Source organism: Sanguibacter inulinus (genome assembly GCF_013415325.1).
Lineage (GTDB): Bacteria > Actinomycetota > Actinomycetes > Actinomycetales > Cellulomonadaceae > Sanguibacter > Sanguibacter inulinus.
On record NZ_JACBYE010000031.1, the window covers coordinates 1 to 50,081 of the forward strand.

Consider the following 50,081-nt stretch of genomic DNA (forward strand, 5'->3'; position numbering starts at 1 on the left):
CCCCCACCCAGCGGTTCTTCGCCTGGACCCGCAGGCTCGGGATCGTCCGCCCCGCCCAGGACCGTGTCCTCGGCGGTGTCGCCGCCGCCTTCGCCGAGAAGCTCGGCATCGGTTCCGGCGCGATGCGGCTCATCCTCGTCGCCCTCGTGCTGCTCGCCGGGCTCAGCCTGTGGGTCTACGTCATCGCCTGGGCGCTGCTACCCGACGGACGGACGGGGACGATCCCGCTCGAGCGCTGGATCGGCTGAGCCTGGTCCGCGGGGTGCGGTGCAGCACTCGGGCGCCAGAGCCTGAGGTCCCTGGCCCGAGACCCGCTGGGTCTGGGACCATTGTCGAGGCGTCGTCCCAGGTCAGGGCGCATCGATGTGCCCTCGGCGACGCAGCAGGGAGGCGACGATGAGCCGTTCCATCCAGACCGAGCAGGACGTGGCCGAGCTCCTCGACCTGCTCTTCACCGAAGCCGCCGACCGGTGGACCGACCGAGGTGGCGCCGCCTGGTGGGACAAGTTCTACGCGGACCGCGACCGTGGTGTCCCGTTCTTCTCCGACGCCCCCGAGGAGAGCCTCGTCGCGTGGCACGAGACAGGGCTGCTCCCCGTCGGCCCGGGAACCCGCGTCCTCGATCTGGGCTGCGGGCCCGGGCGGAACGCCGTGTGGTTCGCCCGGCAGGGCGCGACAGTCGACGCCCTCGATCTCTCTGAGACCGCCCTCCGCTGGGCGCGCGAGCGTGCCGCCGAGGCTGGCGTCGAGGTCAACCTCGTGCGGACCGACCTCTTCGACTGGTCCACCGAGCGTCGCTACGACGTCGTCTTCGACAGCGGGTGCTTCCACCACCTCCCGCCGCACCGCCGGATCGGCTACAGACGGCTCGTCGGCTCGTGGCTCGCCGACCGTGGGTACTTCGGGCTGTCCTGCTTCGCAGCGGCCGGGGACGGCATCGAGGCGATGGGCTCGGAGGTCGACGACCTGGACCTCTACCGCGAGGGCTCCCTCGCCGGAGGTCTCGCCTACACCGCTGACGAGCTCCGGGGCATCTTCGCCGACCTCGACGAGGTCGAGCTGAGGCGGCTCGCACCGCAGCCGTCAGGCTCCCCGACCTTCGGTGAGGACTTCCTCTGGGGCGCGCTGTTCGCTGTGCGGGAGGGCGCCCGCCGTCCGGCGTGACCAAGGCCCTGCGTGCCTGGTCGGCGAGCGACTAGTGTCTGGAGGTGGACCTGCCGACGGACGACCGTCGCGACCGACTCGACCTGAAGGGTGTTGCCCCGTGGCTTCATACGACCTCTCCGGAACGGCTGCCTGGAGCGCGCTGCGCGACGGGCACCAGACCCTCGCCGCGACGACGCTCCGTGAGCTCTTCGCCGCCGACCCGGAGCGCGGCACACGCCTGACCGCCGACGCCGTCGAGCTGCACCTCGACTACTCCAAGCACCTCGTCACCGACTCGACCGTCGAGGCGCTCGTCGCGCTCGCGGAGGAGGCCGGGCTGGCCGAGAAGATCGCCGCGATGTTCGCGGGAGAGCACATCAACCTCACCGAAGACCGTGCCGTGCTGCACACGGCGCTGCGCCTGCCGCGCGACGCGTCCCTCGTGGTCGACGGCCAGGACGTCGTGGCCGACGTGCACGAGGTCCTCGACCGCATGGCGGAGTTCTCCGAGAAGGTGCGCTCCGGTGCCTGGACCGGGCACTCGGGCAAGAAGATCACGACTGTCGTCAACATCGGCATCGGTGGCTCTGACCTCGGCCCCGTCATGGCCTACGAGGCGCTGCGTGACTACGCAGACCGCGGCATCGAGTGCCGCTTCGTGTCGAACATCGACCCGACCGACGTGTACGAGAAGGTCCACGGCGTCGACTTCGAGAGCACCCTGTTCATCGTCGCGTCCAAGACCTTCGGCACGCAGGAGACCCTGACCAACGCCCGCACCGCCCGCCAGTGGCTCGTCGAGGCCTACGCCGGTGACGAGTCGGCCGTCGCCAAGCACTTCGTGGCCGTCTCGACCAACGCCGAGAAGGTCGCCGACTTCGGCATCGACACCGCGAACATGTTCGGGTTCTGGGACTGGGTCGGCGGACGCTACTCCTTCGACTCCGCCGTGGGCCTGGCCCTCATGCTCTCGATTGGCGACGACGGCTTCCGCCAGATGCTCGACGGCTTCCACCAGATGGACGAGCACTTCCGCACGACGCCCTTCGCCCAGAACGTGCCTGTCCTCATGGGGCTGCTCAACGTCTGGTACAACAACTTCTTCGGCACCGGCAGCCACGCCGTCCTGCCGTACAGCCAGTACCTGAACCGCTTCCCGGCCTACCTCCAGCAGCTGACCATGGAGTCCAACGGCAAGTCCGTGCGCCTGGACGGCACCCCGGTCACCGACGCGACGGCCGGCGGGTTCGCGGGCCAGACCGGCGAGATCTTCTGGGGCGAGCCCGGCACCAACGGCCAGCACGCGTTCTACCAGCTGCTGCACCAGGGCACGAAGATGACCCCGGCAGACTTCATCGGCTTCGCGCTGCCCAACCACGACCTCGGCGAGATGCACGACCTCTTCATGTCGAACTTCTTCGCGCAGACGGCGGCGCTCGCCTTCGGCAAGACCGCCGAGGAGGTCGCAGCAGATGGCACGCCGGCCGAGATCGTCCACCACAAGGTGATGCCGGGCAACCGCCCCACGAGCACGATCCTCGCCGAGAAGCTCACCCCGTCGGTGCTCGGCCAGCTCGTGGCCCTCTACGAGCACATCACGTTCACGCAGTCTGTGGTGTGGGGCATCAACGCCTTCGACCAGTGGGGTGTCGAGCTCGGCAAGGTCATGGCCAACCAGCTCGCCCCGAAGCTCACCTCGAGCGAGGCGCCGGCCAAGGACTCCGACGCGTCGACCGACGCGCTCATCGAGCGGTACCGGGCCTTCCGCGGGCGCTGACGTCCGCCGGCGTCGGCCGCCGCCCTCGCCCCCGAGCCGGGGACGGTGACCGGACGGCCGCCTCACGCACCAGGCCACCACCCGACGTCGGGTGGTGGCCTGGTGCGTGCTGGGGGGTGTGGTTCGTGGCGTCCTGGGAGGGTGCGGGCTCCGGGTCTGCAGGCTGCCGCCCGGGGGCGGTCTACTTCTTCTTGCGGCGCCTGTAGAACGCCCCGGCGACGATCCCCGCGAGGAACATCAGCGCGAGGAACAACCACAGCGGAGAGTTCACCGTCATCCACAGCACGTGGATGGTCGTCTCGCCGCGGTTCTGCAGGATGAAGACGACGGCCAGCACCACCAGCACGATGGTGAGCCACCGCTGCTTGACGAAGGCGACGACCGCGTTCTCGGTCTGGGCTGGCTCGGTCATGAGGCTCCTCGGTGGTGCGGGCGGGTCAGGCTCTCTGGACGAGACGCCGGGGCTGCGCACGGGGCGGAGCAGGGGCGGCCCTCGGGCCTGACTGTGCTGGTGACAGCATCCTCCCGCGAAGCCGTGCCCCTGTGCCACCTCTTGTCGCCGGTCACCGAGCCTGTCGCGGCGCCCGTCGAGCACCACCCTGCGTTTTCACGCCTGCGGCGAACAACGGCATATCGAGCGAGACTCACCGGTTCCTGCCTACTAGAGTCGGTGCGGTCAGGTCTGGGAACCCTCCAGTTCCGGCCCGCACCTGTGAGGAGCGCACATGTTCGAGAGATTTACCGACCGAGCCCGTCGGGTGGTCGTCCTTGCCCAAGAAGAGGCACGGATGCTCAACCACAACTACATCGGGACCGAACACATCCTGCTCGGCCTCATCCACGAGGGCGAGGGTGTCGCAGCGAAGGCCCTGGAGTCCTTGGGTATCTCCCTCGACGCCGTGCGGTCACAGGTCACCGAGATCATCGGCGAGGGCCAGCAGGCTCCGTCGGGTCACATCCCCTTCACGCCGCGCGCCAAGAAGGTGCTCGAGCTGTCCCTGCGCGAGGCGCTGCAGCTCGGCCACAACTACATCGGCACCGAGCACATCCTGCTCGGCCTGATCCGTGAGGGCGAGGGTGTCGCAGCCCAGGTCCTCACGAAGCTGGGCGCCGACCTCAACCGCGTGCGCCAGCAGGTCATCCAGCTGCTCTCGGGCTACCAGGGCAAGGAGCCCGTCGCCTCGGGCGCCCCTGCCGAGGGCACCCCGGCCGGCTCGGCCGTGCTCGACCAGTTCGGCCGCAACCTGACCCAGGCTGCCCGCGAGGGCAAGCTCGACCCGGTCATCGGTCGCGCCAAGGAGATCGAGCGCGTCATGCAGGTCCTCAGCCGACGCACCAAGAACAACCCGGTGCTCATCGGTGAGCCTGGCGTCGGCAAGACCGCCGTCGTCGAGGGCCTCGCGCAGGACATCGTCTCCGGCGACGTCCCCGAGACGCTCAAGGACAAGCAGCTCTACACGCTCGACCTCGGCTCGCTCGTCGCCGGGTCGCGCTACCGCGGTGACTTCGAGGAGCGCCTGAAGAAGGTCCTCAAGGAGATCCGCACCCGCGGCGACATCATCCTGTTCATCGACGAGATCCACACCCTCGTCGGGGCCGGTGCCGCAGAGGGCGCGATCGACGCCGCGTCGATCCTCAAGCCGATGCTCGCTCGCGGTGAGCTCCAGACCATCGGAGCCACGACCCTCGACGAGTACCGCAAGCACATCGAGAAGGACGCAGCCCTCGAGCGCCGGTTCCAGCCGGTCCAGGTGGCTGAGCCCTCCCTCCCGCACGCGATCGAGATCCTCAAGGGTCTGCGCGACCGCTACGAGGCGCACCACCGCGTCTCGATCACGGACTCCGCGCTCGTGGCGGCGGCGACCCTCGCCGACCGGTACGTCAACGACCGCTTCCTCCCCGACAAGGCCATCGACCTCGTCGACGAGGCAGGCGCGCGTCTGCGCATCCGCCGCATGACCGCTCCGCCGGAGCTGCGCGAGCTCGACGAGCAGATCGCCGAGGCCCGCCGCAACAAGGAGTCGGCCATCGACGAGCAGGACTTCGAGAAGGCCGCTGGTCTGCGTGACACCGAGAAGCAGCTCACGCAGCAGCGCGCCGACAAGGAGAAGGCCTGGAAGTCGGGCGACCTCGACACCGTCGCAGAGGTGGACGAAGAGCTCATCGCCGAGGTGCTGGCCATGTCGACCGGTATCCCGGTCTTCAAGCTCACCGAGGAAGAGTCCTCGCGTCTGCTGAAGATGGAGGACGAGCTGCACAAGCGCGTCGTCGGTCAGGACATCGCGATCAAGGGCCTGTCGCAGGCGATCCGTCGCACGCGTGCCGGTCTCAAGGACCCGAAGCGTCCCGGTGGTTCGTTCATCTTCGCCGGTCCGACAGGTGTCGGTAAGACCGAGCTCGCCAAGGCTCTCGCCGAGTTCCTCTTCGGCGACGAGGACGCGCTCATCCAGCTCGACATGTCGGAGTTCTCGGAGAAGCACACCGTCTCGCGCCTCTTCGGCTCGCCTCCCGGCTACGTCGGCTACGACGAGGGTGGACAGCTGACCGAGAAGGTGCGTCGCAAGCCCTTCTCCGTGGTCCTCTTCGACGAGGTCGAGAAGGCTCACGCGGACATCTTCAACTCGCTCCTGCAGATCCTCGAGGACGGTCGACTGACCGACTCGCAGGGCCGCATGGTCGACTTCAAGAACACCGTGATCATCATGACCACGAACCTCGGTACCCGTGACATCGCCAAGGGCGTCCAGACCGGCTTCAACGCCGGCGGCGACACCGTGACGAGCTACGAGCGCATGAAGGCCAAGGTCAACGAAGAGCTCAAGCAGCACTTCCGCCCCGAGTTCCTCAACCGCGTGGACGACACCATCGTGTTCCCGCAGCTCACGCAGGACGAGATCGTCAAGATCGTCGACCTCATGATCGCGAAGCTCGACGGACGTCTGCGCGACAAGGACATGGGCATCGAGCTCACGCCCGCCGCGAAGATCCTCCTCTCCGAGAAGGGATACGACCCGGTCCTGGGTGCACGGCCGCTGCGCCGCGCCATCCAGCGCGAGATCGAGGACGTCCTCTCCGAGAAGATCCTCTTCGGGGACATCAAGGCCGGCGAGATGATCCTCGTCGACGCCGAGGGCGAGGGTCTGCTGGGTGAGTTCACGTTCCGCGGGGTCCCGAAGAACCTGCACAAGCGTGACGCCGTCGTCGTGGCTGCCGCCGCGGTGACAGGCGGGTCGGACGCCCCCGTCGGGCTGAACGACCTCCCGCCGACAGGTGGGGCCTCGGCCGCGGCCGACCCTGCCTGATCGTCGACCGCTGAGGCGGGGGACCGGCTGAGCCGGAGCCCCGCCCACAGCACTACGAAGGCCCCCGGACCGTGAGGTCCGGGGGCCTTCGTGCGTCTGAGGTCAGGCTGCCGCGAGCGCGCGGATCTCCTTCTCGGCCTGGGCGACGCGGACGGCCCGGCAGCCCTGCGAGGTCCAGCGGCGGACGAACCCGGGCTCGTCACGCATGAGTCCCCAGCCGCGTCGGACGAGGGTGAGCGGAGGCTTGCGAGACTCGCCGAGGTCGCGCAGGAGGCGGAACCAGAAGGTCACCAGCCGAGGTCGCGTGATGCACACGGCGTCGGCGAGGATGCCCTCGGCCCGGCAGGCGGCGACGAGCTCCGAGGCGAAGATCCCCTCGGCCACGATCACCCGTGCTCCGGTGACGTCAGCGTGCGTGGTCCCGGTGCGGGTCGACGTCGGGATGTCGTAGATCGGCAGGTCGGCGTGGCCCGTCGTGCACAGCTCGACGAGGGCACGCAGGGCGTCGTCGGCGTCCCAGCTCGCGGGGGAGTCCCAGTCGGCGATGCCGAAGCGCCTGGGCATGTCCGGGTGGTCGTGGTCGTGGTAGAAGTCGTCGAGCTGGATCGACGGCAGACCGAGCCGGCGCACCAGGCTGGACTTCCCCGAGCCCGAGGCACCCGTCATGAGGACGACGCGCGCCGTCGGTCGACGCGTCCCCGGGGGGAGGTCGAAGAGGCCGTCGGCGTCCTGTGCAGTCACCCGACCATCTTTCCAGACGCCGCGGGGCTCACCGCCGGAGAGTGGGCCCGCCGGGGTGTGGTGTGCGGCACCGCGCAGCGAGACCTGCCCTGTGCGGGACGCAACCGACCCGTGCACCTCGGGCTCGCGACCGACCTGTCCTGCCGGCTGGTCGCGTCCTAGACGGTCAGGCGCGGTGGCGCAGCCTGACGACCACCGCAGAGAGCAGTGCGACCGCGGCAGCAGCGGCTGCGACAGGGGCGACGGTCGAGTCTTCGAGCGGGCCCTCCCAGCGAGCGACCGCGATCCACGCGAGCCCCCAGGCCATGGCCAGGTTGATGGCCAGGCGCCCGCCGGTGTGGACGGCGAAGCCGACGGAGATCAGCGCTGCGACCACGAGCAGCACCACGGACCACGCTGTCGCCCCGAGGCCGAGGTCGCCGGGCTCAGCAGTCTTGAGGGCTGCCGTGACGTTCGCGATGGCCGCGACGGTCACCCAGCCCAGGTAGAGCCCGAAGGTCCCGTCGACCAGCACGGTCTCGACGAGGGACGACGACGGGGTCGCGCGCATCCGCTCGAGGATCATCACGAGCGTGGTGAGCAGCGCAGCCATGACGACGACGCTCGCCCACACCGACCCGGCCTGGACCACGAGCAGCCATCCCGCGTTGAGCAGCATGGAGACCGCGGCGAGCCAGCCCATCGACCGTTGCCGCGCCGACTCGCGCTGGGCGGGGAGCGCCTGCCACACGGCGTAGGCGATCAGCCCGAGGTAGATGACCGACCAGATCGAGAAGGCCGTGGTGCCCGGGGCGACGGGGGTCGCGCTCGCCGAGAGCGCACCGTCGGCGGCCTCGGACGTCGGCGTCCCGCCGAAGGCGCCGGCACCCCACGCGGCACCGAAGATCGCCACCACGGCGAGGACGAGCACGGACACCTGTCGGGTGAGGTCACGGTTCATGCCACGACCCTCGCACGGAGCGCGCGGCACGGCATCCGGGCAGGGCCCGACCTAGCGCACGATCCCTCTGGCCCGAGCCGCAGAGACTGCAGCGGTCCGGGAGGTGACGTCGAGCTTGGAGTAGATGTGCGCGAGGTGGGACTTCACGGTGGTCTCGCTCACGAAGAGCTCTCGGGCGACCTCGGCGTTCGTCTTCCCCGCGGCGACCAGCTCGAGCACCTCGATCTCGCGGCTGCTCAGGCTCGCCTGGGGGGACCGGACCCTGTCGAGGAGCCGTGACGCGATGACCGGCGCCAGCGCGCTCTCCCCGGCGGCGGCTGCCCTGACGGCGGCGACGAGCTCGTGGGGAGGTGCGTCCTTGAGCAGATATCCGCTGGCGCCGGCCTCGACGGCACCCAGGATGTCGCCGTCGGAGTCGTAGCTCGTCAGGACGAGGACGTACGGAGCTGCCTCGAGCGCCCTGATCTGACGGGTCGCGTCTGCGCCCGTGAGCCTCGCGCCAGGCCCGAACTGGAGGTCCATGAGCACCACGTCGGGGTTCTCCCGGCGTGCTGCCGAGACAGCCTCCTCGGGGGTGGAGGCCTCGGCGATCACCTCGAGGTCGTCCTCCGTCCCGAAGAGCGCGACGAGCCCGGCCCGCACGATCGGGTGGTCGTCGGCGATCACCAGGCGGATCACGGTTCGCCCTCCCGCGGGAGCGTCACCGTCAGGACCGTCCCACGGCCGGGGGCAGAGTCGACGGTGAGCGCACCGCCGAGCTGCCGGACCCGTTCCCGTGCAGCCTGGAGACCGAAGGAGTCCGATCTGCCTGGTCGTGCCCCGCCGCCGTCGCTGGGGTCGAAGCCGGTGCCGTCGTCCGCGACGGAGAACCGTGTCGTCTCGTGGTCCTGCTCGAGGGTGATCGTGGCAGTCCGCGCGCGCGCGTGCTGGATGACGTTCGCGACGGCTCCCTGGGCGATCCGCAGGAGGGCGGTCTGCAGGTGCATCGGGAGGCTGACAGAGTCCGGGACGTCGACCGTCACCTCGAGGTCCTCCGCAGACCACTGGGTCCGCGCCAGGCGACGCAGCACGCCACCGAGGCCGTGGTCGTCGAGGTCTGGCGGGGTGAGCCCCTGGACGAGGCTGCGTGCGTCGGCGAGGTTCGCCGCGGCGGTCTCGCGCGCGAGGCGGACGTGCTGGAGCCCTGGACGTCCGGGGTCCGCGCGCTCGGCGGCGTGCAGGAGCATCTGGATGCTCGACAGCCCCTGGGCGAGCGTGTCGTGGATCTCGCGCGCCAGGCGGGCGCGCTCGGCGAGGACACCCGACTCGTGCTCGGTCGCCGCCAGCTGCCCGCGGGTGGCGAGCAGCTCCGTCATGAGCGCCTCGCGCTCGACAGCCTCGTGGGCGAGCGCCTGATATCCCGACCCGATGAGCAGGGCGACCCCGGCTCCCACGAAGGGACCGACGACCCCGCCGACGGTCCACCCACCGTGGACGCCCAGCGCGACGACGACGACGACCGTCGTCGAGCCGACCGCGACGGACCCCCACCACCGGCCGAGGAGGTGGAGGTACAGGAAGAACAGGGGGAAGACGAGATAGGCGGCGTCAGGGCTCAGCCACAGCAGGCAGGCCCACTCGAGGGTCAGCACGCCGAGCCACGCACGCCCCCGGACGAGGTCGTCGTGACGTCGGGTGAGGACGGCCCCCAGCGCGTAGGTGGCGAGCACCAGGAGCGACAGGGCGACGGTCGTGCCGCTCTGCGGCCCGGGGACGAGGACCGCGCGGGCGACGACCACGGCCGTCAGCGCGACGAAGAGTGCGTGCAGCCCGGTCCGCAGACCCACGAACACCGGGGTCAGGGGGGTGGGTGCCATGAGGTCGACGCTACGCCCCGCGCCGGTCGGGCTCATCGTCCGAAAGGACGATCGCGCGATCCACAGACCGCGCCCGCTGTGCCGTGCTGACGGGCGATGCTGCGGCGTGCGGCGAGAGCGCAGAGTCGGAGACGTCATCACCTCAGGTGGCCAGAGAGGAGCTCTTCATGTTCGTCGCCCTGCGTGACCTGCGCTTCGCCCGGGGACGGTTCGTCCTCATCGGCGCGGTCGTCGCGCTCATCACCGTGCTCGTGGGATTCCTCAGCGGGCTGACCGGAGGGCTCGCCGCCCAGAACGTCTCGGCGGTCCTCGCGCTGCCGGCAGACCGCGTGGTGTTCGGCGGGGGCACCGAGCAGAGCTTCTCCGACTCGGTGGTCACCGAGCAGCAGGCGTCCTCGTGGGAGTCGGCCGACGGGGTGAGCGCCGTCGAACCTGTCGGGATCAGCCAGACCAGTGCCGAGGCCGGGAACGCGCGTGCCGCGGTGAGCCTCTTCGGTGTGCGACCGACCTTCGGGCCTGACGCTCCCACCCACGAGGGGACGCTCACGCTGTCGGTGGACGCCGCCGAGACCCTGGACGTCCAGGTCGGTGCCGAGGTCGCCGTCGCCGGCACCACCTACACGGTCGCGGCAGTGGCCGGCGACGGGTGGTACAGCCATGCGCCCGTCGTGCAGATGACGTTGCAGGACTGGCAGACCTACTCGGCAGCCACAGGTGCCCCGGGTGCTCACGCGACAGTCCTGGCGGTCTCCGGTGACCCGGACTGGGCGGCGACCGACGAGAGCGCCGGGACCACCTCGAGCAGCGTCCTCGGGTCGGTGACCGCGCTGAGCGCCTTCACGTCCGAGATCGGGTCTCTGCTCCTCATGGTCGTGATGCTCTTCGGGATCTCGGGGCTGGTGGTCGGAGCGTTCTTCACCGTCTGGACCATGCAGCGCCAGGGGGACGTGGCGGTCCTCAAGGCGCTCGGCGCCAGCACGCGGTCCCTCGTGCGCGACGCCCTCGGGCAGGCAGCCGTCGTGCTGCTCCTCGGGACCGGGGTCGGGCTGGGTGTCGTCGTCCTGCTCGGCACTCTCGCCGGCACCGCGCTCCCGTTCGCGCTCGGTCCCGTGACGACCCTCCTGCCCGCAGCCGTCATGATCGTGCTCGGCCTGGCGGGAGCAGGCGTCGCGCTCCGTCCCATCATCTCCGCCGACCCCCTCACAGCCCTCGGGAGCAACCGATGATCCGCCTCGACGACGTCACTCTCACCTTCCCGGACGGAGACGCCCAGGTCACTGCCGTCGACCACGTCTCCCTCACCGCGCGCCCGGCGACCGTCACCGGCATCACCGGCCCGAGCGGGTCGGGCAAGTCGAGCCTCCTGGCCGTGGCGGCGACGCTGATCCGCCCTGACTCCGGGCGCGTGCTCGTCGACGACGTCGACGCGACGGCACTCCGGCCGGAGGAGGCGACCGCGCTCCGGCGAGAGAGCATCGGGATCGTGTTCCAGCAGCCCAACCTGCTCCCCTCGTTGACAGCGCACGACCAGCTCGCCGTGATGAACGAGCTCGGTCCTGGCCGGCGTCGCCGCACCCGCGCCGCAACGGGTCGCCGTGCTGACGAGCTGCTGGACGCCGTGGGCCTGGGTGACCACCGCGACAGGCGCCCCCACCAGCTCTCGGGCGGGCAGCGTCAGCGTGTCAACATCGCCCGTGCACTCATGAACGAGCCTCGTGTGCTCCTGGTCGACGAGCCGACCAGTGCGCTCGACCAGGAGAACGGCGCCAGGATCATCGATCTCGTCCTCGAGCTCACGGGTCGGATGGAGACGGCGACGCTCCTGGTCACGCACGACCTCGGGTACCTGCCGCGCCTGCACGAGGTCGTGCGCCTCGTCGACGGCAGGTCGAGCGTGGTCCACGCTGGCGACCTGTAGGGCCCCGTCGCGCTCGCAGCCGACGGGCCGTCGGAGGGCCGGACGCCGTCAGCGGCCCTCAGCCCGCGATGACCACGTGCAGCGTCCGGGGGCCGTGGACACCCTCGACGCGGGAGAGCTCGATGTCGCTCGTGGCGCTCGGGCCGGAGATCCAGGTCTGCGGACGGTCGGGGTGCTCGGCGAGGATCGCGACACCCTCAGGCACGGTCTCGACCACCTGGTCGCGCCGCACGATGCACACGTGGACGTCAGGGACGAGGCTGACGGCTCGGCGGCCCTGGTCGGGCTCGCCGTCGAGGACGATGGTGCCGGTGTCGGCGACCGACACCCTGGAGGCCGTGATCACGGCGTCGACCTCGTCGAGCTCGAGGGCTGACATCGGGTGCTCGCGGGAGTCGTCGAGGACTTCGACTGAGGTCGGCAGGGCCGCGAGCCACGACCTGTCGATGCCGGAGGGGACGACGATGCTGCTGGCACGCGGCAGCCCGTGGACGATCTCGGCGACCACCCGCGCGACCGCGGCGTCGTCGACAGCGTGGTGCACTGTCGCCCTGTAGTCGACAAGACGGTCGACGAGCATCTCGACGGCCTCGTCAGACCCGACAGCGAGCGGGCCGCTCGTGCGGTACTCGCGCTCGACGCTCGTCACAGGAGCGCCCGAGGCGGTGACGTCCGAGAGGGCTGCCCGCACGCGCCCCATGATCTCCTCGCGTGCGCTCATGCGTCGTCGCCTCCCGTCGTGCCGCTCGTCCGGCCCGCTGGCCCAGCCGGGCCGGGTTCGCTCCCGTCCTCCGGGTGCGTCCGGGCCCACCACTGCCGGAAGGTCTCCTTCGGTGGGGCGGGCAGGTCTCGTGCCCCGGTCCAGAGCGACCCCGGGTAGGGCAGCGAGGAGATGCGTCCCTTCTTCCCGGCCATGACCCGCAGCACGGCGGTGCCCTTCTCGGCCGTGGCGAACCTGTCCGCGTCGGACATCACGTAGGAGGCGGCCTTCATGGCGGCGCCCCACGCTGTCGGGCGGTGCCGGGCCTTGTCCTCCTCGACGGTCCGCGCGCGCAGGTGGACCAGCAGCGACGGGATGTCGATCTTCACAGGGCACACCTCGTAGCAGGCGCCGCAGAGCGTCGAGGCGAAGGGCAGCGTGCTGTTGGGGTCGGAGTGCCCTGTCGTCCCGGTGAGCTGCGGGGTGAGGATCGCGCCGATGGGCCCGGGGTACACCGAGCCGTAGGCGTGCCCGCCGACGCGCTCGTACACGGGGCAGACGTTGAGGCAGGCCGAGCAGCGGATGCACTTGAGAGCCGCGCGGCCGACGTCGTCGGACAGTGCCCTGGTGCGCCCGTTGTCGAGCAGCACGAGGTGGAAGTCCTGCGGTCCGTCTCCCGGGGTCACGCCTGTCCACAGGCTCGTGTACGGGTTCATCCGCTCACCGGTCGACGACCGCGGGAGCAGCTGCATGAACACCTCGAGGTCGGTGAACGTCGGCACGAGCTTCTCGATCCCCATGACGGTGATGAGGGTCTCGGGCAGCGTCAGGCACATGCGACCGTTGCCCTCGGACTCGACGACGGCGAGGGTCCCGGTGTCCGCGACGGCGAAGTTCGCGCCGCTGATCGCGACCTTGGCCGAGAGGAACTTCCGGCGCAGGTGCGCGCGGGCAGCCATCGCGAGCTCGCGCGGTGCGTCGGTCATGCCGTCGGGGGTCGACTCCATGCGGTTGAGGAAGATCTCGCGGATCTCCGAGCGGTTGCGGTGGATGGCGGGGACGAGGATGTGCGAGGGCATGTCGTCGGCGAGCTGGACGATGAGCTCGGCGAGGTCGGTCTCGAAGGCCGCGATGCCCTCTTCGGCGAGGGCCTCGTTGAGGCCGATCTCCTGGGTGGCCATCGACTTGACCTTGACCACCTCGGTCTCGCCCGTGGCCTTGACGAGGTCGGCGACGATCCGGTTGGCCTCTGCGGCGTCGCGGGCCCAGTGGACCGTGCCGCCCCGCGCGGTGACGTTGCGCTCGAGCTCTTCGAGGAGCTCGGGCAGGCGGGCCATGACGTCGACCTTGATGTCGGAGCCGGCTGTGCGCAGAGCCTCCCAGTCGGGGACCTCACCGACGACGGCGGCGCGCTTGGCGCGGATGGTCGACGTGGCGTGCGCGAGGTTGCGGCGCAGCTGGGTGTTGCCCAGGGCCTTGCGGGCGGCCTCGGGGAAGGTGTCGCCCCAGCGCAGCGGCTCGTCGGGGTGCGGGACCTCGTCTCCGGCGATCGCCGGGGCGAGGGGCTCGGTGGCGCCGGTGCCCGTGTCACCACCGGCCCCGTGGGAGCGTCGGGAGCGCAGCGTCGGCAGGCCGAGGAAGGTGCTCATCGGGTGCTCACCTCGACGGGGGCGGCACCTGCTGCAGCGGGTGGTCGGGTGGGTTCGGCCTGCGTGCTCGCGAGGATCTCGGCGAGGTGCATGGTCCGCACGCCGGCCCGCGTCCGGGTGAGGCCACCGCCGATGTGCATGAGGCAGGAGTAGTCGCCGGCGGTGAGGACCTCGGCGCCTGTCGACTTCACGTGGGTCATCTTGTCGCTCAGCATGGCTGTCGACGTCTCGGAGTTCTTGATCGCGAAGGTGCCGCCGAAACCGCAGCAGGACTCGGCCTCGGGCAGCTCGACGAGGTCGATGCCGTCGACGGCGCGCAGCAGCTGCAGCGGCTTGTCGCCGACGTGCAGCATGCGCAGCGAGTGGCACGTCGGGTGGTAGGTGACCCGGTGCGGGAAGTGCGCTCCGACGTCGGTGACGCCCAGGACGTCGACGAGCAGCTCGGAGAGCTCGTAGGTCTTCGCGGCGACGGCCTCGGCCGTGGCGGCGAGGGCGTCCTGCCCGGCGCGGCGGCAGACCATCGCCTGCTGGTGGCGGATCGACCCTGTGCACGAGCCCGACGGGACGACGACGGCGTCCCACTCGGCGTCGAGGACCGGGGCGAAGGTCTCGACGTGGTTCTTGATCACCGGGAGCGCGTCGTCGTAGTAGCCGGTGTTGACGTGCATCTGCCCGCAGCAGGTCTGCGTCGGCGGGAACACGACCTCGTGGCCGAGGCGCTCGAGGAGGGTGACTGTGGCCTGAGGGGCCTGCGGGAACATCGCGTCGGCGATGCAGGTGGCGGCGAGGGCGATGCGCACGGTGATCCTTGGGGTGGGGGCCGGGATCTGACTGCTGTCCACCATAACGCATGTGGTCAGACCACAGGGAAACGCTTTCCACTCGACAGAGTGTGCGGACAGGGCGACAGGTTGTGCACCTGCGGCTCACCGCGGAGCCCGGGCGATGTCAGATCGTCGAGGCGCGCCCGGCCCGGGTCGACGACAGGCGTCGACGAGCGCGCCACCGCGAGCACCTACGGCACCGCGGCGGGCACAGCAGAGGAGCTGAGATGACGACGATCCGTGCAGTGTGGAACCGCTTCGCCGACAGACGGCCTGGCCTAGCCCAGCTGGTCATGTTCTCGCTGCTGAGCACCGGGATGACTGTGCTGCAGCTGATCCTCATGCCCGCCATCAAGTGGGCCTTCGGCAGGACCTCGCTCGTCGACACGGCCTTCCAGGTCTTCCAGGTCGGTGACGCCTCGGGCGGCACGCCCTTCTACGTCTTCGACTACGCCGCGGGGGCCCTGCCGCTCGGCGGCGGAGGGCTCGCGTACTTCCTCGCCGTGCAGATCACGCTGCTCGTCGCACAGGTGATCAACTTCTTCCTGCAGCGCAGCATCACCTTCAAGTCGACCTCGAACGTGTGGTGGGCGGCGTTCTGGTACACCGTCGCCTACGTGGTGATCTCCTTCGGCGCCGCGGTCCTCCAGGCCTTCTACAAGGAGCCCGTCTACACGCTCTTCATGGAGACCTGGGGTCTGGGCGCGAGCGGGGAGGCGCTCGCCGACGTCGCGACCATGCTCATCAACGCCTGCGTGTCCTTCTGGGTGTTCTTCCCGATCTTCAAGCTGATCTTCAAGCAAGAGCCTGCCGTCGAGGACGCGACAGAGGAGGTCGACGTCCTCGAGAGGGGCGAGGCTGCGGTCCGCTGACCGACGGTCCGTGCGGGCGCACACCTCGCAGCGCTCGTCGCCCGCACGGCCGGAGCCCGTCAGCCGCCTGAGCCCGGCAGCCGCCCGAGACCGTCAGCGGCCCGAGCGCGTCAGCGCGGCTGGCGGAGCTCTTCGGGCATCCCCGACGCCTGGGGCATCGCGATGGCGATCTCCCGGGTGACCGGGTGGTGCGGGTTGTTGAACAGCTGCTCGGGCGTGCCGGACTCGACGAAGGTCCCGTCCGAGAGCACGTGCACGGTCGAGCAGATCCGGGCGATCATCTCGAGGTCGTGCGAGACGAGCAGCAGACCGATCTTGCGCTCGGCGACGATCTCGGAGATGCGCCGGCCGAGCTCGAGTCGCAGCGTGTGGTCGAGAGCCGTCGTCGGCTCGTCGAGGATGAGGATGTCGGGCCGTGTCGCGAGGGCCGAGGCGAGCGCGAGACGCTGCTTCTCCCCGCCGGACAGCGTCCCGATGGTGCGGGACTCGTAGCGGTTCTCGAGCAGGACGGTCTCGAGCACGTCCTCGACCGAGGCGCCGGTGTCGCGGCCGGCCTTGCGGGCCTTGGAGAGGTCGGCCTCGAGCGCCTTGCGGACCGTCAGGCGCGAGTCGAGCCCTGTGAACCCGTTCTGCTGGACGCGGCGGACCGACACCCCGAAGTTCTTCTTCGCACCGAGGGCGAGCTTGCTCACGGTGCGGTCGTTGAAGGTCACGCGGCCGCCGCTGGGCTTGAGGACACCGACCAGAGCGTGGATGAGTGTCGTCTTGCCGACCCCGGACTGCCCGATGACCCCGATCGGGGCACCGCCGCCGGTCAGCGTGAGGCTGACGTCGCGGATCACCGGCGTCCCCCCGTAGCCGGCCGACAGGTTCGTCGCGGTCAGGACGCTCTTCTGGTTGCTCATCGTTCTCCGTCCGGGGCGGACCCCTGTCAAGACCTCGTGCGTGGGCGCGGGACCGCCGACGTCGACGTCAGGCGGCTGCGCACGCCTCCCACCACCTGTTCGACGGACGGGGCACGCACAACGTTCCCACCTTATGCGCCCTACGCTGACCGGGTGAGAACACACGAGCGCGTGCTGGCCCGCATCGAGGCCGACCTCGCCGCCGGGCGGTGGGCCGTCGGCGAGCGGCTCCCGGGCGAGCGTGCGCTGGCCGAAGAGCTCGAGGTGTCCAGACCGTCGGTGCGCGAGGCTCTGCGGGTCCTCGAGGCGATGGGCATCGTGCGGACGGCCGTCGGGTCAGGGCCGGACTCGGGGGCGACTGTCGTCGACCACCCGGCCGCAGGCCTGGGGTCGGCGGTGCGCCTGCACCTCGCCTCGGGGGCGCTGCCCGTCCAGGACGTCGTCGAGCTCCGCGTGCTGCTCGAGACGTGGGCCGTCGGCGCCGCGGCGCGACGCACCCCGGCCCCGTCCTTCGACGAGGCCGAGGCGCTGCTCGACCAGATGGACGCACCGGGGGTCGGCGTCGAGGAGTTCCTCGAGCTCGACACGGCCTTCCACGTCGCGCTCGCAGCCGCCTCGGGCAACGTGCTCGTCGAGGCGGTCATGCTCGGGCTCCGCGGGGCGATCGGTGCCTATGTCACGGAGGGGACGCGACGGCTCGACGACTGGCAGGCGACAGCCGAGCGCCTGCGCGCAGAGCACCGCGAGGTGCTCCGTGCGGTCCGTGACGGCGCAGCGAGCGAGGCTGGCAGCGCCGTCGCGGCGCACATCGACGGGTTCTACAGGGACACGGGACTGGAACGCCGTGGGCCCGGGGGAGCGGAGGGTCCGCGCGCCTGAGGGCCCGGCGGACCTGGACGCCGGTCAGGCGTCAGTGCACGACCTTGAGCCCGACCACGCACGCGACGATGCCGAGCAGCAGCAGGATGCGGACGAGGGACGCGGGCTCCGCGCCTGTGAGCATCGCGTAGGTCACGGTGCCGACGGCCCCGATCCCGACCCACACTGCGTAGGCGGTCCCGGTGGGGAGCTCGCGCATCGCGTACGCGAGCCCGGCCATGCTGATCACGAGCCCTGCTCCGAAGACGACAGTCGGTGCGAGCCTGCTGAGCCCGTCGCTGCGGCCGAGGGCTGTGGCCCAGACGGCTTCGAAGACACCAGAGACGACAAGAACGATCCACGCCATGAGAGACCTCCACGCGCCGTCTTGTCGCTGACCGGGTACGGCGCACCTCGTCCGGGGTGCCTTGTGGCGATGAGATCAGGAAACCATGGCGTGCGTGTCGCGGCAACAGCCCTCGGTGCGTCTGATCTGGTACGAGCGTACCACTTCTGGGGCAGTCAGCAAGAGGCGCGGTGCCGCGGGGCACCGGGAGGTGCTGCGCGGGCCTCAGCAGTGACGCGCGGGCCTCAGGCGCAGGGACGCGGGGGCCTCAGGCGCCCGTGACCTCGATCGTCAAGGTCATCCCGGCCGCGCGGTGTCCGCTCACGCTGCACCAGCCGTCGAGGTCTTCGTCGACGACCCCGAGGTCGAGGGTCGCGGACGAGTCGCGCGCCAGCAGCTCGGTCGACAGGTCGTTCTCGAACACGAGGTCGTGCGGCATGGAGTCGGCGTTCGTGGTCTCGAGGATCACGTGGGTCCCCGGCTCGACCTCGATCACCGAGGGCTCGAAGCGCATGTCCTTCATAACGACCGAGACCGTCATGGTCCCGTCGGCGGCGACGGTCGTGCCGCCAGCAGGTTCGGGGTCCGTCGAGCAGCCTCCGAGGGCGGCGACGGCGAAGACCGTCGCGCAGACGGCGACGCGGCCGACGGCAGTCGCGTGGCGGGGGTGCGAGGCGCGCGGCACGGTCACGCGGCGTGGCCGGGTGTGCCGGCAGAGGCGGTTCGCAGGGTTCAGACGGGTCGAGTGGCGGATATCGCGGTGGAACACGGCTCTACTGTACGGCGGTGCACGACGGGCTGTCAGACGGCCCAGGGGGCGCCGGCCGCCGCGAAGGTCTGAGACCGGGCTGCCACCCGCTCGCACCACTCCTCGACCTCCGTGACGACGGGGCGCCTGTCGCCGCCCTCGCCGACCCAGCGGACCAGGTCCTCCGGGACCCGTCGCGGCGCGGGAGCCGAGCGGACCGCCTCGACGACCTGCGTGAAGGCGCCCGCCGCGTCGAGGGAGCACAGCAGCTCGCGCTCGGCACGGTGCTCGCGGACGTCCAGCAGGTCGTCGAGCAACGGCACGCGGTCACCCTGGACGAACCGCACGCCCTCGGGCAGCTGCACCTCGACGCGGTCGGTCTCGTAGTAGAGCACCACCCGACCGAGGGTGCCGTAGACCGTGATGCGCGACGGCGTGCGGACCGGGGCGCACAGGCTCAGCCCGAAGCCGAAGGTCACGCCGCTCGTCGCGACCACGCGGACCGAGGAGGTGTCGTCGGCCTCGATCGGGTTGGCATGGAAGAGGTCGACCTCGACCTCCGCGACGTCATCGGTACGACGGACACCGCCGACCCGCAGCGCCGTGGCGACGGCGTGCGCGAGCGGGTTGGTGACGACGCCGTCGACCACCTCGACGCCGTCCAGGACGCGTCGCCCGGCCCACGGGGCGCGTGCCCAGTAGCTCGCGGGGCGGGTCCACGTGCCGACGGTCCCGACGCTGACGACCTCACCGATCTCGCCCGAGGCGACGATGCGCTCGACCTCGGCGACGGCTGTCGAGCCGAAGGTCTGGAACCCGACCTGGCACAGCTGCCCGGTCTCCTCGACCAGCCTGAGGAGCGTGGCGTGGTCGGCGGCCGACGGGACCGGGGGCTTCTCGAGCATGACGTCGCAACCGGCCCGCAGCGCCACCTCGGTGATAGGCAGATGGGTGTGGATCGGGGTGGAGACGATCACGACGTCCGGGCGGACGGCCGGGTCCTCGCTCGCGAGGTTCTCCTCGAGGGTGCGGAACCACGGCGTGCTGTCGGGGAGGTCGTCGAGGCCGGCGGGGTCGTCGGGGGAGACCACGGCGCCGAGCCGCACGCGGCCCTGCGCGGTGAGGGCTGCGAGGCGCGCCCTGTACGTGGCACCGAAGCCGCGCGGGCCGACGAGGGTGACGGTGTGGACGACGGTGGCGTCGTGCCGGGGAGTCGCGGTGCTCATGGTCAGCATCCTCCCGCGAGGGCCTGGTCTGCGCGGGCGACGAGCTCGGGGACGGCGTGGGGCTCGACGGGGCCGTCAACCAGGACGGCGACGAGCTCGAGCGTCAGCTGACGGCCGCGTGGCACGCTCACTCGCTCCGACCATGCCGCGGCCGGGCCTGCTCCGTCGTACTCGGAGGCGCGCAGGAACCACGGTCGGCGGTCGGTGTCCGGCTGGACGAGCACGAGGGTCGTGGTGACCGCCTCGGTGCTCTGCACGAAGGCCACCCAGCGCGACGTCGAGCCGTGGGCGACCTCCTCGCCGGTGCCGTCCTCGGAGAGCACGACGGTGACGTCCGCGTCGCCCAGGCGCCAGAACAGACCGCCGTACCCAGCGCCGGGGCGTCCGTTGGTCGCGGGGCTGCCGAGGCTGAGGTCGCGGACGTCGGCGCGCAGCGTGCTGGTCCAGCGGAGCGTCCACGCGTCGCCGAGGGTGCGTGCGGTGAGCGTCCTGACCTCGTGCAGGACGGGCGCGTCGTGCTCGTCGTCCCAGGTGAGCAGCTGGACGACGTCGGCACCGGCACGCTCGCGCTCGTCGTCGGTCGAGGGGATGCGGGTCTCGGTGACCCGCTGGCGACCGTGGTTGGTGAGCAGCGTCGACCCCTGGTCGCGCACAAAGGTGCGACCGCCCCAGAACGAGGTGCCGTCGACGTCCGGCAGCGCTGCCGAGAGCCCGAGGTGGTGCAGGTGGTCTGCGGGTGCGAGGTCGGTGAGCACTGTGCCGCCGAGCGTCCGGACCGGGTGCAGGAAGGGGCGGGGGGAGTGCACCCTGTCGACGGTCGAGCCGTGGTCGTAGCGCGCGAGCTCTGCTCCGGCGAGCGTCAGGGTGGTCGCGCCGCGCGTCGGACGCCAGGTCCCCGCGGCGGGGTCGGCGGTCGCGGTGGCGCGGGCCGTGCTGCTGGTGCTGCCGGGGCTGGCTGTGGCGACGGTACCGCCGGGCTCGATCGTGGGACTCATGGGTGCCTCGCTCCGTTGCGTGGTGATGACGACGCGGCAAGCGTATCCCAGAAACCGGTTTCTCAGAAGGCGGCAGAAGCCGTGCCTGTGGGCCGAGCCGCGCCGTCCAGCCCGGTCAGACGGCCAGCACGCGCTCCGCGAGCTCGTCACCCTCGTCGGGGAGGATGCGCCTGTCGAGCATGAGCCCGACGAGGTCGAGGCGCAGCGACCGGCCGGACTCGACCCTGAGTGCCGTGTCCCAGGCGAGGGCCGGTCCGGCTCCGGGGAAGGTCGCGGCCCGCACGAACCACGGCGCCGGGTCGCCGGGCTGGGCGAGCAGGAGCGTCGTCCAACGGTCCCCGCGCCGCTGCGTGAGCGCGAGCCACGGAGACCTGGACCCGTGGGCCGCTCGCTCGCCCTCGCCGTCGTGGCTCAGCACGTGCGTCTCGTCGGCCGTGGAGAGGCGCCAGAAGAGTCCGCCGTACCCGGCTCCAGGGCGGCCGGCAGCCCCGGGGCTCGTGATGGTGAGGTCGCCGTGGTCGGCGACGAGGTCGCTCGTCCAGCGCAGCGCCCAGCCGTCGAGGTCCGCCAGGAGCGAGCCGCGCAGGGTCCGTCGCTCGGTCAGCAGGGGATCGCCGTGCTGGTCGAGCCACGCGACGGTGTCGTCGAGCGTGGGCCCGGGGGTCTCGGCGAGCGCCGTCGCCGTCGACACCTGCTGGCCGTGGTTGGCCAGGAGCGTCGGCCCGACGTCCCTGACGAAGGTCCGCCCTCCCCAGAAGCTCGTGCCGTTGACGTCGGGGATGGCGACCGAGAAGCCGTAGTGGTGGCGGTGGTCCACGGGGCTGGTCTCGGTCATGAGCGCGCCGGCGAGCGTGCGCACGGGGTGCAGGTGCGGTCGTGGTGCGTGGACGGCGGGGACACCCTGGCCTGTCGTGTAGCGGGCCAGCGCGACGTCGCCGCTGTCGAGCACGACGGCCTGGCCGTCGAGGCGCCACGTGAGGGTGCCGCCGGGGGCGTGGTCGGTCGTGCTGCCCGCGGTGCCTGCCGCTGCACGGGCTGCGGGGTCTGCCGTGGCGTCCTCGGTGGACCGGGTCGTGCTGGCTGGCACGGTGGGTCCCGCGTCGGCCTTCGGGCTGTCGACGAGGGACCCCTCGCTGGCGGGCAGCCGGGCCGGCACCGGTCCGGTGCTCGCCCGCACCTCGAGACGCGGCTCGAAGCGGGTGATCTCGGCTGCTGTCGCCGCGCCGGTGATGACGTCCTGGAGCCGGTGCCACGCGTGCCGCCCGAGCTCGGCCTGCGGGATCGCGAGCGTGGTGAGCGACGGCGTCGCGTACCGGGCGAGCTCGATGTCGTCGCAGCCGACGATCGAGATGTCGTCGGGCACGGCCACGCCGGTCTCGTTGAGCCTGGACAGCAGCCCGAAGGCGACGAGGTCGTTGAAGGCGACCACGGCCGTCGCGCGCGTGGCGAGGACCTCCTCGACGACGGCGTACCCGTCCCCGACGGTCGGTCCGCACTCGAGGATCGTGAGGTCGATCTCCGGGTGCACGAGGCGCGCCTCGGTGAGCCCCGCGAGCCGCCAGGAGTTGGAGGCCGAGCGGGCCGGTCCGGAGAGGTAGACGAGCCGCGTGTGGCCGAGGGAGACGAGGTGGTCGACCACTGCGCGCATGCCGCGGACGTAGTCGACGGACACGCTCGGCGCCTGCCCCTGCGGGGCCGTCCGGTTCACGAGGACGGCGGGTCCGACCTGCGGGAGCAGCTCGGCGAGGACGTCGTCGGGCATCCGCGGTGACACGAGCACGAGGGCGTCGCAGCGCTGACGGGCCTCGAGGGCGATCTCGGCCTCGTCGTCGGTGGACTCGCCGGTGTCGGCGACCAGCACCCTGTAGCCCTCGGGGGCGGCGGCGCTCGTGACTCCGCGGAGGATCTGCTGGAACATCGGGTTGCCGAGGTCGGGGACCACGAGGGCGATCGTGTTGGTCCGGCCCAGGGACAGCGAGCGGGCGACGTTGCTGGGCCTGTACCGCAGGCGGGTCGCGGCGGCCTCGACGCGCTGCGCGATGTCGGCGGCGACGGTCGCCCGGCCGTTCATCACGCGTGAGACCGTGGCCCTCGAGACCCCTGCAGCGTCGGCGACGTCACCGATGGTGGCAGCGCCCGAGCGTCGTCGTGGTCCCGCGTCTGCTGTGGCCATCGCTCGTTCTCCTGCGTCGTCGTGCCGCGCCTCGGCTGGGTCTTGAAGGTACACCACGGGAAATCGGTTCCTCAGGTCCTCTGGCCTGGGGCCGCGCGTCTCGTCGCCGAGGTCCCCGCGGCCGCGCCGACCTCGGGCCTACCGGGTGCGCAGCGCGGACCGCTGGTTCCCGTCCGCGTCGAAGTTCTCGGGCGCGAGCCAGGCCTCGAAGCCCTTCTTGGCCTGCGGCCAGTCTCGGTCGAGGACCGAGAGCCACGTCGTGTCGCGGTTGCGCCCCTGGTAGACCACGGCCTGGCGGAACGTGCCCTCGTAGGTGAAGCCCAGGCGCTCGGCGGCCCGGCGGGACGGGGCGTTGAGGCTGTCGCACTTCCACTCGTAGCGGCGGTAGCCCAGCTCGTCGAAGACGTAGCGCATGAGCAGGAAGTGCGCCTCGGTCGACAGCGGCGTGCGCTGCATGGCGCGGGAGAAGACCACCCACCCCACCTCGACAGCACCGTTGCTCGGGTCCTGCCTCATGAGCGCGAGGGTCCCGACGGCCCGTCCGGTCGAGGCGTCGACGACTGCGTAGTGCCACGGGTCGTCGTTCTGAGCCTGCCGGCGTGCCCAGTCGCGGTACTGCTCGCGTGAGCCGAACGGTCCGACCGGGAGGTAGGTCCAGTCGCTGTCGTCAGGGGCTGCGGAGTACGTGGCGTAGAGGTCGTCGGCATGACGTTCGACGTCGAGACGCTCGAGCGTGCAGTACCGGCCGCGCAGCTGGTCGGCGGCCGGTCGTGGCCGAGGGGTCCAGCCGGGCAGGGCCGGACCGATGGGCTGGCCGTGCTCGTTCGTCCTGGGTGTGCCGGTGTTCTGCGCGCTCATGGATCAAGGCTACGAGGGCGGTGGTCTCTCGTTGACGGGGCACGAGATCGGACCTGACGCGCCAGCACGAGGTGACCGGGCGCGGCTGCCTGCCGGTCAGTCCCCGATGACGCCCTGGAGGTCGACGGCCGCCTGGATCGAGGTGATCGTCTCCTGCACGTGCAGGCCGGCGCCCTGTCGCGACTGGGCGGATGCCCGGTCGTCGCGTCAGAGGGCGAGGTTCACCGAGAACGGTCCGAAGGTGGCTCGTGCGCTCGACCCTGACGCGTCGAGGGCAGGCGGCCCGACGGGACCGCAGGCGAACAGGCCGAGCTCTGCGCCGATCCAGCGGCCCTCCCTGGCTGTGAAGGTCTGCTCTGCCTCCTGCCACGGTCCCTGTCCGAGCCGCCACGAGAAGGTGACCTCGCCGTCAGCGGCCGTCGACGACCGCAGGCCGAGGGCGACCGGTGCCTCAGCCTCCACGTGCTGGTCGAGCAGGACGGGTGCGTGGAGATCGCGTTCTGCGGGGCCGGCGTCGCCCGCCTCGTCAGGGTCGACGCTCTCGCGGCACACGAGGTGCGTGACGCCGTCGGTGACCTCGATGCCGATCCAGGCGTAGGCAGTCCCGAGGACGACCAGCCCTGCTCGGTGGTCCGGCGTGCTGGAGACTCCGGGACCACCGGGGAGGCCGACCGCGAGCAGCAGGCTCGTCGTCGCCGTGTGCGGGGTGCCGGGGAGCTGTTGACCGAGCACCGCGGGGACCTCGCGCAGGGAGCCGCGGTCGACGGGCTCGATGCTCAGCCGGACGACGCCGTCTCCGTCGAGACGGGCCCAGTGCTCGGACGGGTTCGCCTGCCAGTGCCACCGCGGTGCGAGCGTGGTCGCGCGGAAGTCGTCGTCGCGGGACGGCTCGGAGGCCGCGCGGTCGACCACCGGGCCCGTGGCTCCACGCGTGGCCGAGGGGGTGAGCGGTACCTGGTCGGGACGGTCGGCCTGGTCGCCGCCGCCAGCAGGACCCGCGCTCCCCGGCATCGCGTGCGTCCGCGCAGGGTTCCCCGCGTGGGCCTCGTCGTCGGTCGTCGCGCCGATGCGCGGCCACCCGTCTGGCTGCCACACCATCGGCTGCAGGTGCACGACCCGGCCGTAGGGGCCGCGGTCCTGGAAGTGCACGAACCAGTCGGTCCCGTCGGTCGCCTCGACCCAGGCGCCCTGGTGCGGTCCGTTGACGTCGCTCGGGCCCTGCTCGAGGACGGTCCTGTGCTCGTAGGGACCGCGGACGTCACGCGACCTGAAGGCGTACTGCCACCCCGTCGCGACGCCGCCACCCGGCGCGAAGATCCAGTACCAGCCGTCGCGGCGGTGCATCTTCGGCCCCTCGAGCGTGCTGCACCCAGGGATCGCGTCCCCGTCGACGACAGTGCTCGACGGACCGACCACCGAGCGAAGGCCTGCGTCGACCTCGACGAGGGTCAGGCGGTTCTTCGCGCCGCTGCGGCTCTTGGCCCAGCCGTGCACCAGGTAGGTGCGGCCGTCGTCGTCCCAGAGCGGGCACGGGTCGATGATCCCTCGGCCGGCGAGCAGCAGGTGCGGGGCGCTCCACGGTCCTCGTGGATCTGTCGCCGTGAGCACGTAGATGCCGTGGTCGGGGTCTGGGTAGGTGAGGTAGAACGTCCCGTCGTGGTGGCGCAGGCTGGGTGCCCACACACCCCCGCCGTGCCGAGGCAGGCTGAAGTGGTCGAGGGGCGGGAGCGCGGACAGAGCATTGGTCACGTGCTCCCACGTCACGAGGTCACGGGAGTGCAGGACCGGGAGGCCGGGTGCGCGGTTGAAGCTCGAGGCGACGAGGTAGTAGTCGTCCCCGACCCGGACCACGTCGGGGTCGGGCCAGTCGGCGTCGAGCACGGGGTTCGTGTAGGTGGTCATCTCGGGCTCCTCGGCGCGGGCGGGCTGTCTGGACCGGCTCTGGTCACGATGTCGGCACGACTATGGGAAACCGGTTCCCTGCATGGTAGCGTCCACGACAGCAACCGGTTTCTGGTCGTGGGGACCGGTGTCATCGACCACTGACGGTCGAGATCCCTCAAGATCCCTCAATGACGAGAGAACGACGGAAGAAGGCGACGATGCGATTCACATCACGGACGCGTTTCGTGGCGGTCGGGGCCGTGGCGGCCCTCGCTGCGCTGACGGCCTGCGGGGCGCCAGGGGGCGGCGACAAGGCCGAGGCCGGTCCCGCGGTCGACGACGTCGCGGCCTGGGGCGAGGCGACAGGCACGGTCCAGTTCTGGGATACGAACTCGACGCCGGAGCTCAAGGCGAAGTGGGCCGAGCTCATCGACAGGTTCGAAGAGGCCAACCCGGACATCACCGTCGAGTACCTGGGCATCCCGAACTCCTCGTACCTCGAGAAGGTCGACAACGCGCTGGCCTCGGGTGAGGTCCCTGACGTCCTGCTCATCGGCAACGACGTGGCCGGGTTCATCGCCCGGGACGCCTTCGAGAAGATCGACGGGCCGTTCTCCGAGTCCCTCGAGGCGTCGACCGACCCCGTGCAGGTCGCGACCGAGCGGGAGAACGCCCCGGACGGCGGTCTGTACAAGGCCCCGCTGAGCGCGATCTCCGACGTCATCTGGTACCGCACCGACTGGGTCGAGGCCGCGGGCCTCGAGCAGCCGACCTCCTACGACGAGTTCTACGAGCTGACCGAGCAGATGACGGCCGCCGACGAGGGACGCTTCGGCTTCGCCTTCCGCGGCGGGCCCGGCTCGATGCCGCCCATGTTCTCGATGGCCTACGGCATGGCCGGTATCGGAGAGTTCTTCACCGAGGACGGCCAGTCGACCTTCGACGACCCCGCGGTGGTCGCGGGCCTCGAGCGCTACGTGTCGCTCTTCGACTCGGTGTCGGCGCCGGCCGACCTCACCAACGACTACACGAAGATCGTGGCGGCCTTCGGCGGCGGGTCCGCATGGTCGATGCACCACAACCTCGGCTCGTACCAGGACCACCTGCGCAACCTCGGCGGCGAGAACGTCATGGGCGTGCAGTCCTTCCCCGACGCCGACGGTGTCTCGACGGTGACCTCGCCGGGGATCTCCGGTCTGTCGATCCTCAAGGAGGCCGACAACAAGGCGGCCGGCTGGAAGTTCGTCGAGTTCATGGCGACCGAGGGCAACTCGGACTGGTCCGAGGCCATCGGCCAGGTGCCCGCCAACCTCGAGGCGCAGAAGGCGCCGTGGGTCGCCGAGTCGCAGCCCCTCGAGGCCGTCGTGGCCCTCACCGAGAACCCTGACACCCAGTACCTGCGCCTGCCGACGTACCTGCCCGAGTACGGGTCGATCCTCAAGACCGAGATGGAGCCCGACTTCCAGGGGATCCTGCAGGGGACCATGACGGCCCAGGAGTTCGCGACGAAGTACGCAGACCGCTTCGAGGCGTCGCTCGCCGACTACGAAGAGTTCGTGCAGAAGTAACGCTGCACGACCACGCCACGAGACGTGGCACAGACCGCGGGGCCGGTGCCGGGGGGCACCGGCCCCGCGGTCTGCCCAGAACTGAGGTACGAGCTGCTCGTCAGGGACGCTGCGCTATCGCCCACGCGACTCGAGACTGGCGGTCGAACCATGGTTTGAGATCGGGGTCGATGTCGTTCAGCACACGCCTCATCGCCAGCGTGTCATCGAAGATCTTGGTCGTGTCGAGGACTGGCTCGTAGTGGGCGATGCGGTTTCGCAGCCTGAGGATCCGGTTGACGTCGAAGGTGAGCGCACCATGATTTCTCCTCAGATGAGGAAAAGCGTCTTTGACGTTGGAGTCCCACAGTCGCTGCGTGAACGAGACGTTGCCTGACGCTGGAGGGAGAAGATAGCGCCAGGTCCCGAGCGTGGTCTGTGCGACAAAATCTCCATGTGTCGGAGCGCGGCCCTTTCCTCTGATGGCTTTGTCGACGTTGTCCTTCAGCGCAGCAAACCTCTGCGCTCCCTGACTGTTGCTGAGGAGAGGGTGGGGCTCCGCGAGCCAGTTCCGCCCGTAGGTCCTCCCGCCCGCCGGAGGAGCCGTCAGCTGCCACGCACCGACGTGCGGGTCGATCGCGTTCCGCAGGGCGACCTCGAAGAGCCCGAGGACCTCCTGGATGGTCGACGCGACGAGGAGGTTCCACCTGTAGAGCGTGAAAGCGGCCGCGTCATCGTTCCCGCATGCAGCGAGATAGGGGGCGAAGCGCTCGTCGGCGATGGCGACCTGGATCTGCGCCCGGCTGAGGACCGGCACAGGTGCAGCAGGAGGGCTGGAGGGTTGAGGACTTGTGGGCACACGCGTAGGCTAACGAACGAAGGCGGGCCGTAAAGCTCGTTCAGTTGTGCTTCAGGCCCATCGACTTACGTCGTTGGGCCTGAAGCATTTCTCCAGGTCAGTGTCGTGCGAGCGGGCGCAACGCCCTTGCAGCCGGGCGTGGACTCGTGCTGTCTCTCTGTCGGGCACCGCGGAGTCCTGGCGATGTCAACCCGTGTCGGGGTTCAGCGGAGCGTCCTCGACCCGAGCCGGGAGCTCAAGAAATCCCCAGCAGTCGCCTGCATGGCGGCGTCGAACCTGTGCGGGCCGGGGACGAAGACGCCCGTGTGGGACCCGGGACCCGTGGCGAAGAGCTCGGCGAGCCGGGCGTCGGCGTCGTGCATGCCGTCCCGGGGGAACAGGGCGTCGTCCTCCGCGGAGATCACCAGCTGGTGGTGCGCTAAACGGGCTGCGGCGACGTCGGGCCAGTCGAGCTCGCGCGCGAGGCCGGGGGTCTGCAGCAGCCACGAGTGCGCGTCGAGGTAGGCGGGGACCAACGAGTCGAAGGTCGTCATCATGCAGACGACGACACTGGCCTGGACCCGGGGGTCCAGGTGGGACAGGACGGCCGCCCGACCACCACCTCCCGAGAACCCGACGACCCCGAGCCTGCCGGCGTCGACGTCGGGCATGGACGAGAGGACGCCGAGGGCCGCGAGGTCGTCGTGCGCGACGGTCCCCGCGAAGGACGTGCCGAGCAGGCCGGCCGCCTTGGCCAGCGTCGACTCGTGCTGAGCAGCGGCGGCGTCGTAGCGCTCGGCCTCGGTCGGCACGTGACTGCGGGCCGCCCAGACCTCGTCGTGCAGGTCGAGGGTGTCGCGGGTCCGCCACGGCGGCGGGTCGAACGTGACGCGGCGCGAGCCCCAGGCGAAGGTGTCGTGGGCGAGGACGACGAAGCCGCGCCGCGCGAGGTCGGAGGCGACAGACCGACCCTCGTAGCTCGACGCGCGGACGCGCTCTGCCTCGGGCGTCGACCAGGGGGTCCGGACGAGGCGGTCGGCGCCGACCCACTTGACCCCGGCGTGGCAGTGCAGCGCGAGGACGCCCGGCAGGGGTGTGTCGGGTGAGACATCGGCAGGGGCGAGCCGCCAGGCGCGCGTCGGGGGGCCGAAGCCGGTCTGCCACTCGAGCTCGGTGCCCATCACCCCGTCGTCCTCCCAGGTGCGCACGACCCGCGCCGCGCCCACGTCGAGCGGGCGCGGCACAGGGACACCGAGCAGCCGGGCGAGGCACGCCGTGTGCGCGTCCCCGTCGAGCAGGGGAGCGGACCGCAGGTACCCGGCCCAGTCCTCGTACCCGCCGATCGCGCTCGGGCGGCTCATCCCTTCACGGCGCCCGACGACATGCCCTTGACGAGGAACTTCTGCACGTAGGCGAAGACCAGCACGACGGGCACGACGGCGATCACACCGCCCGCGGCGAGCGCCCCGAAGTTCACGGCGTTCTCACCGATCATGTAGTTGAGGCCGACCGGGATCGTGAACTTGCTCTGCGAGTTGAGGAACATCAGCGCGAAGAGGAAGTTGTTCCAGGCGCCGATGAAGGCGAAGGAGCTGATCGCGACGATGCCGGGCAGCAGGAGCGGCAGCACGTTCGCTCGGAATCCCTGGAGCCGGCTGCACCCGTCGATCCACGAAGCCTCTTCGATCTCGATCGGGACGTTCCTGATGAAGCCCGTCATGAGCATGATCGACAGGGGCATCTGGAACACCGTGTCCGCGATGATGATGCTCCAGAGCGTGTTCGTGAGGTTGACCGACCTGAACACCTCGAAGAGCGGGATGAGCAGCATCGCGCCCGGGACGAACTGCGTGCAGAGCAGCCCGACGAGGATGACGTTCTTGGCGCGGAAGTCGTAGCGCGCCATCGCATACCCGGCGAGCAGCGAGATGATCGTGACGCAGATGAGCACCATCAGCGCGATCATCACCGAGTTGCGGAAGAACACCGCGAAGCCCGAGCCGTTCCAGACGGTGTCGAAGTGCTCGAGCGTGAAGTCGTCACCGACGGGGAAGAGGGTGTCCGAGCCGTCCTTGCGGAAGGCGAACATCGCGATCCAGTAGAACGGGACGAGCGTGAAGAGCAGGTACAGCCCGAGCGGCAGGTAGATCGCCAGGCGGGGTGTGCGGCGGGCCTTCTCGAGGCCGCGCTGCGCGTCGGAGATCTTCTTGGCCCGTCGCTGCGGGCTCGGGGGAGTCGCGCTCGGCGCGTCCAGGGTCGCGGTGCTCATGACTTCCCCTTCTGGCCCATGCGGGTGAGCCACAGGTAGGTGATCGAGAAGAGGGACAAGATGACGAAGGCGGCCATGGTCAGGGCCGACCCGTAGCCGAACTCCTTGGTGACCGTCGCGGTCTGCGCGACGTAGAGCGGCAAGGTCGTGGTGGCCCGGGCCGGGCCTCCACCGGTCAGCGTGTAGAGGAGGTCGACGTTGTTGAACTCCCACACGGAGCGCAGCAGGGTCGCGAGCACGAGGGCTGCCTTGATGTGCGGGAAGGTGATCGCCGTGAACCTGCGGACGCGCCCGGCGCCGTCGACCTCGGCGGCTTCGTAGAGGTCTCCGGAGATCGACTGGAGGTCGGCGAGGATGAGGATCGCGAAGAAGGGGACGCCGCGCCAGAGCTCTGCCAGGACGGCGGCCCAGAAGGCCGAGTCGCCGTCGGCGAGCGGGCTGACGCCGTAGGCGACGTGCCCCTGCTCGGCGAGGATGTGCGGGAAGCCGACGGTCGGGTTGTAGATGAGCAGCCAGATGGTCGTGGTGAGCACACCCGAGACGGCCCAGGGGGAGAACACCAGGGCGCGGGCGAAGGCGCGGCCGACGAAGGTCTCGTTGATGACGAGAGCGAGGGCCAGGCCGAAGATCATCTGCAGGCCGACCTCGACGACGACCCACTTGGCGGTGAACTGGAGCGAGTCCCAGAACAGCGGGTCGCCGAGCATCTTCTCGTAGTTGCCCAGGCCCACCCAGCCGTCCATCCACGGCTTGTTGGGGTTGTACTGGTACAGGCTCGTCCGCACGACGGTGAGGATGGGGTAGGCGATGAACACCGCGATGAGCGTCAGCGTCGGGGCCAGCAGCAGGTACGGGGTCCAGCGTCCGCGGATCTTCCGCCGCAGCCGGGGAGGGCCTTCGACGTCGCCCGTGCTCTCGGGCGCCTGGTGTTCTAGCACGGCCATGGTGCTCTCCTCGGTGTGGGGCGTCTCTGCCGCAGGTCGGTGGGGCCTCGCTGCCCCAGAAACCGATTTCCCACATTCAACGCGATGAGCGTCCGAAGGTCAACAGGCTGTGGTGATCTGGCTCACCGTGGCCTAGGATGAAGCGAGAAACCGGTTGCTCGACCTGAGGTCCGCACGCCGCCCTGCGCCGGTGCAGGGAGACACCGCAGGTCGTCGCGCCGATCGACGAGAGGTTCGACGATGCCCTCCGGAACACCTGACCCGACGACCGCCCCAGCACCCACCTCTGCTGGGGCTGCACCTACTGCTGCTGGAGCTGCTCCCGCCGCCGCTGGAGCGCCAGCGCACGCCGCCGCCGCGGCAGCCGGACCCGCGGGACCCCCCGTGCCTGCTGCGACCCGCCGCCGGCACGCCGTCGTCGGGACAGGATCCCGCGCGGGGATGTTCGTCAGGTCGATGCTCACCACCCACTCGGAGGTCGCCGAGCCCGTCGCGTGGTGCGACACCAACGACGTCCGCATGGACCTCTACGACGAGCTCCTCGCCGAGCACGGTCGCGCGCCGCTCCCGCGCTACACCCCCGACGACTTCTCCAGGATGCTCGACGAGCAGGACCCGGACGTCGTGGTCGTGACCTCGCCCGACAGCACGCACGCGCGGTACGTCGTCGAGGCCCTCGACCGCGGCGTCGACGTGGTCTGCGAGAAGCCGATGACCATCGACGTCGACGGCCTGCGAGCCATCACCGAGGCTGCCCGCCGCTCGACGGCCGAGCTGGTCGTCACCTTCAACTACCGTTACTCGCCCCGCAACAGCGAGGTGCGCCGCCTCGTCTCCGAGGGCGCGATCGGCGACGTCACCTCGGTGACCTTCGAGTGGTTGCTCGACACCGTCCACGGCGCCGACTACTTCCGTCGCTGGCACCGGGAGAAGGCGAGCTCGGGTGGGCTGCTCGTGCACAAGTCGACGCACCACCTCGACCTCGTCAACTGGTGGATCGACGACGTGCCCGAGGTGGTCAGCGCGCTCGGCCGGCTCGCCTTCTACGGCGAGGACAGCGCTGCAGCGCGCGGTCTGGGCCCGCGCCCGGCGCTCGGCCGCGACGGGGCGGCCGACGACCCCTTCGCCCTCGACATGGCCGCCGACGAGACCCTGCGCCCCCTGTACCTCGAGGCCGAGGAGGCCGACGGCTACGTCCGCGACCGCGACGTCTTCGGCCCCGGCATCACGATCGAGGACAACCTCGCGGTCCTCGTCGGCTACCGCGGGGGACCCGTGCTCAGCTACTCCCTCAACGCGCACAGCCCGTGGGAGGGCTACAGGGTGGGGATCAACGGCACCCGGGGCCGGCTCGAGCTCGAGGTGGTCGAGCGCACCCACGTCCACCCCGGGTCGGCCGGGAAGATGCTCGGCCCCGACGGCAAGAAGGCGCCCGTGGTCGACCCGAGCGTCACGCACGTCGACGCCGCTGGCGGGGCCCGGGCCTTCGGCTCACGGCTCGTGCTGCAGCAGCACTGGGACGAGGCCCGCGAGCTCCCGATCCCCGAGGGGGTGGGCGCGCACGGCGGCGGCGACGCGATGCTGCTCGACGACGTGTTCCTCGGCGTCGGCGACGACCCGTTGGGCAGGCAGGCGCACTACGTCGACGGGGTCCGCAGCGTGATCGTCGGCATCGCGGCCAACGAGTCGATCCGCACCGGCGAGACCGTGCGGTTGAGCACGCTCGGCATCGAGCTCGACGCCCCCGCAGAACTGTCCGCACCGACGAGAGCCTGACCATGACCAGCACCCTCACGCCCCGCACCGACGGACCGGGCGAGCAGCTCGCCCTCGGCGACGTCCTGCTCCTGCTCCGGGCCGGTGACGACGTCGCCGTCACCACCCGGGACCTGCGCCTCGGCACGGTGCTCGTCGACGGCGATCGACGGCTCGAGGTCCTCGACAGCGTCCCGCGCGGCCACAAGATCGCCCTCACGGACGTCGCCGTCGGCGACCAGGTCCGCAAGTACGGGCAGTCGATCGGCGTCGCGACCCGGGCTGTCGTCGCGGGGCAGCACGTGCACAGCCACAACCTCGGCATGGACCTCGCCGAGCGCGTCCACGAGCTCGCGACGGTGCACCACGAGCTGCCCGTGCCCGCTGGGCCCAGACCGACCTTCGAGGGGTACCGGCGGGCCGGCGGGAAGGTCGGGACGCGCAACTACATCGGCATCCTCACGTCGGTGAACTGCTCGGCGAGCACGGCACGGATGATCGCCGACCAGTTCCGCGGACCTGTCCTCGACGAGTACGAGCACGTCGACGGGGTCATGGCACTGACGCACGACTCCGGCTGCGGACTGGTGCCCGAGAACGAGGGTGCCAAGATGCTGGTCCGCACCCTCAAGGGCTACGCGGAGCACCCGAACTTCGCGGGGATCCTCGTGGTCGGGCTCGGCTGCGAGATGATCGCCGTCGGGTCGCTGCTCGACGGCCTCGACCTCTCGCCCGACACCGTGGTCCAGCACCTGACCATCCAGGAGTCGGGCGGGGTCCGGGCCACGGTCCGTCAGGGCGTCGCCGCTGTGCGCGCGATGCTCCCGGACGTCGAGAGCCGTCGCCGCGAGACCTGCGACGTCTCCGAGCTGATCGTCGGACTCAACTGCGGAGGCTCCGACGGGTACTCGGGCATCACCGCCAACCCGGCGCTCGGGGTCGCCTCGGACCTGCTCGTCTCCTACGGCGCGACGACAGTCCTGGCAGAGACCCCCGAGGTCTTCGGCGCGGAGCACCTGCTGACGCGCCGTGCCGTGACCGAGGAGGTCGGGCGCAGGCTGCTGCGCCGGCTCGACTGGTGGCAGGACTACGCGGCGGCCGGTGGCGGCTCCCTCGACAACAACCCGTCGCCCGGCAACAAGGCGGGCGGGCTGACGACCATCCTCGAGAAGTCCCTCGGCGCCGTCGCCAAGGGCGGCCAGGCCGACCTCGTCGAGGTGTACGAGTACGCGGAGCGCATCACGGCCTCGGGCTTCTGCTTCATGGACACCCCCGGCTACGACCCGGTGTCGGTGACAGGGCTCATCGCGGGCGGTTCGACAGTCGTCTGCTTCACGACTGGGCGTGGCTCGGTGCTGGGTGCCAAGCCCACGCCGTCGATCAAGCTCGCCACGAACAGCGAGCTCTACGCCCGCCAGGCCGAGGACATCGACATCAACTGCGGGCGCATCGTCGACGGCACCGCGACGCTCGACGAGGTAGGACGCGAGATCTTCGACGAGATCCTTGCTGTCGCCTCGGGCAAGGAGACGGTCTCGGAAGACCTCGACCTCGGCCAGGACGAGTTCATCCCCTGGCAGCTGGGGACGGTGACCTGAGACCGGTCGAGGGGCGAGAGGGTCCGCCCCTCAGCGGCCCGATGACTGGCATCCGAGGGGCTCCCGGGAATTCTGTGGCGGCCTGCTGGTTATAATGGAGGAACACGGCTCCGGACGATCCGTCGTAGCCCCTTCCTTCACCGATGGTCTCGTGTGAAGCTCATGCACCCCGACGGCAGCTGGTCGAACCAGCACTGCGGGGTGGCACCTCTTCCTCGCGGGCGGCGTGTGGAAGGCACGGTACGACGGCCGAGGGCTGCGGCCCCACGGCTTGATGATGGAGAACACTGATGACTGCGGCAACCTCAGCACGGACCCCGATCACCCCCCAGACCGACGACGGCTTCGTCCTGTCGACGGACGAGGAAGACGCACCAGCACCCACAGTCCTCGCGGCGGGTGCCACTGCTGACCCCGTCAAGGACTACCTGAAGATCATCGGACGCGTCCCGCTGCTCAACGCCGAGCAGGAGATCGAGATCGCGATGCGCATCGAGGCGGGCATGCTCGCCACGCACCTCCTCGAGTCCGGCGAGTACCCCAAGGGTGCGACCAAGCGCGAGCTCGAGGTCATCGCCGCCGATGGCATCCGCGCCAAGAGCCACCTCGTCGAGGCCAACCTGCGCCTCGTGGTGTCGATCGCCAAGAAGTACACAGGCCGCGGTCTGCTGTTCCTCGACCTCATCCAGGAGGGCAACACCGGCCTCATCCGCGCTGTCGAGAAGTTCGACTACGCCAAGGGCTTCAAGTTCTCGACCTACGCCACCTGGTGGATCCGTCAGGCCATCACCCGCGGCATGGCCGACCAGGCCCGCACCATCCGTATCCCCGTGCACATGGTCGAGGTCATCAACAAGGTGTCCCGCGCCCAGCGCCAGATGCTCCAGGACCTCGGCCGCGAGCCCACCCCGGAAGAGCTGGCCCTCGAGCTCGACATGACGCCTGAGAAGGTCCTCGAGGTGCAGAAGCACGGCCGCGAGCCCATCTCGCTGCACACCCCGCTCGGTGAAGAGGGCGGCAGCGAGTTCGGTGACCTCATCGAGGACACCGAGGCCGTGGTCCCCGCGGACGCCGTGAACTTCAGCTTCCTGCAGCAGCAGATCCACGGGATCCTCGACACGCTCTCCGAGCGCGAGGCCGGCGTCATCACCATGCGCTACGGCCTCACGGACGGCCTGCCGAAGACCCTCGACCAGATCGGCCACGTCTACGGCGTGACCCGTGAGCGGATCCGCCAGATCGAGTCCAAGACGATGTCGAAGCTGCGTCACCCGAGCCGCTCGCAGGTGCTGCGCGACTACCTCGACTGACCAGCACGGCTGCTGGGGCTCGCGCGCAGCGAGCCAGCACAGCACAGACGAGAAGGGCCCCGACGGACAGGCGGGGCCCTTCTCGCGTCTGCGGCTGGTCTGGTCGCCGGTGAGGGCCTGGTGAATGGAGCCAGCGCGGTCGGTGGGTTGCGTCAGCCCGCCGGGTAGGGGGAGTCGCGTAGCAGCCGCGCCAGGTGCGCGGTGTTGAGGGCGAGCGTCGCCGTCGCCTTCGCGACTGCCTCGGGGACCTCGTCGAGGTCCTTGTAGTCGATGCCCTCCATGGCGCGCCCCACCCAGTAGGTGACGGCGTTCGCGGGGATGGTGAAGCCGACGTCGTCGAGGGCCTGGTACAGCTCGGCGCTCACGTGGTGCGCGCCGTCCTCGTTGCCGACCACGGCCACCGCCGCGACCTTGCCGGAGGTGAGCATCCGCCCTTCCTCGTCGGTCTCGGACAGCTCGGCGTCGAGCCGCTCGAGAGCGCGCTTGGTCACGCTCGACGGCTGACCCATCCAGATGGGCGTCGCGACCACGAGGATGTCGGCCGCGAGGACCTGCTGGCGGACGAGCGGCCACTGGTCGCCGTCGCCCATGTCGACCTCGACCCCCGGGCGGATGTCGTGGTCGGCGAGCCGGACGACCGACCCGACGACCCCGTGCTCGGCGAGGGCGTCGAGGACCTGACGCCCGAGGACCTCGCTGCTCGAGGGCTCGGACGAGGACTTGAGGGACCCGACCAGGACGACTGCGCTCAGTGCTGTGCTCATGCCTCCAGGCTCACCGCGGGCCGGGGATCGTGCGCGACGTCGCCTGTGGACAAGAGAGGTCGGGGAGCCCCGCCCGACAGGGCGATGGTGGGCGGCCCCCCCCGGCCCGCCGCCGCGCCGCAGCTCAGCCGCGTCGCGCGTACGCCGCCTTCGGGAGCGTGTACGCGAGGTCGACGGCAGTCTCCGTCGCCTCGTCGAGGTCCAGCCTGTGCTCCACGACCAGTCGCGCGAGGTACCCGGCGTCGACGCGGCGGGACAGGTCGTGGCGGGCGGGAATCGAGCAGAACGCCCGGGTGTCGTCGACAAATCCTGTCGTGTTGTAGAAGCCGGCGGTCTCCGTCGAGGTCTCTCGGAAGCGGCGCATGCCGTCGGGGGAGTCGAGGAACCACCACGGCGCCCCGAGGCGCATCGCCGGGTACACACCGGCGAGCGGTGCGAGCTCGCGGGAGTAGACCGTCTCGTCGATGGTGAAGACCACCAGGCGGAAGCCCGGGTGGTGCCCGAAGGCCTCGAGCAAGGGGCGCAGCGACCGCGTGTACTCCGCCTGCACGGGGATGTCGTAGCCCTTGTCCGCGCCGAAGGTCGCCAGCACAGACCTGTCGTGGTCGCGCAGCACGCCGGGGTGCAGCTGCATGACCAGCCCGTCCTCGGCTGACATCGCCGCCATCTGGAAGAGCATGTGACCGCTGAAGGCCTGCGCCTCGGCGGGGCTCGGGGCGACCCCGCTGAGCGCCAGGTCGAAGATCCTGTGCGCCTCGGCGTCGGAGAGCGGCGTGGTGTCGGCGAGCAGGTGGCCGTGGTCGGTCGCTCGCGCCCCGGCCGCGACGAAGGCGGCGCGGCGCTCGCGGAGCGCCTCGAGGTAGGTCGGGTACGACGTGACGTCGAGGCCAGCGGCCGCCGAGAGCAGATCGACGTCGCTGCACCACCCGGGGCGGTCGAGGTGCAGCAGCGGGTCGGGGCGGAAGGTCGGCACCACGCGCTCGCCCCACCCGGCCGCGGCGAGGTTCGCGTGGTGGGTCAGCGGGCTCCATGCGGGGTCGGTCGAGGCGAGGATCTCGATGTCGAAGCTGTCGAAGAGCGCGCGCGGCCTGAAGGCGTCGCTGCGCAGCGCGGCGTCGAGGTGGTCGTAGATCCTGTCGGCGGACTCCGCCGACGGACGCTCGGCGACGCCGAAGACCTCGACGAGCTCGTGCTCCATCCAGTACCGGGTGGGGGTGCCGCGGAACAGGTGCCAGCTCTCGCAGAAGCGACGCCACACGGCACGCGGGTCCTGCTCCGGGACCACAGAGCTTGCCGGGTCGACGGGGGCGACACCGAGCCTGTCGACGCTCGCACCCTGGGAGACGAGCATCCGCACGAGGTAGTGGTCGGGGACGACCAGCAGCTCGGCGGGGTTGCCGAAGGGCAGGTCCTCGTCGATCGTCTGCGCCTCGACGTGGCCGTGCATCGACACGATCGGCAGGGCCCGGGTCTGCTGGTAGATCTCGCGGGCGGCGGCTCGGGTCGACGGGTCCGCCGGGAGCGCGCGGTCGCCGTGGAGCTGCCACGGCCGGGCTCCGTCGGGCAGGGCGTAGGTGGTCGTGCTGGGTGTCGCGGTGCTCACGGTCGTCTCCTCGTTGAAACACTCTGTGATCGTTTGCAGGCCATCGTGCCTCGATGTCGGTCGAGGGTGCAAGGGTGCTGGAGCCAGCACTGGTGCGCAGTGATCCCGGGGAAGGGGCTCAGTGAACATCTCCGGGGCAATGCCGGTTGACAGAAGACTGGAAACGTTTGCAGACTGGAGTCGGTCCTGTGCGACGGGCCGACAAGAGTCAGTCAGCGCCGGGCGCCAACCCGTGATGCCGGGCTACGAGGAGCGACGAGGAGGTCGGCTGATGGCGACGGTGCGTGACGTGGCAGCGCTCGCGGGAGTCTCGATCTCGACGGTCTCCCGTGCGCTCTCCGCGCCGGGCATGGTCTCGGACGCGACGCGCGAGCGGGTCGAGCAGGCCGCGAAGAAGCTCGACTACCGCCCCAACCCGGCCGCCCGAGGTCTCCGGGTCGGCCGGACCACCACCCTCGGGCTGCTCGTCCCTGACCTCGAGAACCCGTTCTTCGCCTCGATCACCAAGGCTGTGCAGAGCCGCGCGCGGACGCACGGGTATGCCGTGCTCGTCGCGGACTCCGACGAAGACGCCGGGCAAGAGCTCGAGCTGGTCTCGATGCTCGCAGCGCAGGTCGACGGGCTCGTGCTCGCCTCGCCGCGGTCGTCGGACCTCTCGTTGCTGACCGCTGTCGACGGTCGCCCGGCCGTGCTGCTCAACCGCGAGGTCGAGGGGCTCGCCTCGCTCGTCATCGACAACGCGGGTGGTGTGCGTCAGTCGCTCAGCCACCTCAAGGCCCTCGGGCACCGCAGGGTGGCCGCCGTGAGCGGCCCGGCCGGCTCGTGGTCGGGCGCCGAGCGCCGCCGCGGGATCGAGACCGCGGGCCGTGAGACCGGCGTCGAGGTGGTCGACGTCGGGCACTTCCGTCCGACCTTCTCCGGTGGCGTCGCCGCCGCCGACCTCGTCGTAGCGAGCGGTGCCACCGCCGTGCTGACCTACAACGACCTCCAGGCGCTCGGTCTCGTCGACCGCCTGCGTCACCGCGGGCTCCAGGTCCCGCGCGACCTGTCCGTCGTCGGCTTCGACGACGTCTCGGTCGCGACCCTCGTCTCCCCGGCCCTGACCACGGTGAGCATCCCGCTCGCGGCGCTCGGCCGCGGTGCGGTCGACCGCCTCGTCGAGCAGCTCGACCGCGACACGGGAGAGAGTCGCGAGGACGACCTGGCAGACCTGACAGACCTGGCGGAGGACGAGCCGCCAGCCCGGCCGCGCCTGCCTGTCGAGCTCGTCGTCCGCGGCACGACCGCCGAACCTCGCCCTGACGGACCGCGTGCCTGACGCAGCCTCGCACCTGACGGACCAGCCCAGAGCACCGCAGCACCTCAGCCCCCGACCACGACCCTCGAGGCACCGCCCGACCGAAGGATCTTCTCGATGACGAGCACCGACCCGATCGACCGCACCCCCACCACGCCCCGCGCGTCGCGCAGGCTCAGCCTCGACACCTGCCGCGAGGTCTCACAGCGGCCGGGGGTCACCGGGCCGGCTGTCGACCCGAGGGCCGTGACCGTGGGGATCGTGCACCTCGGCATCGGGGCCTTCCACAGGGCGCACCAGGCCGTCTTCACCGAAGACGCCGCCGCAGCCACGGGCGAGACGCGCTGGGGGATCCTCGGTGTGACGCAGCGGTCTGCCACCGTCGTCGAGCAGCTGGTGCCCCAGGACGGTCTCTACGGGGTGCGGACCGTCGGCACGGACTCCTCCTCGCTGCGCGTGATCGGCTCGGTCCGCGGGGTCGCGTACCCGCGTGAGGAGACGCAGCGCGTGCTCGACGCGATCGCCGCGCCGACCACCCACGTCGTGACCCTCACGGTGACCGAGAAGGGCTACACAGCGGGCCCGGACGGCCGGCTCGACCTCTCTGACGGCGACGTCCGCGGTGACCTCGACGCTCTCGTCGGGGAGATCCGCGGCGCTGCCGCCCTCGCCCGCCAGACCGGCACGGAGGTGCAGGGCGCGGCGACGACCCACGTCGTCGTCGAGGACGCCGTGCCTGCGCGCAGCGCGATCGGGCTGCTGGTCCGCGGTCTCGCGGCCCGAGCCCGCGCCGGCGGCGAGCCGCTCACTGTCCTCACCTGCGACAACCTGCTCGACAACGGGCACGTCCTCGAAGGCCTGGTCGGCCAGGCCCTCGACGCGGCCGCCGGGGTCACCGGCGCGGACCCCGAGCAGGTCGAGCGCCTGCGGGCGTGGGTGCACGCCTCGGTGACCTTCCCCTGCACCATGGTCGACCGCATCGTCCCGGCTACGACCGAGGACGACCGTGCGGCGGCCGAGGCGGCGACCGGGGTGCGCGACGAGGGTCTGGTCGTCGCGGAGCCCTTCATGCAGTGGGTGATCGAAGACAGGTTCGCCGGCCCCAGGCCGGCCTGGGAGCTCGCCGGAGCCACGCTCACCGACGACGTCGCTCCCTTCGAGCGCGCCAAGCTGCGCATGCTCAACGGCACGCACTCGCTGCTCGCCTACCTCGGGTCGATCGCCGGGCACAGGTTGATCGCCGACGCCGTGGCGGACCCGGCGCTGCTGTCCGCCGCGCGGTCGCTGCTGCTCGACGACGTGATCCCGACCCTGGTCGCACCGGAAGGGCTCGACCTCGCGGCCTACGCCGAGTCGCTCCTCGAGCGCTTCGCCAACCCCGCGCTCGGCCACACGACGACCCAGGTGGCGATGGACGGCTCGAAGAAGCTGCCCATCCGCTTCCTCGCGACGGCTGCCGACAGGCTCGCGGCAGGCGCCGTGCCCGACGCCGTCGCGCAGGGGGTCGCGGGCTGGGTCGTGTTCGTCGCGGCCGGTCGCACCGTGACGGGCGAGCCGCTGCGCCTCGACGACCCGATCGCCGACGAGCTGCGCGCCGCAGCCGCCGAGGTCGCCGCGCCTGACGAGGTCGCCCCGGCCCATGCCGAGGCTCTCGTGCGGCGGATGCTCGCCGTCGAGCAGGTGTTCCCGGCTGAGATCCGTGACCACGCGGGGTTCCGGGACGCCGTGGTCGCGCACGCGGAGCGGCTGCTCGCGGGGTACGCGCAGCACTGACCCAGCAGGTCAGTCGCTGGACGCGGTCTCGGCTGCCAGCGCCTCGACACGCGCCAGGAGCATTGGTCGAGCCTGACGGCGCTTCCGGACGGCCTCGAGCACGGTCCGTCTCTTGGCTCCGACCACCGTGAGGTCCAGCCCCGGGGCGGCGAGCAGCACGTCGTAGAGAGGCTCGAGCTTCTCCTCGGGGAAGTTGCCCAGTGCCGCGAGCGTCGTCAGCGGGGTGTTCCCGCCTCTCGAGAGGGCGTTGACGTCCGCTCCCGCGTCGAGGAGGGTCGTCACCACCTGGGCATCCTGGCGGGCGTCGCGCTGGCCGTGGGGCGCGAGCGCCAGCTGCAGCACGCCTGCCCGCGCTGCTGTGCGGAGCGTGGCGTCGGCTCCGTGGGCGAGCAGCAGCGGCACGAGAGTGGTCCGTACGTCGAGAGAGGAGCTCCGCAGCACGGCGTGCAGCAGGCTGTCGCCGGTCTCGGGGTCGACCGCCGTCGCATCGGCCGGCGTGTACTACGCGAGGATCTCGTCGAGCGTCTGCCACCTCGCCGTCTGGGTGAGCGGCTCGCCGACGGGCGTCTGGCCCGTCCGGTCGAGGTACGCCATGACGTGCTCGAGCAGCTGGGGACGATAGGTCCGACGGTTCCGCGACCGGTCGAGCACCGACAAGCCCGCCGGGTTGGGGTCGAGGAGCACGAGCCCCGGTCGCTCGAAGAACGCCTGGTAGTACGGCTCGTGCTGCTCTGGCGAGAGCTTCGGATGGTCGACCACCTCCACGGGGCGGTCCATGCGCCGGCCTGCTACCCGGTTCATGTCGGCCCCGGCGGCGATCAGTCGCCGCACCAGCGGCGGGTCGATCTCGGGATCGCGTGGGTGGCGCCCCAGCAACCCGTGGAGCAGCGTGTACCCGTGCGAGAGTGCGGCGGCGTCAGCGCCGTCGTCGAGCAGCCTGTGCGCGATGAGCGAGCGGGTCGCGGGGTCTGGGTTGTCGATCGCGCTCCAGAGCAGTGGCTTCCGGCGTACCCGGTCGACGCCGCTCGGCCACGTCTCGGGATCGTACGCGTCGAGGAACTCCTCAGCGGTAGCGTCTCCCAGCCAGTACCCTGACACGTCTGCCGTCATCTCGGTCCTGTCTGCTCGAGCGGTCGCCGTCGGGTGCGCAGCGGCTCACCACAGAGGTTAGGCGGTACGCCCGACACGGTCGTGCACTGCCGGGGTCAGTCCTGCGTGGCCTCCCGGGTCTGCACGATGACGACGGTCATCTCGGTGTCGGCCCACGAGGTGTGCTGCTCGCCCTTCGACCAGCGGACCGTGGTGCCAGGGCCGACGGGGTGCTCGACGCCGTCGTCGGAGGAGACCCGGCCTCTGCCGGCGAGCACGGCGAAGACCTGGTCCGTGCCGGCCGCGTGCCGGGGGAGGGTGCTTCCCGGGGCGAGGGTCGCGACGTCGATGCGGGTGCGGCCGGTGGTCTTGCCGTCGAGCAGCTGGGTCATGCCGATCCCGGGGGCGTCGTGGAAGAAGGTCGGGGTCTCGGTGGTGATGTCCATGCGAGACCTTAGCGCGCCTCGACCGTTGACATCCTTCACCCGCTCTGAGAAGGTCGTGCTCGACGACGGCAAGCGCTTCCCATTGATCGGCGTCGGGTCCGGGATGTTCATCGACGAGCATCCACGATGGCTTGAATCGATTCATTCTGTAGTTGTAGAAACACCTCGCTCCACCTCCCGCTCGGCAACAGCGCCGTGCACGCCCGTGACGAAGACCCTCGGGTGCAGACGGTGGCGCGGCCCCTGTCGCCCGGGCACAGACGCACGGGCGCCGGAACTCACCGACCGAGATTCCACGAGCAGGAGACCTTCATGCACAGCACCATCCCCGGGGCACCGACCCCGCGGAGCGGCGGGCCGCAGACGCCCCGCCGCCACCGGAGCAGAGCCCTGAGAGCCGTCGTCGCCGGAGCGGCCGCAGCGTCGACAGCACTGACGGCTGTCGTCGTCGCACTCCCCGCGACGGCAGACGACACCGTCCCGGGCGCCCCCGCCAGCGCGAGCACCCAGGTCGTCGACGCCGGCACGACCACGACCACGACCCCGGTCGAGACACCGGCCCCGCCGACAGCCCCGCCGTCAGCTCCGACGACCGTGGACGAGGCCACGACCGACAGCGGTGCTCTGGACCCTGGGACCCCCACGACGGAGATCCCCGACGACGGTGCAGCAGAGACGCCCGACGCACCGACGGCGCCGGACGCGCAGGTCGCGCCCGAGACCGACGTGGCGGGAGCCGACGAGACCGCCGCTGCAGACGACCCGGCCGGCCCTGTCGTGCCCGGTCTCGCAGCCCCCGCGTGGGTCCGCACGGCGCACGTGACCGAGTCGGCCGTGACGCTGCGCTGGGACCAGGTCGCGGGTGCGACGGGCTACGTGCTGACCCGCTCGGGAACCGTGGACGGCACGTACACCGAGGTCGGGCGCACGGGTGAGCGGACCTTCAGCCTCGTCGACCCTGACGCCGACACCGCGACCGTGGGGTACTACCGCGTCGCCGCGACGACAGCCGCTGGTCGTTCGGAGTACTCCGCGGCGACCGCCACCCCCGTGGCGACCCCGGCCGCGCTCCCCGAGGGTGGGGTCCTGCGCCTCGACCTCGGACCCGGCGCCGTCGAGGAGGGCTGGACCGGCCTCGACGCGTCGACCGCCTACACCGCAGAGTCCCGTCTCGGGTTCGTCGACACGGCCCAGGTGACGGGCACCGACAGGGGCGGCGACGACGCGCTCCGCGGCGACTTCGTCACCGTCGGCGACACCGAGCTCGTCGTCGACCTCCCGGCGGGCGACTACACAGTGACCCTCGTGGCCGGTGACCCCACAGGCCCGACGGACATCTCGATCACGGCCGAGACCGTCGCCAAGGTGCAGCCGACCACGAAGCCGGCCGGCGAGACCCTCGAGATGTCCTTCGACCTCGCTCTCGTCGACGGCCAGCTCAACCTCGAGCTCGGCGGGACCGCCGCGAACCTCGCGGCCCTGACCATCACCCGCCTCCCGGACCGCGTGGCTGCCGGGACCCCGACGGCCTTCCTCACCGGCGACTCGACGGTCCAGACGTACACCTCTGACTACGCCCCGCAGGCGGGCTGGGGGCAGATGCTGCCGCGGTTCCTCGCCGACGACGTGACCGTCGCGAACCACGCGATCGGTGGACGCAGCACCAAGAACTTCATCAGCCAGGGACGCCTCGACGAGGTGCTGCGGCAGATCGAGCCGGGCGACTACCTGTTCGTGCAGTTCGGCCACAACGACAACTCCTTCGGTGTGGACGACCGCTACGCAGCCCCGGCCGACTACGCGGACTACCTGCGGACCTTCGTCGACGGTGCTGTCCAGCGCGGTGCCACCCCGGTCGTCGTCACGCCTGTCTCGCGGCGCGCCGTCGATGCGCAGGGCGCGTTCACGGTCTCCTTCCCCGAGTACGTGCAGGCCGCGACAGACCTGGCCGCGGCCGAGGGCGTGCCGCTCGTCGACCTCTCCAGGCTGAGCCGGGAGTACCTCGACTCGATCGGGGCCGAGGCCGCGAAGTCCGTGTTCCTGCACGTGCCGGCCGGGGTCTACCCGGGCCGCCCGTCCGGGACGACCGACGACACGCACTTCCAGGAGTACGGCGCGATCCAGATGGCGCGCCTCGTCGCGGGGGCCGTCGCAGGGCTCGACATCCCGCTCGCCGGGTCTGTCCTCGAGGTCGAGCCGCCCGCCGCGGTCCCCGCAGCACCCGTCGGGCTCGTCGCAGGCGACGTCTCCAACGCCGGCGCGCTGCTGCGCTGGACACCCGTCGACGGCGCCGACATCTACACGGTGTTCCGCAAGGACGCCGCCGCGGGCGACGACGCCTACGCGCTCGTCGGCTCGTCGACGCTCCCGCAGTCGGCGGTCTCGGGCCTCACCGAGGGCGCGTCCTACGACTTCCGCGTGGTCGCGGTCAACGGTCGGGGTGACTCCGAGCCGTCGGCTCCGGTGCGGGTCACCACCTCCCTCGCGCGCTACAAGTTCGACGTGCAGCTGGCCGGGAACCCGCTCATGCCCGGCTACACCGAGCTGAACCAGAACAGCCTCTACACACCCGAGAAGGGCGTCGGCTTCCTCGACGTGACAGGGCTCGGGGGCCGCGACCGCGGGACCGGCTACACACCGCCGCCGGACGACCTGCAGCGGGACTTCCTGCTGCCCGGCCCGCAGCACGTCTTCGCGCTCGACGTGCCGAACGGCACGTACGCCGTCAAGACCTACAACGGCGACTGGATCGGCAGCAGCCGGTCGAACGTCGTCATCGAGGGCAAAGACTTCGGGGCGTCCAACGCCGGGGCCGCGTCGGTCTCGCAGAAGACCAGCTCGCCGGTCCTCGTCACCGACGGCCAGCTGAACATCCAGCTCACCGGAGCCTCGTCCCGTCTCAACGGCATCGAGGTGACACCGCTGCTGCTCGCGCCGCAGACGCTCGCCCTCGACGACCTGTCGATCGACGGCACTGCGGTCTCCACCTCGATCTCCTGGCAGCCCGTCGACGTCGCGGTCGCGTACCGCGTCTACCGTCAGGGTGCCAACGAGCAGACCCCGGTCCGGGTGGCCGAGCAGCCCGGGACGACGCTGGTCGACACCGGCGCGGCCGTCGGGCAGGTCTACACGTACACGGTCACGGCCGTCGACGCCGCAGGCATGGAGTCTGTCGCGTCGAACGCGCTCGAGGTCGTCACGGTCGACGAGGGCGTCGCCGCGCCGGCCGCACCCACGGGCCTGACCCTCGGCGCCGTCGGCAAGAACGACGTGACCTTCACCTGGGACACCCAGGACGACGCGATCGCCTACTCGGTCTACCGTGCGTCCACGGCCGACGGCGACGCCGTCCTCGTCGGCAGCTCGTCGACCGCGACGTTCACCGACACCACGGTGCTCACCACGGTGCCGTACTACTACGAGGTCGCCGCCGTGAACGCGGGCGGCGAGTCCGCACGCTCCGAGCGGCTCGCCTCGACGGCCGGCACGGTCCTCGCCCGGCAGGCCGAGCACCTCGACCGCTCGCCCGTCGCCGTGAAGGTCGACGAGGGTGTGTACCTCGGCTGGCGGATGCTCGGGCTCGACCCTGAAGAGATCGGCTTCACAGTCCAGCGCGACGGCACGACGATCACGCCGCGCCCGATCACCACGAGCACCAACTACGTCGACCCTGACGGCACCGCCGAGTCCACCTACACGGTGACGCCGGTCTACGCAGGCCTGCGGTCCGAGCCCACAGCCGAGTTCGGGGTGTGGGCCGACGGCTCGTACGACGTCCCGCTCGACAAGCCGGCCGACGCCTACACCAAGGACGGCCAGCCGTACTCCTACTACGCAGGCGACACCACGGTCGGCGACCTCGACGGCGACGGCGAGTACGAGCTCGTGGTCATGTGGTCGCCGAGCAACGGCAAGGACAACTCGCAGTCGGGCTACACCGGGACCGTCTACGTCGACGCGTACAGGCTCGACGGGACGCGCCTGTGGCGCATCTCGATGGGCCCGAACATCCGCGCCGGTGCGCACTACACGCAGATGGTGGTCTTCGACCTCGACTCTGACGGTCGGGCCGAGATCATGCTCAAGACCGCCGACGGCACCGTCGACGGCGTCGGCACGGTCATCGGCGACCCGGACGCCGACTACCGCAACTCCGGCGGCTACGTCCTCACCGGGCCGGAGTTCCTCACGGTCTTCGACGGTGAGACCGGAGCCGCTGTCGACACCGTCGCCTACGACCCGCCGCGCGGCGACGTCGGCGCGTGGGGCGACACCTACGGCAACAGGGTCGACAGGTTCCTCGCCGGGGTCGCGTACCTCGACGGCGAGCACCCGAGCGCGATCTTCAGCCGTGGCTACTACACGCGCACGGTCGTCGCGACGTACGACTTCGACGGCACGTCGCTCACGCAGCGCTGGGTCTTCGACTCCGACGTCGCCGGTGACCAGTACCGCGGGCAGGGCAACCACAACCTGTCGGTCGCCGACGTCGACGGCGACCAGAAGGACGAGATCGTCTTCGGCTCGATGACCCTCGACGACGACGGCACGGTGCTCTACTCGACAGGGCTCGGGCACGGCGACGCGATGCACGTCTCCGACCTGATCCCGTCACGGCCCGGTCTCGAGGTCTTCGCTGTGCACGAGGAGGCCCCGAGCTCGAAGGGCATCGGCGCGACCATGCGCGACGCCGCCACGGGCGAGGTCCTCTGGTCCATGCCCGCCACCCGCGACGTCGGGCGCGGTGCCTCCGCGGACATCGACCCGACGCACGACGGCGCCGAGTCCTGGGCCGTGACCGCCGACGGGGCCTGGGACAGCCGTGCCGGGCAGATGCGCGCCGCCGACGGCACGCTGATCTCCGAGACCATCCCGGCGGCGAACTTCCTCACCTGGTGGGACGGCGACCTCCTCCGGGAGATCACCGACCACGACTTCTCGACGGACACACGCGTCGGCGTGCCCTCGGTGTCCAAGTGGGACTGGGAGGACCAGCAGACCGTGCGCCTCGAGACCCTCGAGGGGACCCGGACGAACAACGACACCAAGGGCAACCCCGCCCTCCAGGCGGACCTCTTCGGCGACTGGCGCGAAGAGCTCGTGTACCGCACGGACGACTCGTCGGCGCTGCGCGTCTTCACGACGACCGACGTCACCGAGCACCGCCTGCGCACCCTCATGCACGACCCCGTCTACAGGCTCGGGGTCGCGTGGCAGAACGTGTCGTACAACCAGCCCCCGCACACGAGCTATCTCCTCGGGGAGGGGATGGAGACACCTGCGGCACCGTCGATCGTCTACACGGGGCACGACGGGTCGGGCGTCGTCACCTCGCCGGCAGGACCGCCCGTGCCGGTGGACGAGTCTGCGCTGCTGCCCGGCCTCGAGGGTCTCGTCACGGTGCCGGGCGGAGAGCACTCGCCGGGCGACACCGTGCCGGTGACGCTCGTGGACGACTCGCGGACCGGTGAGTGGATGTCGGTGTGGCTGCGCTCCGACCCTGTGCTGCTGGGTGACTGGCAGCAGGTGTCCGACGCGTCCACGCTCACCGCGGTGATCCCGCTCGACGCCGCGCCGGGGGAGCACAGGATCGTGGTCCAGGACGGCAGCGACGAGGTGGTCGGCTGGACCGCCCTGCTCGTCGCCGCCGAGACCGACCCGGGGACCGGTCCCGGGACCGAACCCGACCCGGGGACAGCTCCTGATCCGGGGACCGACCCCGGAGCCGGACCCGAGACAGGTGGTGCCGCCCCGGGCACCGGACCCGGTGGGGGCTCGGGGACGGGCGGTGCCGCAGGCTCTGGCTCGACTGTCGGGACCGGCTCGGGCACGAGCCCCGGTTCGCTCAGCGCGACGGGCGCCGAGATCGGCGTCGCCGTCGGTGCGGGAGTGCTCCTGCTGCTCGCCGGCGCCGTGCTGCTCGTCGTCCGCCGCCGGCGTGGCCAGACCGGCACGACAGGTCTGGTCTGACCTCGGACGTGGTGCTGCGCAGTCCCTCGCCGCCCGGCTGCCTCACGCACCCGGGCGGCGAGGGCGTGCGCCCAGGCCCCCGACCTGCCAAGGTGAGCAGATGACGGTCAACCTCAGCCCGCTGGGACTCGGGACCTCCCAGCTCGGGAACCTCTACCGCGAGACGACGGACGCCGAGGCCTCAGGCGCGGTCGATACAGCGTGGGACGGCGGCGTGCGGTACTTCGACACCGCCCCCGCCTACGGCCGCGGCCTCTCAGAGCGACGCCTCGGCGCGCTGCTTGCCGAGCGGCCCCGGGACGAGTACGTGCTCTCGACCAAGGTGGGTCGCCGGCTCGTCCCCTCGCCCGAGACCGCCGACGAGCGCGACCCCATGTTCGACGTCCCCGCAGACCACAGGCTCGAGGACGACCTCAGCCGCGACGGCATCCGCCGGTCCCTGCACGAGAGCCTCGACCGCCTGGGGCTCGACCGCGTGGACGTGCTCTACCTCCACGACCCGGACGACCACGAAGAGCAGGCGCTGACGACCGCCATCCCCGCGATGATCGAGCTGCGCGAGGAGGGTCTGGTCCGCGCCGTCGGTGCGGGCATGAACCAGACGGCGATGCTCACCCGCTTCGTCGAGGAGACCGACATCGACCTCGTGCTGTGCGCGGGGCGTTACACGCTCCTCGAGCAGGGCGCGCTCGCGGACCTGCTGCCGGCCGCGCTCGCCCACGACGTGGGTGTCGTGATCGGCGGGGTGTTCAACTCTGGGCTGCTCGCCCGACCGCGTCCGCCCGAGGGTGCTCTCTACAACTACTCCGAGGCCCCAGCACCGCTGCTCGAGCGCGCCCGGAAGATCGCCGACGCCTGCGAGCACCACGGCGTGACGCTGCCTGCCGCGGCCCTCGCCTTCGTCCGTGCGCACCCCGCGGTCGTCTCGACGGTGGTCGGGGCGCGCGGCGCAGACCAGGTCTCGGCCTTCCTCGAGGCGGCCCGGACCCCTGTGCCTGTCGAGCTGTGGGCGGAGCTGCGGGAGGCTTGGTTGCTCGACCCGATGGCCCCGGTGCCGCACGCGAGCCTGCCGGACATCAGCATCTGAGAGGTCGCTACCCTGGTCAGGGCCGCACCGTCGCGGTCCTGACCAGTCCCGTGATCACAGGAGATCCGTAGTG

The 50,081-nt window shown here is 70.9% G+C and carries 40 protein-coding genes, 1 pseudogene and 1 riboswitch; of the genes and pseudogenes, 16 read left to right on the forward strand and 25 right to left on the reverse strand.

Translation table 11 applies throughout. The features are described from left to right. The 3 genes from HZZ10_RS12390 to pgi all read left to right on the forward strand — a co-directional run. Positions 1-248 (forward strand): PspC domain-containing protein (locus HZZ10_RS12390; RefSeq protein ID WP_218928732.1); only part of this gene is annotated, 248 nt, incomplete at its 5' end. A 148-nt stretch (positions 249-396) separates the two neighbouring features. Further along, on the forward strand, positions 397-1,164 hold the full coding sequence (locus HZZ10_RS12395; protein WP_179913743.1) for an SAM-dependent methyltransferase: 768 nt from the start codon (positions 397-399) through the stop codon (positions 1,162-1,164). A 100-nt stretch (positions 1,165-1,264) separates the two neighbouring features. Further along, positions 1,265-2,923, forward strand: a complete 1,659-nt coding sequence (gene pgi / locus HZZ10_RS12400; protein ID WP_179913744.1) for a glucose-6-phosphate isomerase — start codon at positions 1,265-1,267, stop codon at positions 2,921-2,923. A gap of 181 nt (positions 2,924-3,104) precedes the next feature. Here the strand turns inward: pgi and HZZ10_RS12405 are convergent, their stop codons facing one another. Then, entirely contained in the window at positions 3,105-3,335 is a 231-nt protein-coding gene (locus HZZ10_RS12405) for a LapA family protein (RefSeq protein ID WP_179913745.1), read from the reverse strand. A 313-nt stretch (positions 3,336-3,648) separates the two neighbouring features. On the opposite strand from HZZ10_RS12405, the gene HZZ10_RS12410 reads away from it, so the two are divergent. Then, positions 3,649-6,225, forward strand: a complete 2,577-nt coding sequence (locus HZZ10_RS12410; protein ID WP_056135861.1) for an ATP-dependent Clp protease ATP-binding subunit — start codon at positions 3,649-3,651, stop codon at positions 6,223-6,225. Positions 6,226-6,327: 102 nt separating this feature from the next. Here HZZ10_RS12410 and HZZ10_RS12415 read toward each other — a convergent pair whose 3' ends face one another. The 4 genes from HZZ10_RS12415 to HZZ10_RS12430 all read right to left on the reverse strand — a co-directional run bounded on the left by HZZ10_RS12415 (position 6,328) and on the right by HZZ10_RS12430 (position 9,762). After that, the gene (locus HZZ10_RS12415; RefSeq protein WP_179913746.1) at positions 6,328-6,966 is read right to left on the reverse strand and encodes a uridine kinase family protein; all 639 of its coding nucleotides are present in this window, start codon (positions 6,964-6,966) and stop codon (positions 6,328-6,330) included. A gap of 166 nt (positions 6,967-7,132) precedes the next feature. After that, positions 7,133-7,906: a TspO/MBR family protein gene (locus tag HZZ10_RS12420; protein ID WP_179913747.1), complete on the reverse strand. Its 774-nt coding sequence runs from the start codon at positions 7,904-7,906 to the stop codon at positions 7,133-7,135. A 51-nt stretch (positions 7,907-7,957) separates the two neighbouring features. Beyond that, entirely contained in the window at positions 7,958-8,584 is a 627-nt protein-coding gene (locus tag HZZ10_RS12425; protein ID WP_179913748.1) for a LuxR C-terminal-related transcriptional regulator, read from the reverse strand. Further along, positions 8,581-9,762 (reverse strand): sensor histidine kinase, encoded by a 1,182-nt coding sequence (locus HZZ10_RS12430; protein ID WP_179913749.1) that lies wholly within the window; start codon positions 9,760-9,762, stop codon positions 8,581-8,583. The genes HZZ10_RS12425 and HZZ10_RS12430 overlap by 4 nt, the downstream gene beginning before the upstream one ends. A 167-nt stretch (positions 9,763-9,929) precedes the next feature. Here HZZ10_RS12430 and HZZ10_RS12435 point away from each other — a divergent pair, with 167 nt between their 5' ends. Both HZZ10_RS12435 and HZZ10_RS12440 read left to right on the forward strand, forming a co-directional pair. Continuing rightward, entirely contained in the window at positions 9,930-10,988 is a 1,059-nt protein-coding gene (locus HZZ10_RS12435) for an FtsX-like permease family protein (RefSeq protein WP_179913750.1), read from the forward strand. Next, positions 10,985-11,680: an ABC transporter ATP-binding protein gene (locus HZZ10_RS12440; RefSeq protein ID WP_179913751.1), complete on the forward strand. Its 696-nt coding sequence runs from the start codon at positions 10,985-10,987 to the stop codon at positions 11,678-11,680. The genes HZZ10_RS12435 and HZZ10_RS12440 overlap by 4 nt, the downstream gene beginning before the upstream one ends. Positions 11,681-11,738: 58 nt before the next feature. Here HZZ10_RS12440 and HZZ10_RS12445 read toward each other — a convergent pair whose 3' ends face one another. From HZZ10_RS12445 to HZZ10_RS12455, 3 genes are read right to left on the reverse strand one after another with little or no spacing between them, the layout of a single operon-like run. Beyond that, on the reverse strand, positions 11,739-12,401 hold the full coding sequence (locus HZZ10_RS12445; protein WP_179913752.1) for a LutC/YkgG family protein: 663 nt from the start codon (positions 12,399-12,401) through the stop codon (positions 11,739-11,741). After that, positions 12,398-14,029: a LutB/LldF family L-lactate oxidation iron-sulfur protein gene (locus HZZ10_RS12450; RefSeq protein WP_218928733.1), complete on the reverse strand. Its 1,632-nt coding sequence runs from the start codon at positions 14,027-14,029 to the stop codon at positions 12,398-12,400. The genes HZZ10_RS12445 and HZZ10_RS12450 overlap by 4 nt, the downstream gene beginning before the upstream one ends. Beyond that, positions 14,026-14,829 carry a (Fe-S)-binding protein gene (locus tag HZZ10_RS12455; RefSeq protein WP_056135884.1) on the reverse strand — a complete coding sequence of 268 codons (804 nt, stop codon included), beginning with the start codon at positions 14,827-14,829 and terminating at the stop codon, positions 14,026-14,028. The genes HZZ10_RS12450 and HZZ10_RS12455 overlap by 4 nt, the downstream gene beginning before the upstream one ends. 251 nt (positions 14,830-15,080) lie before the next feature. Between HZZ10_RS12455 and HZZ10_RS12460 the strand changes: the two genes are divergently transcribed. After that, on the forward strand, positions 15,081-15,725 hold the full coding sequence (locus HZZ10_RS12460) for a hypothetical protein (RefSeq protein ID WP_179913753.1): 645 nt from the start codon (positions 15,081-15,083) through the stop codon (positions 15,723-15,725). Positions 15,726-15,835: 110 nt separating this feature from the next. Here the strand turns inward: HZZ10_RS12460 and HZZ10_RS12465 are convergent, their stop codons facing one another. Further along, on the reverse strand, positions 15,836-16,630 hold the full coding sequence (locus tag HZZ10_RS12465; protein WP_056135890.1) for an ATP-binding cassette domain-containing protein: 795 nt from the start codon (positions 16,628-16,630) through the stop codon (positions 15,836-15,838). Between the two features lie 153 nt (positions 16,631-16,783). Here HZZ10_RS12465 and HZZ10_RS12470 point away from each other — a divergent pair, with 153 nt between their 5' ends. Next, positions 16,784-17,509: a FadR/GntR family transcriptional regulator gene (locus tag HZZ10_RS12470; protein ID WP_179913754.1), complete on the forward strand. Its 726-nt coding sequence runs from the start codon at positions 16,784-16,786 to the stop codon at positions 17,507-17,509. 31 nt (positions 17,510-17,540) lie between these two features. Here HZZ10_RS12470 and HZZ10_RS12475 read toward each other — a convergent pair whose 3' ends face one another. The 7 genes from HZZ10_RS12475 to HZZ10_RS12505 all read right to left on the reverse strand — a co-directional run bounded on the left by HZZ10_RS12475 (position 17,541) and on the right by HZZ10_RS12505 (position 25,736). Next, a complete protein-coding gene (locus HZZ10_RS12475; RefSeq protein WP_179913755.1) occupies positions 17,541-17,855 on the reverse strand; it encodes a DMT family transporter in 315 nt (104 codons plus the stop codon). 10 nt (positions 17,856-17,865) lie between these two features. Next, a riboswitch (guanidine-III (ykkC-III) riboswitch) is annotated at positions 17,866-17,928 on the reverse strand. A gap of 174 nt (positions 17,929-18,102) precedes the next feature. After that, the gene (locus tag HZZ10_RS12480) at positions 18,103-18,603 is read right to left on the reverse strand and encodes a cupredoxin domain-containing protein (protein ID WP_179913756.1); all 501 of its coding nucleotides are present in this window, start codon (positions 18,601-18,603) and stop codon (positions 18,103-18,105) included. Between the two features lie 32 nt (positions 18,604-18,635). Beyond that, positions 18,636-19,808, reverse strand: coding sequence for a Gfo/Idh/MocA family protein (locus tag HZZ10_RS12485; RefSeq protein WP_228087521.1), 1,173 nt, complete (start codon positions 19,806-19,808; stop codon positions 18,636-18,638). Positions 19,809-19,810: 2 nt separating this feature from the next. Continuing rightward, positions 19,811-20,803, reverse strand: a complete 993-nt coding sequence (locus HZZ10_RS12490) for a DUF6807 domain-containing protein (protein ID WP_179913758.1) — start codon at positions 20,801-20,803, stop codon at positions 19,811-19,813. A gap of 115 nt (positions 20,804-20,918) precedes the next feature. After that, the gene (locus HZZ10_RS12495) at positions 20,919-22,976 is read right to left on the reverse strand and encodes a DUF6807 family protein (RefSeq protein WP_179913759.1); all 2,058 of its coding nucleotides are present in this window, start codon (positions 22,974-22,976) and stop codon (positions 20,919-20,921) included. Positions 22,977-23,114: 138 nt separating this feature from the next. Beyond that, positions 23,115-23,834 (reverse strand): GNAT family N-acetyltransferase, encoded by a 720-nt coding sequence (locus HZZ10_RS12500; protein ID WP_179913760.1) that lies wholly within the window; start codon positions 23,832-23,834, stop codon positions 23,115-23,117. A 207-nt stretch (positions 23,835-24,041) separates the two neighbouring features. Beyond that, positions 24,042-25,736: a glycoside hydrolase family 43 protein gene (locus tag HZZ10_RS12505; protein WP_179913761.1), complete on the reverse strand. Its 1,695-nt coding sequence runs from the start codon at positions 25,734-25,736 to the stop codon at positions 24,042-24,044. A gap of 200 nt (positions 25,737-25,936) precedes the next feature. On the opposite strand from HZZ10_RS12505, the gene HZZ10_RS12510 reads away from it, so the two are divergent. Next, the gene (locus tag HZZ10_RS12510) at positions 25,937-27,286 is read left to right on the forward strand and encodes an ABC transporter substrate-binding protein (RefSeq protein WP_162246165.1); all 1,350 of its coding nucleotides are present in this window, start codon (positions 25,937-25,939) and stop codon (positions 27,284-27,286) included. Positions 27,287-27,386: 100 nt separating this feature from the next. Here HZZ10_RS12510 and HZZ10_RS12515 read toward each other — a convergent pair whose 3' ends face one another. The 4 genes from HZZ10_RS12515 to HZZ10_RS12530 form a co-directional block, all read right to left on the reverse strand. Then, on the reverse strand, positions 27,387-28,082 hold the full coding sequence (locus tag HZZ10_RS12515) for a hypothetical protein (RefSeq protein ID WP_179913762.1): 696 nt from the start codon (positions 28,080-28,082) through the stop codon (positions 27,387-27,389). 245 nt (positions 28,083-28,327) lie between these two features. Further along, positions 28,328-29,464 carry a dienelactone hydrolase family protein gene (locus HZZ10_RS12520; protein ID WP_179913763.1) on the reverse strand — a complete coding sequence of 379 codons (1,137 nt, stop codon included), beginning with the start codon at positions 29,462-29,464 and terminating at the stop codon, positions 28,328-28,330. After that, a complete protein-coding gene (locus HZZ10_RS12525; RefSeq protein ID WP_179913764.1) occupies positions 29,461-30,372 on the reverse strand; it encodes a carbohydrate ABC transporter permease in 912 nt (303 codons plus the stop codon). Before HZZ10_RS12525 ends, HZZ10_RS12520 begins: the two co-directional genes overlap by 4 nt. Further along, a complete protein-coding gene (locus tag HZZ10_RS12530; RefSeq protein ID WP_179913765.1) occupies positions 30,369-31,316 on the reverse strand; it encodes a carbohydrate ABC transporter permease in 948 nt (315 codons plus the stop codon). Before HZZ10_RS12530 ends, HZZ10_RS12525 begins: the two co-directional genes overlap by 4 nt. Positions 31,317-31,700: 384 nt before the next feature. On the opposite strand from HZZ10_RS12530, the gene HZZ10_RS12535 reads away from it, so the two are divergent. From HZZ10_RS12535 to HZZ10_RS12545, 3 genes and pseudogenes are all read left to right on the forward strand, one after another. After that, positions 31,701-33,092, forward strand: a complete 1,392-nt coding sequence (locus HZZ10_RS12535; RefSeq protein WP_308507571.1) for a Gfo/Idh/MocA family oxidoreductase — start codon at positions 31,701-31,703, stop codon at positions 33,090-33,092. A 2-nt stretch (positions 33,093-33,094) separates the two neighbouring features. Further along, entirely contained in the window at positions 33,095-34,669 is a 1,575-nt protein-coding gene (locus tag HZZ10_RS12540; protein WP_179913767.1) for a UxaA family hydrolase, read from the forward strand. A gap of 296 nt (positions 34,670-34,965) precedes the next feature. Beyond that, positions 34,966-35,979 (forward strand): annotated as a pseudogene (locus tag HZZ10_RS12545) (RNA polymerase sigma factor); the annotation flags it as partial. Positions 35,980-36,131: 152 nt separating this feature from the next. Here HZZ10_RS12545 and HZZ10_RS12550 read toward each other — a convergent pair. Then, positions 36,132-36,743: a flavodoxin family protein gene (locus HZZ10_RS12550; protein ID WP_179913768.1), complete on the reverse strand. Its 612-nt coding sequence runs from the start codon at positions 36,741-36,743 to the stop codon at positions 36,132-36,134. 124 nt (positions 36,744-36,867) lie between these two features. Next, on the reverse strand, positions 36,868-38,346 hold the full coding sequence (gene uxaC, locus HZZ10_RS12555; RefSeq protein ID WP_308507572.1) for a glucuronate isomerase: 1,479 nt from the start codon (positions 38,344-38,346) through the stop codon (positions 36,868-36,870). A 271-nt stretch (positions 38,347-38,617) separates the two neighbouring features. On the opposite strand from uxaC, the gene HZZ10_RS12560 reads away from it, so the two are divergent. Beyond that, positions 38,618-39,664 (forward strand): LacI family DNA-binding transcriptional regulator, encoded by a 1,047-nt coding sequence (locus HZZ10_RS12560; protein ID WP_179913769.1) that lies wholly within the window; start codon positions 38,618-38,620, stop codon positions 39,662-39,664. Between the two features lie 96 nt (positions 39,665-39,760). Beyond that, positions 39,761-41,416, forward strand: a complete 1,656-nt coding sequence (locus tag HZZ10_RS12565; RefSeq protein ID WP_179913770.1) for a mannitol dehydrogenase family protein — start codon at positions 39,761-39,763, stop codon at positions 41,414-41,416. 9 nt (positions 41,417-41,425) lie between these two features. On the opposite strand, the gene HZZ10_RS12570 is transcribed toward HZZ10_RS12565, so the two are convergent. From HZZ10_RS12570 to HZZ10_RS12580, 3 genes are all read right to left on the reverse strand, one after another. After that, complete coding sequence (locus HZZ10_RS12570; RefSeq protein WP_179913771.1) at positions 41,426-41,857, reverse strand: ankyrin repeat domain-containing protein; 432 nt, start codon at positions 41,855-41,857, stop codon at positions 41,426-41,428. A gap of 60 nt (positions 41,858-41,917) precedes the next feature. Next, positions 41,918-42,526, reverse strand: a complete 609-nt coding sequence (locus HZZ10_RS12575; protein WP_179913772.1) for an ankyrin repeat domain-containing protein — start codon at positions 42,524-42,526, stop codon at positions 41,918-41,920. Between the two features lie 95 nt (positions 42,527-42,621). Beyond that, positions 42,622-42,951 (reverse strand): cupin domain-containing protein, encoded by a 330-nt coding sequence (locus HZZ10_RS12580; protein WP_179913773.1) that lies wholly within the window; start codon positions 42,949-42,951, stop codon positions 42,622-42,624. A gap of 312 nt (positions 42,952-43,263) precedes the next feature. Between HZZ10_RS12580 and HZZ10_RS19845 the strand changes: the two genes are divergently transcribed. Next, positions 43,264-48,921 carry a rhamnogalacturonan lyase family protein gene (locus HZZ10_RS19845; protein WP_179913774.1) on the forward strand — a complete coding sequence of 1,886 codons (5,658 nt, stop codon included), beginning with the start codon at positions 43,264-43,266 and terminating at the stop codon, positions 48,919-48,921. Positions 48,922-49,021: 100 nt separating this feature from the next. Next, a complete protein-coding gene (locus HZZ10_RS12590; RefSeq protein WP_179913775.1) occupies positions 49,022-50,008 on the forward strand; it encodes an aldo/keto reductase in 987 nt (328 codons plus the stop codon). Positions 50,009-50,081 lie beyond the last annotated feature (73 nt).

What these genes read in the sequence shown, in the direction of transcription:
- HZZ10_RS12410 (WP_056135861.1), top strand. Translation starts at nt 3,649, where the DNA reads ATGTTCGAGAGATTTACCGACCGAGCCCGTCGGGTGGTCGTCCTTGCC.
- HZZ10_RS12460 (WP_179913753.1), top strand. Translation starts at nt 15,081, where the DNA reads ATGACGACGATCCGTGCAGTGTGGAACCGCTTCGCCGACAGACGGCCT.
- HZZ10_RS12485 (WP_228087521.1), bottom strand. Translation starts at nt 19,808, where the DNA reads ATGAGCACCGCGACTCCCCGGCACGACGCCACCGTCGTCCACACCGTC.
- HZZ10_RS12450 (WP_218928733.1), bottom strand. Translation starts at nt 14,029, where the DNA reads ATGAGCACCTTCCTCGGCCTGCCGACGCTGCGCTCCCGACGCTCCCAC.
- HZZ10_RS12405 (WP_179913745.1), bottom strand. Translation starts at nt 3,335, where the DNA reads ATGACCGAGCCAGCCCAGACCGAGAACGCGGTCGTCGCCTTCGTCAAG.
- HZZ10_RS12560 (WP_179913769.1), top strand. Translation starts at nt 38,618, where the DNA reads ATGGCGACGGTGCGTGACGTGGCAGCGCTCGCGGGAGTCTCGATCTCG.
- HZZ10_RS12445 (WP_179913752.1), bottom strand. Translation starts at nt 12,401, where the DNA reads ATGAGCGCACGCGAGGAGATCATGGGGCGCGTGCGGGCAGCCCTCTCG.
- HZZ10_RS12465 (WP_056135890.1), bottom strand. Translation starts at nt 16,630, where the DNA reads ATGAGCAACCAGAAGAGCGTCCTGACCGCGACGAACCTGTCGGCCGGC.
- HZZ10_RS12580 (WP_179913773.1), bottom strand. Translation starts at nt 42,951, where the DNA reads ATGGACATCACCACCGAGACCCCGACCTTCTTCCACGACGCCCCCGGG.
- HZZ10_RS12440 (WP_179913751.1), top strand. Translation starts at nt 10,985, where the DNA reads ATGATCCGCCTCGACGACGTCACTCTCACCTTCCCGGACGGAGACGCC.
- HZZ10_RS12525 (WP_179913764.1), bottom strand. Translation starts at nt 30,372, where the DNA reads ATGAGCACCGCGACCCTGGACGCGCCGAGCGCGACTCCCCCGAGCCCG.
- HZZ10_RS12490 (WP_179913758.1), bottom strand. Translation starts at nt 20,803, where the DNA reads ATGAGTCCCACGATCGAGCCCGGCGGTACCGTCGCCACAGCCAGCCCC.
- HZZ10_RS12475 (WP_179913755.1), bottom strand. Translation starts at nt 17,855, where the DNA reads ATGGCGTGGATCGTTCTTGTCGTCTCTGGTGTCTTCGAAGCCGTCTGG.
- HZZ10_RS12395 (WP_179913743.1), top strand. Translation starts at nt 397, where the DNA reads ATGAGCCGTTCCATCCAGACCGAGCAGGACGTGGCCGAGCTCCTCGAC.
- HZZ10_RS12540 (WP_179913767.1), top strand. Translation starts at nt 33,095, where the DNA reads ATGACCAGCACCCTCACGCCCCGCACCGACGGACCGGGCGAGCAGCTC.
- HZZ10_RS12505 (WP_179913761.1), bottom strand. Translation starts at nt 25,736, where the DNA reads ATGACCACCTACACGAACCCCGTGCTCGACGCCGACTGGCCCGACCCC.
- HZZ10_RS12435 (WP_179913750.1), top strand. Translation starts at nt 9,930, where the DNA reads ATGTTCGTCGCCCTGCGTGACCTGCGCTTCGCCCGGGGACGGTTCGTC.
- HZZ10_RS12520 (WP_179913763.1), bottom strand. Translation starts at nt 29,464, where the DNA reads ATGAGCCGCCCGAGCGCGATCGGCGGGTACGAGGACTGGGCCGGGTAC.
- HZZ10_RS12495 (WP_179913759.1), bottom strand. Translation starts at nt 22,976, where the DNA reads ATGGCCACAGCAGACGCGGGACCACGACGACGCTCGGGCGCTGCCACC.
- HZZ10_RS12430 (WP_179913749.1), bottom strand. Translation starts at nt 9,762, where the DNA reads ATGGCACCCACCCCCCTGACCCCGGTGTTCGTGGGTCTGCGGACCGGG.
- HZZ10_RS12550 (WP_179913768.1), bottom strand. Translation starts at nt 36,743, where the DNA reads ATGAGCACAGCACTGAGCGCAGTCGTCCTGGTCGGGTCCCTCAAGTCC.
- HZZ10_RS12500 (WP_179913760.1), bottom strand. Translation starts at nt 23,834, where the DNA reads ATGAGCGCGCAGAACACCGGCACACCCAGGACGAACGAGCACGGCCAG.
- HZZ10_RS12420 (WP_179913747.1), bottom strand. Translation starts at nt 7,906, where the DNA reads ATGAACCGTGACCTCACCCGACAGGTGTCCGTGCTCGTCCTCGCCGTG.
- HZZ10_RS12575 (WP_179913772.1), bottom strand. Translation starts at nt 42,526, where the DNA reads ATGACGGCAGACGTGTCAGGGTACTGGCTGGGAGACGCTACCGCTGAG.
- HZZ10_RS19845 (WP_179913774.1), top strand. Translation starts at nt 43,264, where the DNA reads ATGCACAGCACCATCCCCGGGGCACCGACCCCGCGGAGCGGCGGGCCG.
- HZZ10_RS12565 (WP_179913770.1), top strand. Translation starts at nt 39,761, where the DNA reads ATGACGAGCACCGACCCGATCGACCGCACCCCCACCACGCCCCGCGCG.
- HZZ10_RS12590 (WP_179913775.1), top strand. Translation starts at nt 49,022, where the DNA reads ATGACGGTCAACCTCAGCCCGCTGGGACTCGGGACCTCCCAGCTCGGG.
- HZZ10_RS12510 (WP_162246165.1), top strand. Translation starts at nt 25,937, where the DNA reads ATGCGATTCACATCACGGACGCGTTTCGTGGCGGTCGGGGCCGTGGCG.
- HZZ10_RS12530 (WP_179913765.1), bottom strand. Translation starts at nt 31,316, where the DNA reads ATGGCCGTGCTAGAACACCAGGCGCCCGAGAGCACGGGCGACGTCGAA.